This window comes from Mycobacterium sp. NGS69 (assembly GCF_059812165.1).
In genome coordinates this window covers 388,910-446,580 of record NZ_JCALCD010000007.1, presented here as the reverse complement: position 1 = coordinate 446,580, position 57,671 = coordinate 388,910, and the positions used below count along the sequence as shown (strand labels likewise).

Genomic DNA, 57,671 nt, shown 5'->3' with positions numbered 1-57,671 from the left:
ATGGCAAGTGGTGCGGCCGAACGAACGGTATGAGCTGGCAGGACGTCGTGATCGCGGTCAAAGCCCCGAGCAGGAATCGTCTAGCCCAAGGAGTGCATATGACCGACAACGAACGGTCCAAGGGGTCGACCAAGCATCCGCTCATCCCGCTGTCGGACGAGAACTTCGCCAAGAACGTCAATGCCGCCACTACACCCGTGTCAGCAGCATCCGAAAGAATACCGCGCATGAGCCCCGCCGCTGCCGAGGAATATATCGCCAGCCTCTACGCCACCATCCTGAAGCGGGATCCATCACCGGAGGAGTTCGCTCACTGGGTGACCACCGCCGCCGCCTTGCCAACCGAGCAAGTCTATTTTGCCTTCGTCAAATCGAAAGAGTACCAGCTTCGGCAGGAAAAGTCGGTGCCGACCATGTTTTTGCCCGGTGACTGCTATTCACCGATCGTAAATCCATCGACTATCGCCGAATACGTCGAGAAGCAGTACCCGCAGGAACCTGAGGACATCAAAGGTATCCATTTCGATGAAGACGCCATGGTGCGGTTCTGGAAAGAAAACGCAGAATTCATCAAGCACACGCCGTTCAGCGAGCATGACGACGGCAAGAACCGCTACTACTACAATGACATGTATCCGTACGGCGACGCTATTATGCTGCGCGCGATGATTGCCCATTTTAAGCCGAAGAACGTAATCGAGGTCGGATCAGGATTCTCCTCGGCCTGCATGCTCGACACCGTTGACCATGTCGGTCTCAGCGACTTCACGATGACATGCATCGATCCCGACGCCGATCGCCTTCGCAGCAGGCTTCGCGAGGAAGACCGTTCCCGGGTCGATATCATCGAGGGGCTGGTTCAGGATGTGCCGGTTTCAACGTTCTCCAAACTCAATGCGAATGACATCCTGTTCATCGACTCCACCCATGTCCTCAAGACCGCCAGCGATGTGCACTACGAGCTGTTTTCCATCCTACCCAGCCTCAAGAAGGGCGTGCTGGTACATTTTCACGACATTCAATACCCGTTCGAGTATCCACGGCAATGGCTGTTCGAGGACAATAGATCATGGAACGAAATCTACGCTCTGCGCGCATTCCTAATGTATAACTCGGCGTTCGAGGTGGTGTTCTGGAACGGCTTGTTCGCGCACCGACAGCGTGAGTTGGTTCATCAGACCAGCCCGCTGTTCCTCAACAACCCCGGCGGCGCGATCTGGCTGCGAGCCCGTCCCGTTGACGCCACGGGGTGCACGGCGGGGTCGGCGGCGGTAGTGTCCACGCAATGAGCATCGACAGAGATAAAGTCGACATCGTAGATCAGGCCTTCTCATCTTTTGGCGCCCAGTCGTTCGCGGATCTTGGCGCCGTTTCGCCAGCGGAAGGCGCGTATACGTTCTATGCGCTGGACAAGTATCCGGTGGAGCACGCCGTATTGGTCGATACGGACATAAGCCCGACTGTTATCGACCGCGCAAAGACGTATCCCCAACTTCGCGTGATCAATGGAGATTACGGAAGCCAGGCCGTTGTAGACCAAGTCGGTGGAGCCGATGTAATCTTTCTATTTGATGTGTTGCTGCACCAAGTGGCGCCCGATTGGGATGATCTCCTCGAGATGTACGCAAAGAATGTGCGCCTCTTCGCGATCTACAATAGGCAATGGACAGGTTCAGACACCACAGTCAGGCTGCTGGATCTAGGCGAAAAGGAATATTTCCGCACCGTCCCAGCAGACCCGAAGGAAGAGCCATACAAAAATCTCTTTAAAAAGCTCGATCAGAAGCATCCATATGCCGACAGGCCGTGGCGCGATGTGCATTCCATTTGGCAGTGGGGCATCACCGACGATGATCTGGAGTCAACCGCCGCTCGGCTCGGGTTTAAGCTGCTGTACAAGAAGTGGTGCGGCAAGCTGGGTGAGCATTTCGAGAATCAGGCGTTTATTTTTTCCCGTTTGTAACGGCTCCTCTGACACTTCCGTGGGTGGGTCGTTGGTCTCCCTCGACGCCACAGCGCCACCACAAATACTTGGCTGCGGTGGTTGACCACGATTTCGGGGGCTCGACACTCCCGGCCCCGCCCGAATGGACGGACCTCTAACAACGCCGCAAGCTTCGCGGAATGGCTACGGACCGTCTTTACCAGGCCAAGCCACAATCTGCTACCGGGCCTCCTGGCAGCTACCTGGACCGAACTCACGCCGGCCAGCGACGACACGCTTAAGGCCATTAGGTCATGTACACTAGGTCAGCTCCGACGGCTGGTCGCGCGAAAGCGCGAGGCTAATGCGAAATGGCAGATACGGTGCCCGTGGAAACCGAAGATGAGGCAGCCGGCGGTTTGCAAAATATCGGACAAACTGCACGTCTCATCGGGGAAATGATCTCGCGGAAATGAATATACTTTATTTGATTTTGTACTCTATACACCCGGAATATAAATAACGCTTTCAGGCCTATGTATCAGCAAAAAAGGAAACAGCACATCCCAGGGTTGACTTCTGGGTCTTGACGTGGACTGGGTAAAGACGAGCCACAGACACAATCCGGCTATTTGGTTTCATTCATCGCCTCCTCGCATTCGCGCTCGGCAAGTTGGCGTGCCAATTGCGCCAACGCCCGGCTGCGGTCCCGATCGCGGTCGCCGCCGGACGCGGCAGGTTCGCTATGGTTCAGAATTGCATCCACTACCTTCTTGACAGCGTCAACCGTCACCGTACGGCGGTCATCGGCGAAATGGGTTTCGCTCCCGGGGCCTGTGACGATTTCATAGGCGGGGAAATAAAGGACATCCGGCCGTGCGACGACCGCCTCACCGGCTGCGGCACGCAATACGGACTTGCTGTACACCGTCGCGGTGTAGACGTGCTCGGCGGTGGCGGTCGCCACCAGCGGCACTGGCGAGACCGTCAGCACGATCTTCAAGCCCGGCTGGATGGCCCGCATCCGGTCGATGAAGCCCAAGATGTCGGCGACGACCTCGCCGACGGTGAAGTTGGCGAACTGGTGTCTCTGGGAATCGAAGGCGCCGGCGATGGTTCCGGGGCAGGAGGGAAAGACCGCGCCGTCGAGGGTCGAGACCCAGCTTTCCGTCAGCCCCAGGGTGAAGATGAAAAGGTTGCATTCAAGGATCGCGGCCAGCACCCGATCCAGGTGGGAGCGAGTCAGGAGATCGAATTCCTCCTGTGATTCGGCCGGATAGGGCAACCCTGGTCGGAACGGATCGATGACGGCGCCCGGCGCCGCCCAGCGATCCTCGCGCGGTTGGAACCGCCCCTCGGCCCTGTCGATGAGCTGAAGCCATTGCCTTGCCGTATAGATGTTTCCGTAGGCTGCCGAATAAAGTTCGTAGCCGAATCGGTCGTTCGCCTGCGCCGCCTCAGTCCGGACGTAGCGATAGCCGGCGGCTTCCAAATGCGGCACGATGTTAGCGGCAAAGCAACTTCCCGCTGACATAACCCGGCTGTCGGACCTCAGGATCGGTTCATCGGCTGTTATCAGATCCATCGGCGACCAGTTGCGCGCGACAGAGCGCGACCAAAAGGCCCGTTCTGGTTGATCGTTGTAGGGGTGCTGCGCCATGTGTTCGTCCTATTCGAAGGCCTGTAATACGGTCTCGTAAATCACGTTGCCATAGGCTTCGTTTGCATGGCTCACATCCGATGCCCAAAACTCACGTTTCAGGAAGCCGTCGGGGTCCTGAACTTCCTTGGGAACAGGAATGAACATCACCCCCCGAATGCGGGCTTCTTCGGCCAGCATGTCCTGCAGCAGATACCAAAGCTTAAGTCGCACATAGGGATCTGTGATGGGAATCGTCTCCACGGAGTGCCCAAGGAGCGCCGCCCTACTGACGAAGAAATCTTCCGTCTTCAACAAGGCGCGTAGCGCCTCATTGTCGCCCTTTGGTGGCGGCGTGCCGATGAGAGCAATACGGTTGAACCTGCCGGTCGTCAGCCGCTTCAACGTTGAGTCGAGATCATTGAAACTGATCTGCTGGAAGCGGTGCCGGATGGCGGCCCTCGGCATGATCTGCGCCGATGGGTTAATTATGCGCACATGCGCCGAAAGGAAGTCGAACGGCGTTTCCGCCTCGAAGAAATAGCAAACATTATGCTCGTTACCGCCCCAAATGATGCCAACATCCGCGCCCATGCCAGAATCAGCGAGGGCGTCCCAGTAGGCCATGTCCCGCGGCCACTGGCCACCCGCCAAAAAAAGCGTGCCGTCCCCGCGCGGGCCGGTAATGAGCTCCAACGGCCCGGAAAATATTTTTCCCCCCACGATGGCAGCGAGATGGGAATCCCCTGCGAGAATGAGGCGGGATGGCGAGGACTCGAGGGCAGGGATGGAACGGTCATCATTCATGACTCGATGCAGGCTCCCGATGTCTAGAAGGGCAAGGCCAGCATACGTGAACCGCTCCGGGATCTCCGGTAACTCCATTTGTTCGAAAGGATGGAGTCTCGGAGTGGCAGTGATCGATAGGTGGCCAGCCCGCGGTTGCAGCATGGGGTAGGGGTCTGGAACTTCTTTGTCTGCCAACGCGGTTGGCGGTTCGCCTCGACGCCGTTGATGGCGCCCATGACAGAACTATGTGGCCGAGGTCGATCATTACGTCGATGCTCACCAACTGGCACGGGAACCGGTCGACACCGGGCAACCCAAGGACGAGGTGACCCAGAAGTGTCTGGCCGGCCATGATGGCAGCGGAGAGCGTCTTGTATGTGGGCATCGCGCAGGCGCGGGTCACGGTGTTGGATCTCGGTCCGGCGGCGCAACCCGCTTACCGGCGCCACCTCTGGTTGAAGAAGACCCGCAATCACATCTCCTGGCAGTGATTCGATGACGACTTCGGCCGGTTCCTGCTGCGGGTGTGTACCTATTTCCCGTTCCACGCCAAGCTGATCGTCAACGGGAACCATAGGGCACAGCGGCAGGGGAGCAAGGCGGGGAGCGGGTTCACCCGCTAGACAACGACTTCCTCAACTGCCACGACGTCGCTGGGTTGCAGGCGATCTGCGAGAGCTTCGGCGGCGCAGGCATCGAGGCGGTGCTGATAGACCTCGGGGACGTGCGCAGCCACCTCGCCGGTCGTCAATCCCTCGGCGAAGTTGATGCCCAACGTTGGCTGGTCACGGTCTTCGACGTCGAACCATAACGAGAATGTCCGTTCCCGCGGCCGGCCGGATCTCCGACTCACAGCCCAGGTGATGGGTCATCGCGGTCTGCAACGAACGCTCCAACACCGCCTTGATCAACGAATCCAGCGCCGCAGCCGAAAACGTCTCCGCCACTTTGCGAGTCGCCGGCTTTCCCCTACCTGACGACGCTACGGCCGCGGTCCACGACCCACTCTATCCTGTCCGCCCAACGGCTGGTCCGATGATGGACCACCCCGAACTTGCCCAGATGGAATCACGCCGTTCGCTTGCGGGTAGAACCGGCGGTAACCGATAATCGCCACGATGGGGGCCCGCCCCGTGATACAGCTCCCAGCTGACCACGGATCCGGGATCCTCGATCAAGAGTCGACCGGAAGGGCCTACCTCCGCAATGAACGAGTATCCGAACACAGGCGTCGTCTCGCGCCGTTTCGAGGCGTACCCGGAACCCATACAAGACCTTGAGGCATGGACGGACAGCAATTGGGAGTGGTTCGACCCTGCCCACGCTCACTCGATTTTATGGCCCGACCGCGACTATAAGCCCGACCTCGATATTTTGATCGCTGGCTGCGGTACCAATCAGGCCGCGGTTTTCGCATACAACAACCGTTCCGCGAAGGTGGTGGCGGTCGATATCAGTGAACCGTCGCTGGACCATGCGCGATATCTGAAAGACAAGTACGAGCTGCGGAACTTGGAGTTGCATAGGCTTCCGATAGAAGAGTTGCCAACGCTCAAGCGCAACTTCGACCTCATCGTGTCAACCGGCGTCTTGCATCTCTTGCCAGACCCAGCAGCGGGCATGAAGGCACTGAGGGCTTGTCTGCGGCGAGATGGCGCTCTGGGCGTGATGCTTTACGCGAAGTCCGGTCGAATGGGCGTCGAAATGCTGCAATCGGCCTTCCGTGACTTGGGCATGGGTCCTGACGACGCGTCGGTCCAAATGGTCAAAGAAGTGATCTCGGCGCTCCCGCTAGAACACCCCGTCCACAATTACTTCAAGATGGCGCCGGTTTCCGCCCAGTCCGATGCCGCCCTGGCAGATACCTTCCTGCATGGCCCCGAGCGCAGTTACAGCGTCGATGACTGCATCGACCTCGTGACGTCAGCTGGGTTGGCATTCCAGGGATGGTTCATCAAGGCGCCCTACTACCCGCACGATTGGTTTAGACCCGGGACTTCACTCGATCAGGCGGTGAGCGCATTGCCCGAGGCCAAGCTCTGGTCCGTAGTAGAGCGTCTTCACGTGATGAACGGCGCCCATTTCTTCATGGCATGCCGTTCCGACCGGCCGAAGAAGAGCTACGAAATCAGTTTCTCCACCCCTGCGTGCCTCGGATACGTTCCGCGGATGCGCATGCGCTGCGGTATCGAGGGGGACGAGATTTTCCGGCCGAATTGGCGGACGAAGGTCACGCCGGCTCATATGCGTTTCCTACAGCACGTCAATGGCCGGCTCACGATTCGTCAGATCGCTGATCGGGTCGCCAAGGGCGGGGAGTCGCTTGGTGCCAGCAAGCGTGACCTGGAGGAGTTCGGTCGCAGGCTGTTCGAATCGCTGTGGCGTCTCGACTTTGTGGCGGTGACGCTGAAGGAAGATCCGGCGGATTAGGCAGGGCGGCGGCGTGGTGTGAACACTCGGGCGCCGAAGCCGCCGCCACCGAATCGCGCTGCCACCCCAATGTAATTCACTCAAATTCCGCATGACCGCCGGTCATCGCGTGCGGTCACACGGCGAATTTCCGATCGCAGATCAACGGTGCACACCCTACGGTGTGGCCTCTGAACTCGCGCCTGGAAAATACCCCACGGGGTATGGTATATCTGGTTGGGGAGCGTCCCACCGGGGTGTTCGAGTCAGATGACCCCCGGTCCGGGGTCGAAGGGCCCTACCGGGCGTCGCCGTGTGGTGGTGACACTGCGTTCGAAGGACCGGGCCACGAGCGAAAGGAAGCGGCGGTGTTGGCCTTTCTCAAGAAGGCATGGGTGCCCCTCGTCGTCGTGGTGGCGGTTGCCCTCGGCGGTATCGCCGTCGACCGGCTTCGCGGCGTTTTCGGTTCCGACGCCATCTTTACCGCAACCGGCAGCAGCGCCGAACCACTTGAGCCGTCGCACCTCAAGCGGGTGACCTACGAGGTTTACGGGCCGAGCGACACCGCGGGAAGCGTCAGCTACCTCGACACCAAGGCCCAGCCCGAACAGGCCGACTTCGGCAGCCTGCCGTGGACCATCACCATCACCACGACGGTGCCGGCCGTGATCGCCAGCGTGGTGGCACAGGGCAACAGCGACAACATCGGGTGCCGCATCACCGTCAACGGTGAGATCAAGGACCAAAGTTCCGCCGCCGGCCATCACGCACAAACGTCTTGTTTGGTGAAGGCCGCATGAACACCGACAACGACGGCCGTCCGAGGTTCATGCGGTTCGTCCGCACGTTCGCGTGGCCCATCATCATCGGCTGGCTCCTGCTGACCGTCGCCCTGAATGTGCTTGTGCCGCCGATCGAGTCGGTCGCCCGCAAGCACGCGGTCACCATGTCGCCCCAAGACGCGCCCGCGATGATCGCGGCCAAGCGCATCGGCGCGACCTTCCATGAGTCGGACTCCGACAGCATCGCGATGATCGTCCTCGAGGGCGATCAGCAACTCGGCGACGCCGCGCACCGCTACTACGACGGCTTGGTCCAGAAACTGCAGGCCGACCCGAAGCACGTGCAGCACGTGCAGAACGTGTGGGGAGACCCGCTGACCGCCGCCGGTGTCCAAAGCCGCGACGGTAAAGCCGCTTACGTCCAGCTCAATCTGGCCGGCAACCAGGGCAGCACGCTGGGCAACCAGTCCGTCGACGCGGTGCGCAAGATCGTCGACCAGTCGACGCCGCCCAAGGGCCTCAATGTCTACGTCACCGGCCCGGCACCGCTGACGACGGACATGAACGAAGGCGCCGACAAGAGCATGTTCAAGATGATGGGCGTCACGGGCGTGGTCATCATGATCATGCTCTTCATCGCCTATCGCTCCATCAGCACGGTGCTTCTCGTTCTCGTCATGGTCGGTTTCGAGATGGGCTCGGCCAGAGGGCTTGTCGCGCTTCTCGGGGACAAAGGCCTCTTGGGGTTTTCGACGTTCGTCGTGGCGATGCTCTCATCTTTGGCCATCGCGGCGGGAACCGATTACGCGATCTTCCTCGTCGGCCGCTACCAGGAGGCGCGTCAGGCCGGCCAGGATCGAGAAACCGCCTGGTACACGATGTTCCGTGGGACCTCGCACATCATCATGGGCTCGGGGTTGACCATCGCCGGAGCCACCTTCTGCCTGCACCTGGCGCGTCTGTCGTATTTCAAGGCGTTGGGCATCCCGTCCGCTGTGGGATTGCTCGTCGTCGTCGCGGGAGCGATGACCGCGGCGCCGGCCGTCGTCGCCGTGGCCACCCGGTTCGGTTTGCTCGACCCGAGGAAGATGATCAAGACGCGTGGGTGGCGGCGCATCGGTACCGCCACCGTGCGCTGGCCCGGCGCGGTGATGGCGGCCTCAATGGCCATCGCGATCGTCGGTATCCTCATCGTGCCGAGCATGAAGATCAGCTACAACGACCGCTATTACATACCCGGCAGCATGCCATCTAACGTCGGATATGCCGCCGCGGAGCGCCATTTCAGCGCCGCGACAATGAATCCCGACATTCTCATGATCGAGAGCGATCACGACATGCGCAACAGCGGTGACATGATCATTCTCGACCGCCTCGCAAAGGACATCTTTCGATCGCCGGGAATCGCGATGGTGCAGAGCATCACACGGCCGCTGGGCGGTCCGATCGAGCACACCTCGATACCGTTCCAGATCAGTGCCCAAGCGATTCCCATCCAGCAGAACCTCCAGTTCATGAAGGATCGCACCGCGGACATGCTCAAGATGAGTGACGATCTGGGTGCCATGATCGGCTCGATGGAGCGGATGCAGGGCTTGCTCGGGCAGATGAGCAGCGCGACCCATCGCATGGTGGGCGACATGGGCGACATGCAAACCACGCTGGACGAGATGCGAGACCACCTGGCGGACTTCGACGATTTCGCAAGGCCGTTCCGCAGCTATTTGTATTGGGAACCACACTGTTTCGACATCCCGGTCTGCTGGGCGTCGAGGTCGGTGTTCGAGGCGATCGACGGCGTGGACAAGTTCAGCGCGAACATGAGCACGCTGATCAAGGACATGAACAAGGTCGACGCGATCATGCCCCAGATGATGGCCCAATTCCCGCCGATGATCGCCGTCGCGAAGTCCATGCAGGGCACCCTGCTCACGATGCACAGCAGCTTCTCGGGTCTGGTGACGCAGATGGCCCAGATGACCGATACGGCGAGCGCGATGGGTCAGGCCTTCGACGCCTCCAGGAGTGGTGACTACTTCTACCTGCCGCCGGAAGCGTTCCAGAATCCCGACTTTCAGCGCGGCCTGAAACTCTTCCTCTCACCGGACGGCAAGGCCGCGCGCTTCATCGTCACCCACGACGCGGACCCGGCGACCCCGGCGGGCATTGCCGCGGTCAAGCCCGCGCTGAATGCCGCGCATGACGCGGTGAAGGGAACGACCCTCACCGGCGCCAAGTTCTACCTCGCCGGGACGGCGGCGATCTACCGCGACATCCAGGCCGGCTCGCAATACGACCTGCTGATCGTCGGACTCGCCGCCCTGACACTGATTTTCGCGGTCATGGTGATCATCACACGGGCGCTGGTCGCGTCCCTGGTGATCGTCGGCACGGTGCTGCTGTCGCTGGGCGCCGCGTTCGGACTGTCGGTGCTGGTGTGGCAGCACCTGTTGGGTCTGGAATTGAACTGGATCGCGCCGGTGTTCGGATTGATCATCCTGCTGGCCGTGGGATCCGACTACAACCTGCTGCTGGTGTCACGGTTCCAGGAGGAGATCGGTGCGGGGCTGAAGACCGGAATCATTCGCTCGATGGGGGAGACCGGCGGTGTCGTCACGGCGGCGGGGTTGGTGTTCGCGTTCACCATGATGTCGATGGCGGCCAGCGATCTCCGTTCAATCGGGCAGGCGGGCACCACGATTGGCCTCGGCCTGCTGTTCGACACCCTGGTCGTGCGCTCCTTGATGACGCCGTCGATCGCCGCGCTGCTCGGACGCTGGTTCTGGTGGCCAATGCGGGTGCGGCCGCGCCCGGCCAGCTCCATGCTTCGGCCGTTCGGACCGCGTCGCCTAGTTCGCTCCCTCCTGCTGGGTGAGGAAGCGGACACCGCCCGGCTCAACACGGCGTCCGGTGACGGACAGACGGGTGCGCGGCCACACGACGGAAATGCTCCGGCGTATTCGGGGGCCGCGGGCCCGGCGTAAACAGCCCGAAGCCGTTTGCCGACGCGGAAGTGGTCGCGACCACCACCGAATCCGCGGCCCGCAACGCCGTGCACCTCGCGGGCGTGCTGCGGCAGACGCCCTATCCGCCGTACAACTAAGACGTCAGGCGGGATACCGCCGAGGGGTGAACACGCGGTCACCGAAATCGTCTGAGTGCCACTGGGTTTGCGAGGAGCCTACGATCAGCAGGCAGCGCATGTCGACGTCTGCGGGGTCGAGATCGGCCAGTCGCACCACGCGTACGTCTTCGTCGGGGCCGGACACGTTGCGGCCGATCACCACCGGCGTGCCAGGTTCGCGGTGGGCCATCAGCACGTCGCGCATCGCGCCGACCTGCCAGGTCCGCGCCTTGGACGCCGGGTTGTAGATGGCCAGCACCAGGTCGGCGGCCGCGGCGGCGGCCAAGCGCTCGGAAATCACGTCCCAGGGTTTGAGCCGGTCGGACAAGGAGATCACCGCGTAGTCATGGCCCAGCGGAGCGCCGACCCGGCTGGCGACGGCCTGGGCCGCCGTCATCCCCGGAACGACCCGGATCCGCACTCCCGGCCACTGTTTGGCTTCTTCCAGGACCGCGGTCGCCATCGCGAACACGCCGGGATCGCCCGACGACACCACGGCGACGGCATGCCCCTGCTCGGCCAGCGCGCAGGCCAGCCTCGCCCGCGCCGGTTCGTCGGTGTTGTCGCTGGGGTGGCGCCGCTGGCCGTCGCGGACCGGGACGCGGTCCAAATAGCCGGCATAGCCGATCAGATCGGTCGCGGCGGCCAGCTCCCGTCGGCTCTGCGGCGTCATCCAGTCGACGTCGCCGGGCCCCAGGCCGACTACCGCGACCGTGCCCGAAAGCGTTTCGCGACGGCGGCCGCCGGGCAGCATGGCCAGTGAAAAGTAGGGCACGCCGGCCTCGTCGACGTCCGCGGCGGGCAGGATCCGCTGCCCCGACGTGCTGGCCCGCTCGACGTAGAACGCGTCGTCGAGCTGCCCGGACGCCGAAAGCGCCTCCCGCACAGCGTGATACGAACGGCCAAGCTTGAGCACCACCGCGGCGTCGGCGTCGACGAGGCGGCGCGTCAGCTCGGCCACCGGCAGGGTGCCGGGCAGCACCGACAGCACCTCGTCGCCGGCCACCAGCGGGGTCGCGATGGCCGCCGAGGCGGCGCTCACCGACGTCACGCCCGGCACGATGACGGCGTCGAACCGCTGCGTCAGCCGGGTGTGCAAATGCATGTACGAGCTGTAGAACAGCGGGTCGCCCTCGGCGAGCAGCGCCACGTCGCGACCGGCATCCAGGTGCGCGGCGATGCGCCGCGTCGAGTCCGCATAGAAGTCTTCGATCGCACCGGCGTAGCCGCCGGGATGATCGGTCACCTCGGTGGTCACCGGATAGATCAGGTGCTCCTCGATCTGGCCGGGCCGCAGATACGGTTCGGCGATCCCGCGGGCGATGCTGCGGCCGTGCCGGGCGCTGTGGTAGGCCACCACGTCGGCCTCGCCGATCACCCGGGCGGCCTTCACCGTCACCAACTCCGGATCGCCGGGCCCCAACCCGACCCCCCATAGGGTGCCGCGCGCGCTCATTCCGTGTCGCTCGCGATCGCGTTGACGGCGGCGGCGGCCATCGCGCTGCCGCCGCGACGGCCCCGCACCACCAGGTAGGACATGCCGCGCGGACGCTCGATGAGCTCCTGCTTGGATTGCGCGGACCCGACGAATCCCACCGGGCCGCCGAGCACGGCGGCCGGCGGGGAGGCCCCCTCGTCGATCAGCTCCAGCAGCCGGAATAGAGCGGTGGGGGCGTTGCCGATGGCCAGCACCGCGCCGGCCAGCCGGCCTGCCCACAGCTCCACGCCGGCCGCCGAGCGGGTGGTCTGCCGGCGCGCGGCCAGTTCGGGCGCGCGCGGATCGGCGACCAGCGATACGACCTCGTTGCCCGCGGGGAGCCGCGCGGCGGTGATCCCGGCGGCCACCATCGACGAGTCGCACAGCACCGGTGCGCCGCGGCGCAGCGCGGCGCCCGCTCGCGCGACCACGTCGTCGGTGTAGGCGACGTGCTCGGCGACGTCGACCTGACCGCAGGTGTGGATCAACCGGACCACGACGCGTGCCACGTCGTCGGGAAACCTTGTCAGGTCGGCCTCGGCGCGGATGGCCGCGAACGACTGGCGATAGATCTCGGCCGCGTCGCGGATGTAGTCGAGCACCCGCTCACCTTAGGCGCTGGTCGCGCAGCAGCCGATAACCCTGTCCGCTGGCGAGCAGGACCTGCCCGAAGGGCTGGCTGCCGCACGCACGCTCGCAGCCGACGAAGTGACGGTGCACCCCGGCCTCGGCGTCCCGCGCGTCCAACGACATCGCCGCGTCGGCCCGCACGTCGGCGGCCGAATGCTGGCAGCCCGGGCTCCCGGTGCAGGCGCTGACGCTCAGCCAGGGGGAGTGCTCGTCGAAAACCAGGCCCAACGGCGCCAGCACGCGCAGCGCGACGTCGGCCACCTCTTCATCGAGATCGCACACCAGCACCGATCGCCACGGCGTGACCACCACCGGGGCCTCGATGGCGGCCAGGTATTCCGCGACCCGTGCGGGCAGCACGCCCAGCGGCACCGCGGCGCCCAGCGCCACCCGGCCGTCGTCCTGGCCGACCCAGCCCACCGGTGGCCTGGCCACGGGCGGGAAAGCCGCGCCGAGTTCGGCCCCGGGCCACAGCCCCGCAATGTCGACCAATTCGCTGACGCGCCAAGCCTTCCCGCGTACCTCAAGGAACCGCACCGCGAGCGCGACCAGTGACTGCGCCACGTCGGCGACGGCCAGCCGGACGCCGGTGTCACGCCCCGCCAACACCAGCGCGACGCCGTCGTCCAGGGCGTGCACGCCGACGTCGGCGCCCAACCCGGACACGTCGGCGCGGCCGTCGTCGAGACCGAACCAGAATCGGCCCCCCAGCTCCGCGAGCCTGGGTTCGGCGCAAATCGCCGCGTCCAGCTCGCTCACCCACCCACTGACGTCGGCGAGTCCACCCACGCGGCCCGACAGCGGCGACGCGACGATGTTGCGGACCCGCTCATGGGTCGGCGACGGCAACAGCCCGGCTTGTGTGAGCGCCTCGGCGACCGCGGCCACGTCGGTGATCGCGCGCAGCTGCACGTTGCCCCGGGCGGTCAGCTCGAGGGTTCCCGAGCCGCGCTCACCCGCAACGGCGGCCAGCGTCGCCAGCTGGGCGGCGCTGATCCGGCCGCCGGGCAAGCGCACCCGCACCAGCGCGCCGTCGGCGGCCTGATGCACCTGCAGCGCGCCCGGGCAGGCGTCGGTGTCGCGCGCTCGGACCATGCGCCTACGGTACGACTCCGCGTCACCGTTTCGCGCAGGTTCGGCGCGGGCCTGGTGCGGGCACTCTGTTGCCCGTGAGGACGGTGGAGTACGCGCCGGGACGCCTGGCCGACGTCTTCGGCGATTCGGCGCAACCCGCGGTCCTGCTATGGCACGGCATGCAGACCGACGCCCGCGCTGCCGTGCGGCCGCTGGCCGGCATGCTCGCCGAACGCGGCGCCGCGGTGGTGGCGCCGGATTGGAACTCCCACGGCGACGACGGCGGGCGGGCGGACCTGTTGCGGTCGCTCGAATTCACCCGGGAGCGCGCGCATGGTGCCCTGGTGCTCGTCGGATGGTCCCTGGGAGGATGCGCCGCCGCGGGCGTGACGCTTGGGGGCTTCGACGTTGCCCTCGCGCACACGGTGTGCCTGGCGGGTGCCTTCATGGTCCCGGACCCGATCTCCGGCCGGACGCCGACCGAGATGCTGTCGGCCGACGGCGCCCGGTCGCCGTTCACGCTGCTGCACGGGCTCGCCGACGACGCGGTTCCGGTCTCGGCGAGCAGGGCGTTCGCCGCCGGCCTGCACCGGGCCGGTTGGCCGGTGGAGCTGGCGGAGCTGGCGGCCGATCACGGGTCGATCGCCGGCGCCGACTACGACCCGGTCGCGGATCGCTACGTGCCGGCGACGGGCGGACCGGCGCTCGAGGTGGCCGGCGAGGTCGCCGCGCGCATCGCGGCGACGCTGCGGTACGAATGACGGGTGGCTGAGCCGAGCATCCTGCTGCTGTCGACGTCCGACACGGACCTGATCAGCGCGCGGTCCAGCGGGAAGAACTTTCGGTGGGCCAACCCGTCGCGGCTGTCTGACACAGAGTTGCCGGACCTGCTGAACGACGCCGCGATCGTCGTCGTCCGGATCCTCGGTGGCTATCGCGCCTGGCAGGACGGCATCGACGCGGTGCTCGCCAGCGGCGTCCCGACGGTGCTCGTCAGCGGCGAGCAGGCCGCCGACGCCGAGCTGACCGGCTTGTCCACGCTGGCTGCCGGCATCGCGGTGCAGGCCCACATCTATCTGGCGCACGGCGGCGTGGAGAACCTGCGCCAGCTGCACGCCTTCCTCTCTGACACGGTGCTGATGACCGGCTTCGGGTTCACCCCGCCGGTGGTGACGCCGACCTGGGGCGAGCTGCCGCGGCCGGCCGCCGCCGACAACGACGGCCCCACCATCGCGGTGCTCTACTACCGCGCGCAGCAGCTGGCCGGCAACACCGCTTACATCGAATCGCTGTGCCGGGCCATCGAAGACGCCGGCGGGCGAGCGCTTCCCGTCTACTGCGCCTCGCTGCGCACCGCCGAACCCGAACTGCTGCAACGGCTTGGCGACGCCGACGCCATGGTGGTCACCGTGCTGGCCGCCGGGGGCCTCAAGCCCGCCACGGTGTCCGCGGGCGGTGACGATGACAGCTGGAACGTCGAACACCTGGCCGCACTGGACATCCCGATCCTGCAGGGCTTGTGCCTGACCAGCCCCCGCGACCAGTGGCGCGACAACGATGACGGCCTGAGCCCCCTCGACGTGGCCACCCAGGTCGCGGTGCCCGAGTTCGACGGCCGCATCATCACGGTCCCGTTCTCGTTCAAGGAGATCGACGACGACGGGTTGATCTCCTATGTCGCCGATCCCGAACGCTGCGCGCGCGTCGCGGGCCTGGCGGTCCGGCACGCGCGGCTGCGCTACGTCCCGGTGGCCGATAAGCGGGTGGCGCTGGTGTTTTCGGCCTACCCGACCAAGCACGCCCGCATCGGCAACGCGGTCGGGCTGGACACCCCGGCCAGCGCGGTCGCCCTGCTGCGCGCGATGCGCGAACGCGGGTATCGGGTGGGCGATCTGCCCGGCGTCGAGGCCGACGACGGCGATGCCCTGATCCACGCGCTGATCGAACGCGGGGGGCAAGACCCCGACTGGCTCACCGAAGGGCAGCTGGCCGGCAACCCGATTCGGGTGTCCGCCAAGGACTATCGCGATTGGTTCGCGACCCTGCCCGCCGACCTCGCCGACGCCGTCGTCGAGCACTGGGGCCCGCCGCCCGGCGACCTGTTCGTGGACCGCGCGGCGGATCCCGACGGCGAAATCGTGGTCGCCGCAATGCAAGCGGGCAACCTCGTCCTCATGGTCCAGCCGCCCCGCGGGTTCGGGGAGAACCCGGTCGCCATCTACCACGACCCCGACCTGCCGCCCAGCCACCACTACCTGGCCGCCTACCGCTGGCTGGACACCGGTTTCAAAGCCGACGCGGTGGTGCATCTCGGCAAGCACGGCAACCTGGAATGGCTGCCGGGCAAGACCCTTGGCATGTCGGCGGCCTGCGGATCCGATGCGGCGCTGGGCAACCTGCCGCTGATCTACCCGTTCCTGGTCAACGACCCCGGCGAGGGCACCCAGGCCAAACGGCGGGCGCACGCCGTCCTCGTCGACCACCTCATCCCGCCGATGGCGCGCGCCGAAACCTATGGCGACATCGCGCGTTTGGAGCAGCTGCTCGACGAGCACGCCAACGTCGCGGCGCTGGATCCCGGCAAGCTGCCCGCCATCCGCCAGCAGATCTGGACGCTGATCCGGGCCGCCAAGATGGACCACGACCTGGGGCTGACCGAACGGCCCGCCGAGGACGCGTTCGACGACATGATCCTGCACGTCGACGGGTGGCTCTGCGAGATCAAGGACGTCCAGATCCGCGACGGGCTGCACGTGCTGGGCCAACCGCCCACCGGGGAGGTTGAACTCGACCTGGTGCTGGCCATCCTGCGCGCACGCCAGTTGTTCGGGGGCGAGCACGCCATCCCAGGCCTGCGCCAGGCGCTGGGCCTGGCCGAGGACGGCACCGACGAGCGCGTGACGGTCGACCAAACCGAGGCCGCGGCACGCGGATTGGTCGCGGCGCTGCAGGCCGGAGGCTGGGACCCCGACGCCGCCGAAACGCTGACCGACAACGCCGACGTCGCGGCGGTGCTGCGGTTCGCGGCCACCGAGGTGGTGCCCCGCCTGGCGGGCACGTCATCCGAAATCGACCAGGTGCTCAGGGCATTGGACGGCCGGTTCATTCCCTCCGGCCCGTCCGGATCGCCGCTGCGCGGCCTGGTCAACGTGCTGCCCACCGGGCGCAACTTCTACTCCGTCGACCCGAAAGCGGTGCCGTCCCGGCTGGCGTGGGAAGCCGGTGTGGCGCTCGCGGATTCGCTGCTGGCCCGGTACCGGACCGACCACGGGCAGTGGCCGCAATCGGTCGGGCTGTCGGTGTGGGGCACCTCGGCGATGCGCACCGCCGGCGACGACATCGCCGAAGTCCTCGCGCTGCTGGGCGTTCGACCGGTCTGGGACGACGCGTCGCGCCGCGTCGTCGGCCTGACGCCGATTCCGCTGGCCGAGCTGGGCCGGCCCCGCATCGACGTGACGGTGCGGATCTCCGGGTTCTTCCGGGACGCCTTCCCGCACATCGTGACCATGCTCGACGACGCGGTGCGGTTGGTCGCCGACCTCGACGAGCCGGCCGACGACAACTACGTGCGGGCCCACGCCCGCGCCGACCTGGCCCAGCACGGCGACGAACGCCGTTCCACCACAAGGATTTTCGGATCCAAGCCCGGAACTTACGGCGCCGGGCTGCTGCAGCTGATCGACAGCCGCAACTGGCGCGACGACGCCGACCTCGCGCAGGTGTACACGGCCTGGGGCGGGTTCGCCTACGGGCGTGGTCTGGACGGTCGGCCCGCGACCGACGACATGAACCGCCAGTACCGGCGCATCGCGGTGGCCGCCAAGAACACCGACACCCGCGAGCACGACATCGCCGACTCCGACGACTACTTCCAGTACCACGGCGGCATGGTCGCCACGGTGCGCGCGCTGACCGGGCAGGCGCCCGCCGCCTACATCGGCGACAACACCCGGCCCGACGCGATCCGCACCCGGACCCTCTCGGAGGAGACCACCCGGGTCTTTCGCGCCCGCGTGGTCAACCCACGCTGGATGGCGGCGATGCGCCGGCACGGCTACAAGGGCGCGTTCGAGATGGCGGCGACCGTGGACTACCTGTTCGGCTACGACGCCACCGCGGGCGTGATGGCCGACTGGATGTACGAGCAACTGACCGAGCGCTACGTGCTGGACCCGGAGAACCGCAAATTCATGGCCGAATCCAACCCGTGGGCGCTGCACGGCATGGCCGAACGGCTGCTGGAGGCCGCCGGTCGGGGCATGTGGGCGGAACCGCAGCCGGACACCCTCGACGGGCTGCGTCAGGCGCTGCTCGAAACCGAGGGCGACCTGGAGGGCTGAGTCCGGAGTCGGCGGCGCGTCAGATGAAATCCGACCCGCCGTCCACGTTGACTGTGGCGCCGGTGACGTAACCGTTTCGCCGCGACGCCAGGTAGGCGGTGATGGAGGCGACCTCTTCGGGGAGTCCGGCGCGGCCAAGGTCGCAGGGCTGGTGAAAGTTGTTGTCGATCCACGTCATGACGTCGGTCGGGTTGGTCGCATCGAGGCCGTCGGCGGCGAGGATGTCCTTGAGTACTTCGGTGAAGCTGGCCGTCACGATGGTCCCGGGGCACACGCAGTTGACCAGAATGCCGTCTTTGGCAAGGCTTTTCGACAGGTTCTTGGTGACGCTGGCCAACGCCGCCTTCGATGCCGTGTAGGCCACGATGCGCGGGTTCTGCCGCTGAATCGAATGCGCCGACAGTGTGACGATGCGGGCCCAGTCCGCGGAGCGCAACAACGGCAGTGAGGCGCGGATCGATCGCACCGCCGACATCGTGCCGAGTGTGAACGCCTCATCCCATTGCGTGTCGTCCATCTGCTCGAAATAGCCGTCGCCCGGTCCAATCGTGTGGATGAGGCTGTTGAGGCGCCCCCAGCGCTCCGAGACCGCGGCGAAGCCATCGGCGATGGACTGGGCATCAGCCATATCCACGCTGATGCCCGCGGCATCCGGTGCGCCGGCCTCGCGCACCGATTCGACGGCGGCGTCGAGCGCTCCCCGGCTCCTGGCCATGACCGCCACGCTGGCCCCTTCGGCCGCAAGGGTTTCGGCGATGGCCAGCCCCATACCCTTGCTGCCGCCTGTGACCACCGCCGTCGATCCGGTGAAACCCAGATCCATCGACGTCTCCCTCCGGTTGGTGTGTCGTCGTCGCTTAGGGCGAAACCCGCGTGATCGCCTCCGCCGGCACGCCGAGTCCACCCAGGCAGAAACGGAGCGCGCGTTGACGGACGTCGTCGCGGTCACAGTCGCCGGCCATCCATTGCCGCTCGATGCCCGCCCACACCACGCCGTGAATGGCCTCCGCATCGGTCACCGGATCGATGTGGTGGAACACCCCCTGCTGCAGACCGCGTTGAAGGGCTTCGCTGAGCGGCCTGAGCAATTGCGCGTATGCGGGCATGATCAGGTTGGGGGAGCCGAACATCTGCGACTGAGCCTCGAGCGATAGGCGGCGCAAATCGGATTTGATGTTGGGGTCGAAGGCCAGGTCGAGTCGCCCGTCGATCCACGCGGCGACCGCGTCGATCTCCGTATTGGCAGACGCCATTCGGCGTCGAAGCCGCCGTTCCTCGACACTCGCCGCTTCAAGGAACAGCGCCGCCACCAGTTCGTCCTTGGAGTCGAAATGCCGATAGAAGGCGCGGGTACCCAATGCGGTTCGTTCAAGAACAGCGGCGATACTGAGAGCTTGAATTCCTTGCTCCCGCACGGTTTGTGACGCGGCAACCAGGAGCTTGCGGCGCACCGTTGCGTCAGGCGCCAACTTGTCGCTTCGCGGCGCGCGAGAAGCACTCACGGCGTCAGGCGGTCGCATCGTAGGCGGCGAGGTAGTCCGCGAACCGCTCGCGAACACCTTCGGGTGTCAGGCCGTAGTCGGCCAGGTCGTATTCATGTGTACCGCGCGAACCAGGGCGATGTTCCTGCGCCCATCGCGTGACCGAACGCGAAGTGGCATCGGTGAAGGCCAAATCCAGGGATTCGTAACTGGTTCGCAGGGTGCCTACCGGATCCGTTTGCAAATCGGCGAAGGAAACGTCGGCGAATCGCTCGTCGCCGTGCCGGGCGCGGAAATCCATTGCCCGCCGCACCGCTTCGACCCAGCTGTCGACCTGCTCCGTACCAAGTTCCTTGGCGTCGTGGCGGTCGCTACTCCAGCTGCGCACGTATTGGATCAGGCTGCACACGGAGGCCATCACTTTGGCCGGATCGCGGTGACTCCACAGGAATTTGGCGTTCGGATAGGCCTCCACGAGAGCGTCGAGGGCGAACATGTGCACGGGCGTTTTGAGGTGCCACAACACCGGCGGGCAATGCCATTGCAGAAGCTTGAGCACTCGCCGGTGGAACGTGTACGTCTCGCGCATGTCGCAATCCATCAGCCACGCCAGGTATCCGGGTGCGCGGACGGCGCCGTCGAAGTGGAAGGTGCGAAAACTCATTCCCATCAGGTCCTGGCATTCGGTCGGGGCCGTGGGCTCGGAGTTGTACATCGTTTTCATCAACGGAAACATGTCGTTGAGCATCTTCAGGCCGGCCTCGGCCTGCGCGATCCGCGGATCGGTGTGTTGGGTTGCGGCCTCCGGCGGCGGTGTGGGTGCTTGGGATTCCCACATCCGCAGCGATCGGAACTGGGGATCGGCGGCCACCAGTTGGCTTAGCGCGGTGGTCCCGGTGCGGGGTAGTCCGATGACGAAGACGGGTCCGCCAATTACCTCGTCGTCGATCGAGGGGTGCTGGGCGTAGGCGTCCTCGATCTTGAGGCGTTGGATCAAGGCGTTGCTGATGGTGGCGTGCTGGATGACCCGGCCGATGTCGTTGAGGTCCGCCTCGGTGTTCAGCGCGTCGACGATGCGCTCGAGTCCCTCGCGGTAATAAGGCGAACCGAAATCGTCGAGACCGGTCGCCGCGCGGGCGCCGTCTTCCAACTCGTCGGCGTCGAACGTCATCGTCCAAACCTCTCGCGTACCGCGCGACGACGCGCCGCGAGGATCGATTTCCGCTCATCGGGGGTGACTTGCGCAGTGTCCGAAGGCAACTCGGAGCGGATATCGTCGAACGGCACGATACGCACCGTCGGGGTCGGCGCCGTTTTGGTGCGCACGCAGCGCAGGATGATGGGACCGTTGCTGTAGCCGGCGGTGTCGAGCCAATTCGCGACCCCGGGATCCTCAGCGCACAACACCACACGGACCAGGCCGTCGGAATCCACCGCGGCCTGATGGGCGTTCAGGCTGGATTGGTGGCGCCCGTAATGGATGGTCTCCCACCACGGGTTGCCGATGGAAAAGCTCCAGTAGACGCCTTCCGGCGGTACCACTTCGACGATTAGGGCCTCGCCCGGGCGCAGCTCCCACCGACCGATAACCGGCCTGTTCTCGGCCGCCGCTCCGATATCGGTGCGGTCGATCGGTGGCAGGAACCCGTTTGCCGGGGGCGCCGCACCGAACTGCAGGAAGAACGCCAAGTTGTCCTGAACGAAGTCGCCGAGGGCGACCAGTTGCCTCGTCAGCGCCAGGTGGGTATCGACGGGATGGCTGGGGGTCTCCACCACGTCGCCCAGCCGCTCGATGCGCAGCGACGACGCCACCTCGGTGTCCCAGTCGTAGAAAAAGTGCCGCACCGTCAGCGTGGGATGCTCGCCGTCGATACGCATCCAATTGCCAGTCCGCTCATCGGGTGACAGCACCACCTCGAAGTTGCCGCCGGAGTCCACCTCGAGTTCGTCGACCAGTTCGTTGGCCGTTGACGTGATGCCGTTCATCGTCTGCAGACCGACGTAGCGGGCGGTGCCGCGGTTTCCGAACAGTCGGTAACTATGCCCGCCGCGCAGTACGGCGCGGGTGTATATGCAGTCAGGACACTCCATGCCCCAGGTCAAAATGTCATCGGTACTGGTGCGTTGGACGGACAGGATCGGATCGGGATCGAACCGCAGCACCTCGTCGATGCCGGCGGCAAGGAGCACGAGGAGATGTCGCATGCCCGCCGCAAGGTCGACCCGATTTTGGTTCGCCGGGTCGGACTCGACGACCCGCGCGGCTTCGCCGAGCCGGTCCATAAGGTACGACCAGGCTTGTGCCAGGCCGGCGTCGCCGCGGTCAACCGACAGCGCCGCCTCCGCGATCGAGAATGGCAACCACGAAAGCGGTTTCTTCGGGTCGCTCACGTCACCCCGTTCGGTCGGTGCTCGGCGCTTAAGTGAAAATCTGGTTTTCGGCTAACGTCGATGACTATGGCAGCTGATCGGTGCGAATGTCAACGTTGAGCCCGGTGAGCTGGTTGCGCGGTAAGTTGACAGCCGTGACCCCGACTTTCGCCGACCTCGCCAAGGCGCAATACCTCCTGCTGACCACCTTCACCAAGGACGGCCGGCCCAAGCCGGTGCCGATCTGGGCCGCGGCCGACGGCGACCGGCTGCTGGTCATCACGCAGGAAAAGTCGTGGAAGGTCAAGCGGATCCGCAACACCGCGCGCGTCACGCTGGCCACCTGCACCATGCAGGGCCGGCCGACCAGCGAGGCGGTCGAGGGCACCGCGGCGATCCTCGACAAGTCGCAGACCGCCGCCGTCTACGATGCCATCGGCAGCCGGTACGGCATTGTCGGCAAGGTCTTCAACTTCTTCAGCAAGCTGCGCGGCGGCATGGACAACAACGTCGGCCTCGAGCTGAAAGTGGCTTCAAGCTAAAGCAAATGGGGACCGTCCTCATTCCGATCCCGGACCGCGACTTCGACCCGACCGAGGTCGCCGTCAGCTGGCGGGTCCTGACACACGACGGTCACCGGGTGGTCTTCGCCACCGAAGGCGGCGCACCCGGCGTCGCCGACGACATCATGGTGACCGGCCGTGGGTTGGACATCTGGTCCGCGCTGCCGCTGCTGGGCAGCGTCCCGGTCCTCGGGCTGATGTTGCGGGCCAACAAGGACGGCCGCCAGGCGTATCGGGACATGCTGCGCTCGGCGGAATTTCAGCATCCCGTCAGCTGGTCGCAAGCGAGCCTCGACGGCATCGACGCGCTGCTGCTGCCCGGCGGCCATCGCGCCCGGGGAATGCGCAGTTACGTCGACAGCGACATCCTGCAGCGGCTCGTCGTGGACGCCTTCGGCCGAGGGCTGCTCGTGGGCGCGATTTGTCACGGCGTGCTGCTCGCCGCGCGCAGCGTTGATCCCGCCACCGGTCGCTCGGTGCTCTACGGACGCAAGACCACGGCGTTGACATGGGCGATGGAAGGCCTGGCCTGGCGGCTTACCCGGATGACCCGATTACGGGATCGCGATTACTACCGAACCTATACCGAGCAGCCCGGACAGCCCACCGGCTACATGTCCGTGCAGTCGGAAGTCACTCGCGCCCTTAAGGATCCGACGGATTTCCAAGACGTCGGCAGCGACACGCCGCACCGGTTGCTGAAGTCGTCGGGGATGGTGCGCGACACCTCCACCGATTCGCGGCCCGCGTTCGTGGTCGACGACGGCAGCTACGTGTCGGCGCGCTGGCCCGGCGACACGCACACGTTCGCGACCGTCGTGTCGCGGAAGCTGAAGTGATCCAACGGGTTTCAGCCCGCTTTCAGGTGCTCGCCGAAGAAGGAGAAGACGCGGCTCCACGCGTCGTCGGTGGCGGCCTCGTCGTAGCCGAAACCCGCGATGCGAAGCAGCGGCTGGGCGGGAAGGGCGTTCGCGAAGCTGTGCCCGACGCCGGGGTAGACCTTGGTGTCCGTGGTGATCTGCTTGGCCTCGGTCACGTCCCGGAATTTCTCGGGCGCGCCCCGGCCCAGCGGGTCGCGGCCGCCGAAGCTCGCCACGATCGGGCACGCCCCGTCCAGGGTCTTGTCGAGGTTGCGCGGCAGGGGAGTCCCGTAGAACGGCGCCGATGCCCCAAAACCCTTGGGCGACATGACGAGCGCAAAATGCCCGCCCATGCAGAACCCCGCGATGCCGACCTGCCCGGAACACTCCGGCATGGCCTTGAGGTGATCGCGCGCCGCCAGAATGTCGTCGAGGGCGCGCCCCCGCTGCGCCTGCATCTCGCGCATGACCCGGGTGATGCAGCGGACCCGGCCGCCGCGGGCGTACATGTTCGGCGTGAGCGCCACGTACCCGCCCCGCGCGATCCGCTCGTTGGTCGCCTGCTTGTCCCGTCCGTAGCCGAACGCGTCGTGGATCACCACCACGCCCGGCCACGGGCCCTGTCCCTCGGGAACGTTCAACAGCGCGTCAATCGATCCGTCCGGGGTGTCGATCTGAATCGTTGCCATAGCGTCATCTAACTGCAGCCGTGTCTCGCGACACCAGGGGAACTCCATGCCGGCCCGCGGACGTTGGCCTCACATGATGTCGCGGCTGTTCCTCATCTACGCCGTCGTCGAGCTCGCGGCGGTCATCGCGCTGGTCTCGTCCGTCGGGTGGGGCTGGACGCTGCTGGCGCTGCTGGCCACGTTCGTGATCGGGTGGGTCGTGCTGGCGCCGATGGCCGGTTCGCAGCTCATCCGGCAGATCGGGCAATTGCGCTCCGGGCTGGCCGAGCCGCGCAACGCGGCGGGCGACGGGGCGCTGGTCACCTTGGCCATCGCGCTGGTCCTCGTCCCGGGCCTGGTCACCACGGCTTTGGGGCTGTTGCTGCTGGTCCCCCCGATACGAAGGGTCGCCGGCGCAGGACTGATGCGCGCCTTTCGGCGGCGGGTGCCGCTGATCGCCGAGGCGACGCTTTTCGGGGCCGAAACCGACGGCCGTGACTACATCGACGGCGAGGTCGTGGACGTGCGGGACTTCCGGGCGCCCGCCCTGCCGAGCGAGATGCGGGGCGGATATCCCGGAAACCCCGCCTGGGATTGATCTGAAGGCCGCCACACGTAGTTTTGGCCTGTGACCGACACGCCCACCACGCTGCTGGTCAACGGGCGGGTGCACAGCCCGACCCATCCCGAAGCCACCGCCATGGCGGTCCGCGGCGGCGTCGTCGCCTGGCTGGGTAGCGACGACGTCGGGCGAAGCCAATTCCCCGACGCCCTGGTCGAGGACCTGGACGGCGGCTTCGTGGCGCCGGGGTTCGTGGACAGCCACATCCACCTCACCGCGACCGGCCTGACGCTCAGCGGCCTGAACCTGCAACCCGCCGCATCGCGCGCCGAGTGCCTGCGGATGATCGCCGACCACGCGGCCGCCCACCCGGGCCGGCCGGTGTGGGGGCACGGCTGGGACGAATCGTCGTGGCCCGAGAACGCGCCGCCGAGCACCGCCGACCTGGATGCCGTCGTCGGTGACCGGCCCGCCTACCTGACCCGCGTCGACGTCCACTCCGCGCTGGCCTCCACGGCGCTCCGCCGGCAGGTCGCGGACCTGCCCGCGGCGGCCGGTTTCGACCCGGAGCGGCCGCTGGTCGGCGACGCCCATCACCTGGTGCGCGCCGTCGCCCGCGACCTGCTGACGCCCCAGCAGCTGGCCGAGGCCCGGACGGCCGCGCTGCGGGCCGCCGCCGCGGCCGGCATCGTCGCGGTGCACGAATGCGCGGGTCCCGAGATCGGCGGACTCGACGACTGGCTGCGGCTCCGTGACATCGATCAAGGCGTCGAGATCGTCGGCTACTGGGGCCAGGCCGTCACGACGGCCGCCGAGGCGCGGGCGTTGCGGGACCAGACGGGCGCCCGCGGGCTGGCCGGCGACCTGTTCATCGACGGGGCGCTCGGGTCGCGCACCGCCTGGCTGCACGAGCCGTACGCCGACGCCCCGGACACCGCCGGCACCTGCTACCTGGATCCCGGCGCCATCCAAGCCCACCTGCGGGCGTGCACCGAGGCGGAGGTGACGGCCGGTTTCCACGTCATCGGTGACGCCGCGGTCTCGGCGGCGGTCGCGGCGTTGGAACGGGTCGTCGCGGACCTCGGGGTGGCCGCCGTCGCCCGCTGCGGGCACCGCCTGGAGCACCTGGAGATGGTCACCGCCGACCAGGCCGCCAAACTGGGCGCGTGGGGCGTCATCGCCAGCGTGCAGCCCAATTTCGACGCGCTGTGGGGTGGCGCCGACGGCATGTACGCCCGGCGGCTCGGCGCTGAACGAGGCAGCCGACTGAACCCCCTTGCGCTGTTAGCATCCCAAGGCGTGCCCCTCGCGCTCGGTTCCGACGCCCCCGTCACGGGCATCGACCCGTGGGCGAGCGTGCGCGCGGGGGTCAATCACCGCACCCCGGGCAGCGCGGTGTCGGCGCGGGCCGCGTTCGCGGCCGCCACCCGCGGCGGCTGGCGGGCGGGCGGCGCGCGCGACGGCCAGGCGGGAACGCTGGTGCCCGGCGCGCCCGCTTCCTACGCCGTGTGGGACGCCGGGGCCCTCGACGTCCAGGCGCCGCGCGACGCCGTTCAGCGCTGGTCCACCGATCCCCGCTCCCGGGTGCCCGCGCTGCCGCCCCTGGGCCCCAACGACCCGCTGCCGAGTTGCCGCCGAACCGTGCATCGAGGCGCTGTCATCCATGGCTAGGGAGTGGTTCGGCGGCCTGCAGCCCCCCGACCAGGACCCGATAAGCGAGGAAGCCGAATCGGAGCGGGACGAAGACGCCGCCGAGATCCGCGCCGACGAGCCCCCGACCGCCGACGAGCCCGCACCGGAACCGGAACCCGAACCGGAAGACGCGACGCGCCGCGCACTCGCCGGGCTTGGCGCGGCGGCGGTCGCACGTCTCCCGGGCGTTTGGGCCGCGCTGCTGCCACGGTTGGCGCGACTGGCGCTCGCCATCGCGGGCGGCTTGCTGCTGTTCGCCAGCTTCCCCGCCGTGAACTGGTGGTGGGCCGCCGTCGTCGCCGCCGCGTTGCTGGCCTGGGTGCTGCAGCATCCGGCGACGACACCGGTGGGCGGGTTCGGCTACGGGTTCCTGTTCGGGCTGGCCTTCTACGTGCCGCTGTTGCCGTGGATCAGCTCGCTGGTGGGCGCCGTGCCCTGGCTGGTGCTGGCGGCCACCTGCGCGCTGTTTCCCGGGATATTCGGCCTGTGCGCCGTCATCGTGCGACGGCTGCCGGGCTGGCCGATCTGGTTCGCGCTGCTGTGGGCGGCCCAGGAGTGGCTGAAGTCGATCTTCCCGTTCGGCGGCTTTCCCTGGGGCGCGGTCGCCTTCGGTCAAGCGCAGGGTCCGTTGCTACCGTTGGTCCAGCTCGGCGGGGTCGCGCTGCTGTCCATGGCCGTTGTGCTGGTGGGCTTCAGCGCGACCGCGATCGCGCTGGAGATCGCGAAGTGGTGGAAAACCGGGCACCCGACCGGCGCAGCAGCCACGGAGCCCGCGCCGCCGCCGGCCGTCGTGCTGCCGGGCGTCTGCATCTGCCTGGTGTTGTTCGCCGCCGTCATCATCTGGCCGCAGGTGCGGCACGCCGGCGCGGGAGCGGGCGGCGAACCCTCGGTCACCGTCGCCGTCGTGCAGGGCAACGTGCCGCGGCTGGGTCTGGACTTCAACGCGCAACGGCGGGCGGTGCTGGACAACCACGTCCGCGAGACCCAGCAGCTGGCCGAGGACGTGCGCGCGGGGCTGGCCCCACAACCGCAGTTCGTGATCTGGCCGGAGGACTCCTCGGACATCGACCCGCTGGCCAACCCCGACGCCGCCGAGCAGGTCGCGCGGGCCGTCGCGGCGATCGGCGCGCCGATATTGGTCGGCACGGTGCTCGATGTGCCCGGCCGCGCCCCGGACAACGCGCAGTACACCAACACCGTGATCGTGTGGAATCCGGTCAGCGGGCCGGCCGACCGCCACGACAAGGAAATCGTGCAGCCGTTCGGGGAGTACCTGCCGATGCCGTGGCTGTTCAAGCACCTCTCCGGCTATGCCGATCGGGCCGGGCACATGGTGCCCGGCCGAAGCAGTGGGGTCGTGCACATCGCCGGGGTACCGGTCGGGGTGTCCACGTGCTGGGAAGTCATCTTCGACCGGGCGCCGCGAAAGGCGGTGCTGGGCGGCGCCCAGCTGCTGGCCGTGCCCGCCAACAACGCGACCTTCAACAAGACGATGAGCGAACAACAGCTGGCGTTCGCCAAGGTCCGGGCGGTGGAGCACGACCGCTACGTCGTGGTCGCCGGAACCACCGGGATCAGCTCGGTGATCGCCCCCGACGGCGCCGACCTGGTCCGCACCGATTTCTTCGAGCCCGCCTACCTGGACATGCAGGTGCGTCTCAAGACCAAGCTGACGCCGGCGACCCGGTGGGGCCCGATCCTGCAGTGGGTTTTGGTCGCAGCGGCCGGAGCGGCCATTCTGGTCGGGATACGGCACAATGGATGGTTCGCGCGTCCGATTCGTCGGAGGTCCAGGCCTCTCGATGAATCGGAAGACGCCGGTACGCCCCCGGGCGAACCCCCGCCCGACGAGGGCGACGCGGAGAGAGCGCAACACACTGCGCCGGCCGAGGGCGGCGATGACGACACACCGCCCGAGCAGGGCGGCCCACCTGATTTCGGGCGAGACAGAGGAGCTATATGACCACCGGCAAGTCGGCGCCCCGGGTCCCGGGCGAGCGTCCCAGCGAGCGCGTCCTGGTGATCATCCCGACGTTCAACGAGCGGGAGAACCTGCCGGTGATTCACCGGCGGTTGACGGCCGCGTGTCCCAACGCGCACCTGCTGATCGTCGACGACAACAGCCCAGACGGCACCGGACAGCTCGCCGACGAGCTCGCGGCGGCCGACCCCGACCGCGTCCACGTGATGCACCGCACCGCCAAGGACGGGCTGGGCGCGGCCTACCTGGCCGGTTTCGCCTGGGGTCTGAGCCGGGACTATTCGGTGCTCGTCGAAATGGACGCCGACGGCAGCCACGCGCCCGAACAGCTGCACCTGCTGCTCGACGCGGTCGACGCCGGCGCCGATCTGGCGATCGGTTCGCGCTACGTCGAGGGGGGAGCGGTGCGGAATTGGCCGTGGCGGCGCTGGGCGCTGTCGTGGACGGCCAACACCTACGCGCGGGTCGCCCTCGGTGTCGGCGTGCACGACATCACCGCCGGCTACCGGGCCTACCGCCGCGAAGTGCTCGAGACGATCGGCCTGGACGGCGTGGACTCCAAGGGCTATTGCTTCCAGATCGACTTGACCTGGCGCACCGTCTGCAACGGGTTCACCATCGCCGAGGTGCCGATCACCTTCACGGAGCGCGAACTCGGCGTCTCCAAGATGAGCGGATCCAACATCCGCGAGGCGCTGGTCAAAGTCACCCGGTGGGGCATCGAGGGGCGATCCTCGCGCCCCCGCGCGATCCGGGCCAATAACCGCGGTTAGCCGCGGCGCCGCGACCGGATCAGGTCGAGTCGCTCCTTGAGCAGCTCTTCGAGCTCTTCGACGGAGCGGCGCTCCAGCAACATGTCCCAGTGCGTGCGCGGCGGCTTGACCTTCTTCGGCTCGGGCAGGTCGCCCTCGATGAGGGTGCCCTCCATGCCGTTGCGGCACAGCCAGGTGCCGGGAATGTCGGCGTCGTCGGCGAAGGGGACCTCGAACTCCTCGCCGTTCTCGGTGCGGTACCGCGCGATCTGACGCGGTGCGAGGTCGTGGTTGCGGTCGGTCTCGTAGCTCACGGCTCCAAGGCGACTGCCTCTAAGGACGCGATCGGCCATGGGTGCTACTCCTTATAGATCCTGTGGGCTGTGGTGCAATTTCCGCTTAGCAAACGTAACGACGGCCCGCGTAGTTCCCAGGCCGACACGCGGCATACGCGACGCGACCTTCAATGATACGGGATTGCCGATCACGGCCGACTAAAGTCGGCAGGCGTGACCCGCCGCGCCCGCCCCCACCCGTGCCGGTGGTGCGGTCGGGACGTGACCGACGCCGGGATGGGCCGTCGCCGCCAGTACTGCCGGCAGTCCTGCCGGCAACGCGCCTACGAGCAACGCGCGTCTTTGAACCGGGGTGAAGCGGGGGCCGTGCCGCCCGACGCGGTGGTGCTGTCGGCCGAGGACGCCGCCGACCTCTCGGATCGCGTTTACCAGGTGCGATGCGCGGCGGAGGACGTTGCCACGGCGCTCGACGAGGGGGCCGCCACGGCCGAGCTGCGGGAGCTGTGCGACGTGCTGATCCGGGCCGCCCGCGCCGCCGACGGTTGGCGCCGGGCGGGCGTCTAACCCGGCTTTGACCACCACCGATGCGTTGCCGAGTACAGTCACGCCATGGGCGGCGGGCCAAGCGTACTCGGGTGGACAGGTCGACGCTCGTCCGCTTTTTGCAGCCGGGAGTATCGGACGTTTTGAAATCCTGCCGGAGTTGGCCATACTCACGAGCGACATTCTTGGGTCGGAGAGCAGCACGACGCTGGTCGAAAAATCCACGAGACCGATTCGTGCAGCAACTTCTGTGACTCGGCAACGGCGCTCGGCAAATGCCGCATCCGGCGGCCATCAGACGGCCCACATGCCAGGTCGGGGTTAGGCGAGGTTAGTAATGGATCAACTCCAGCATGCGACCGAAGCGCTGCGCAAAGCGCTGGTCCAGGTGGAACGCCTGAAGCGCACCAACCGTGCGTTGCTGGAGCGCTCGAGCGAACCGATCGCCATCGTCGGCATGTCGTGCCGATTCCCGGGCGGGGTCGAGACCCCGGAAGACCTGTGGCGGATGGTGGCCGACGGTCGCGACGTGATCACGGACTTTCCCGCCGATCGTGGCTGGGACGTGGCGGGGCTGTTCGACCCCGATCCCGACGCGCGGCACAAGACCTACGCCCGCACCGGCGGCTTCGTGGAGGGCGTCGCGGACTTCGACGCCGCGTTCTTCGGCATCGCGCCGAGCGAGGCGCTGGCGATGGACCCCCAGCACCGGATGCTGCTGGAGCTGTCCTGGGAGGCGCTGGAGCGGGCCGGGATCGATCCCGGCGGTCTTCGCGGCAGCGCCACCGGCGTTTTCGCCGGGCTCATCGTTCAGGGCTACGGCATGTTGGCCGAGGAGATCGAGGGCTACCGGCTCACCGGCATGACCTCCAGCGTCGCGTCCGGCCGGGTGTCGTACGTGCTCGGGCTGGAGGGCCCGGCGGTATCGGTGGACACGGCGTGCTCGTCGTCGTTGGTGGCCCTGCACATGGCGGTGCAGTCGCTGCGCTCGGGCGAGTGCGACCTGGCCCTGGCCGGCGGCGCGACCGTCAACGCCACGCCCACGGTCTTCGTCGAGTTCAGCCGGCACCGCGGGCTGGCGCCGGACGGCCGTTGCAAGGCCTACGCGGGCGCCGCCGACGGCGTCGGCTGGTCCGAGGGCGGGGCCATGCTGGTCGTCGAGCGGTTGTCGGATGCGCGACGGCTGGGGCATCCGGTGCTGGCGGTGGTGCGCGGTTCGGCCGTCAATCAGGACGGTGCGTCGAACGGGCTGACCGCGCCCAACGGCCCGTCGCAGCAGCGGGTGGTGCGCGCGGCGCTGGCCAATGCCGGGCTCGCGGCCGCCGACGTGGACGTCGTCGAGGGCCACGGCACCGGGACCACGCTTGGCGATCCCATTGAGGCGCAGGCGTTGTTGGCCACCTACGGCCAAGACCGCGACGAGCCGCTGTGGCTGGGCTCGATCAAGTCGAACATGGGCCACACACAGGCCGGCGCCGGTGTCGCCGGGGTGATCAAGATGGTGCAGGCGATGCGCCACGAGACGCTGCCCGCGACGCTGCATGTCGATGTGCCCAGCCCACACGTGGATTGGTCGGCGGGCTCGGTGTCACTGCTCGCCGAGGCCAAGCCCTGGCCGGCGAGTCGCGCGCGCCGCGCGGGCGTGTCGTCGTTCGGGATCAGCGGCACCAACGCGCACGTGATTGTGGAGGCGGTGCCCGTCGCCGAGCCCTCGGAGGCCAGCCCGACACCGGCCGTGGTGCCGTGGGTGATCTCGGCGAAGTCCGCAAAAGCATTGCAGCTACAGGCCGCCCGGTTGGCCGAGCATCTCGGCGCGCACCCGGAGCTCGACGTCGCCGACGTGGGGTGGTCGCTGGCCGGCCGCTCGACGTTCGAGCATCGCGCGGTCATCGTGGGCGGCGATCGGGACCGGTTGCTGGCCGGGCTGGACGAGCTGGCCGGCTCTGACGTCGAGGCGCCCATGTCGGTGGTCCGGGGCACCGCGTCCGCCGCGGGCAAGACCGTCTTCGTCTTCCCCGGCCAGGGCTCCCAATGGCGGGGCATGGGCGTCGAATTACTGGACACCGCACCGGTATTCGCGCAACACATCCGGGCGTGCGAGGAGGCTTTCGCCGAGTTCGTCGACTGGTCGCTGACCGACGTCCTGCGCGGTGCGCCCGACGCCCCGGGCATGGACCGCGTGGACGTGGTGCAGCCGGTGCTGTTTGCGGTGATGGTGTCGCTGGCCGAACTGTGGAAGTCGGTCGGGGTCAGCCCCGACGCGGTGATCGGGCACTCGCAGGGCGAGATCGCGGCCGCCTACGTCGCCGGTGCGCTGCCGTTGGCCGACGCCGCGCGGGTGGTCACGTTGCGCAGCAAGCTGCTGCGTTCACTGGCCGGCCCCGGCGGCATGCTGTCCATCGCGTGCAGCACGGAACGGGCCCGGGAACTGTTGGCGCCCTACGGGAATCGCGTCAGCATCGCCGCCGTCAACGGCCGCTCCGCCGTCGTGGTATCCGGCGACGGGGCCGCGCTGGACGAGCTCGTCGGATTCTGCGCCGACCTGGAGCTGCGCACCCGGCGGATCGACGTCGACTACGCCTCACATTCGGTTGAGGTCGAGGCGATCCGGGGGGAGCTCGCCGAGGTCTTGACCGGGCTCGAGCCGCGGTCTTCTCGCACCGCCTTCTTCTCGACGGTGACCGGAAACCGGTTGGACACGGCGGGATTGGACGCCGACTACTGGTACCGCAACATCCGGCAGACCGTTCAGTTCGACCAGGCGGTGCGCAGCGCGTGCGAGCACGGGTTCCGAACGTTCATCGAATCCAGCCCGCACCCCGCGTTGATCGCCGGGATCGAAGACACCGCCAACAGCTGCGGCGGCGACGGCGAGGCGATCGTCGTTCCCACGCTGGGCCGCGACGACGGCGGGCTCGCGAGGTTCCTGACGTCGGCCGCCACCGCGTTCGTCGCGGGAGTGGCTGTGGACTGGCGCGGCGCGCTGGACGGGGCGGGCTTCGTGGAGCTGCCGACCTACGCCTTTGACCGGCGCCGGTTTTGGCTGTCCGGGGAAGGCGTCGCGGCCGACGCCACCGGCCTGGGCCTGGGCACCAGCGAGCACCCGCTGCTGAGCGCGGTCGTGGAGCTGCCGTCCGCCGGCGGGGTGCTGCTGACGGGCCGGTTGTCCGCCAGCGTGCAGGGGTGGCTGGCCGATCACGCGGTCTCCGGTGTGGCGGTGTTCCCCGGCTCGGGGTTCGTCGAGCTGGCGATCCGTGCCGGTGACGAGGTCGGCTGCTCGACGGTCGACGAACTGACGCTGCAGGCCCCACTGATGTTGCCCGCCAAGGATTCCGGCTCGGGCTCGGTCGCCGTGCAGGTGGTGGTGGGGGCCGAGGACGAGAGCGGCCGGCGCGGGGTGTCGATCTTCTCGCGGCACGACGCCGGCTCCGGCTGGGTGTGCCACGCCGACGGCATCCTCGGCAAGGGGTCGGTCGAGCCGGCCGCGGACCTTTCGGCGTGGCCGCCGGCGGGGGCGGTCGCGGCCGACCCGGCCGACGGCTACGAACGGTTGGCGGCGCGTGGCTACGGCTACGGCCCGGCGTTCCGGGGCCTGACCGCGGCGTGGGTCCGCGGCGACGAGGTGTTCGCCGAGGTGCGGCTGCCCGACGCCGCCGGGGGCGTCAACGGGTTCGGTGTGCACCCCGCGTTACTCGATGCGGCGATGCACGCGCTGGTGATGGCCCACCAAATCGCCGGCCGCACAGACGAAGTCGTGCTGCCATTCTCCTGGGAGGGCGTGTCGCTGCACGCCGCGGGCGCGTCGGCGGTGCGCGCGCGCATCGCGCCGGCGGGCGCTTCAGCGGTGTCCATCGAACTGGCCGACGGCCTGGGGTTGCCGGTGCTGTCGGTGCGCGCGATGGCGGCCCGTCCGGTCAGCGAGCAGCAGCTGCGCGCGGCGGTGTCCGGCGCGGGCCCGGACCGGCTTTTCGAGGTGAACTGGTCGCCGGTGACGGCAACCGCGGCGGCCAATGCCGAGCAACCGGCGTATCAGCTGTTCGAATCACTTGCCGCCGAGCACAACCCGGTGGCCCAAACCTATGAGCGCACGCACCAGGCGCTGGCCGCGGTGCAGTCGTGGCTGGCCGACCATGACTCCGGCGTGCTGGTGGTGGCCACCCGCGGCGCGGTGGCATTGCCGGGGGAGGACGTCACCGATCTGGCCGGCGCGGCGGTGTGGGGGCTGGCACGGTCGGCGCAGACCGAGCACCCCGGCCGGATCGTGCTCGTGGATTCCGATGCGCCCCTCGATGACGGCGCGATGGCCACCGCTCTCGCGGCCGGCGAACCGCAACTGTTGGTGCGCGGCGGCAAATTTTACCACCCGCGGGTGCAGGGCAGCCGCGCGGTCGACGGCCTCCTGGTGCCCCCGGCCGACGGGCCGTGGCGGCTGGGCATCAGCAGCGCGGGCACGTTCGAGAACCTTTGCCTGGAGCCGGTGCCCAACGCCGACGCGCCGCTGGAGCCGGGCCAGGTGCGGGTGGCCCTGCGCGCGATCGCCGCGAACTTCCGCGACGTCATGATCACCCTGGGCATGTTCACCCACGACGCGCTGCTCGGCGGCGAGGGCGCCGGCGTGGTAGTCGAAATCGGTCCGGGGGTAACCGAATTCGCGGTCGGCGATTCGGTGTACGGGTTCTTCCCCGACGGCAGCGGCACGCTGGTCGCCGGCGACGTCCGGCTGCTGGTGCACAAGCCCGAAGACTGGTCCTACGCCGAGGCCGCCGCCATCTCCGCCGTCTTCACCACCGCGTACATGGCGTTCATCCACCTGGCCGATGTCAAACCGGGACAGCGGGTTTTGGTGCACGCCGCCGCCGGCGGCGTCGGGATGGCCGCGGTTCAGCTGGCCCGGCATCTGGGCCTGGAGGTGTTCGGCACCGCCAGCCGCGGCAAGTGGGACACCCTGCGGGCCATGGGCTTTGACGACGACCACATCGCGGACTCGCGCAGCCTGGACTTCGAGGAGAAGTTCTGGGCGGTCACCGGCGGGGCCGGCATGGACATCGTCTTGGATTCGCTGGCCGGCGAATTCGTCGATGCCTCGCTACGCCTGGTCGCCCCCGGCGGCGTGTTCCTGGAGATGGGCAAGACCGACATCCGCGACCCCGGCGCGGTCGCCCAGGCATATCCGGGTGTGCGCTACCGCGCCTTCGACCTGTTCGAGCCGGGCCGCCCCCGGATGCATGAGTGGATGCTGGAGCTGGCCGGGCTGTTCGAGGCCGGGGTGCTGAAGCCGTTGCCGGTGACGACGTTTGACGTGCGCCGCGCGCGCACCGCGTTGCGGTATTTGAGCCAGGCCCGCCACGTCGGCAAGGTCGTCATGAGACTGCCGGCCGGGCTGGCGTCCGGCACCGTCCTGATCACCGGCGGCACCGGCATGGCGGGCGCGACGCTGGCCCGTCACCTGGTGGCGCAGCAGGGCGTCCGGGACCTGGCGCTGCTGAGCCGGCGCGGCCCCGGCGCGCCGGGTTCGGCCGAATTGGTCGCCGAGTTGGAGGCGGCGGGGGCCCGGGTGCGGGTGGTCGCGTGCGATGCGGCCGACCGTGCGGCCCTGGCGGCAGTGCTCGCCGATCTGCCGGCGCTGTCGGGTGTCGTTCACGCCGCGGGCGTGCTGGACGACGCGATGATCACCTCGCTGACGCCGGAGCGCGTCGATGCGGTGTTGCGGGCCAAGGTCGATGCGGCGTGGAACCTGCACGAATTGACCCGCGACCGGGATCTGTCGGCGTTCGTGATGTTCTCCTCGATGGCCGGGCTGGTGGGCTCGTCGGGCCAGGGCAACTACGCGGCGGCCAACTCGTTCCTGGACGGCCTGGCCGCGCATCGGCGGGCGCACGGGCTGCCGGCGACCTCGCTGGCGTGGGGGCTGTGGGATCAGGCCAGCGCCATGACCGGTGGGCTGGACGCCGCCGACCTCGCCCGGCTGGGCCGCGACGGCATCCTGGCGTTGTCCTCGGCCGAGGCGATGGAGCTGTTCGACGCCGCGCTGATCGTCGACGAACCTTTCCTGGCGCCCGCCCGCATCGATCTCGGCGCGCTGCGCGCCCACGCCCTCGCGGTACCGCCGATGTTCAGCGACCTGGTCAACACGCCGGCCCGCCGCCGCGTCGACGACTCGCTGACCGCCGCGAAGTCGAAATCGGCTCTGGCGCATCGCCTGCACGGGCTGCCCGAAGCCGAGCAGCACGCCGTGCTGCTGGAGCTGGTGCGCTCGCACATCGCCACTGTGCTGGGCAACACCACCGCCGAGGCGATCGACCCGGACAAGGCGTTCCAGGAGCTGGGCTTCGACTCGCTGACCGCGGTCGAAATGCGCAACCGCCTCAAAACCGCTACCGGACTGGCGCTTTCGCCCACGCTGATCTTCGACTACCCGACACCCAACGGCCTTGCGAGCTACATGCGCACCGAACTCGCCGGAGTGCCGCAAGAGATCACGCATGCCCCCGTCATCCGCGCCACCGACGACGATCCGATCGTGATCGTCGGCATGTCGTGCCGCTATCCCGGCGGGGTGAATTCCCCCGAGGACCTCTGGGAGATGCTGACCGCCGGCCGCGACGTGCTCTCCGAATTCCCGAGCGATCGCGGCTGGAACCTGGCCGCGCTGTATCACCCCGATCCCGACGTTCCGGGCACCTGCTACACCCGCACCGGCGGCTTCGTCGACGGCGTCGCAGACTTCGACCCCGCCTTTTTCGGCATCACGCCGAGCGAGGCGCTGGCCATGGACCCGCAGCAGCGCCTGTTCCTGGAGCTGTCCTGGGAAGCGTTGGAGCGCGCCGGAATTGAACCCGGCGGGCTGCGGGGCAGCGCGACCGGCGTGTTCGCCGGGGTGTACACGCAGGGCTACGGCATCGGGGCCCCGCCGGCCGCCGAGGGCTTCCGGCTGACCGGGCAGTCGTCGAGCGTGGCGTCGGGCCGGATCTCGTATGCGCTGGGGCTGGAGGGCCCGGCGGTGTCGGTGGACACGGCCTGCTCGTCGTCGTTGGTGGCCCTGCACATGGCGGTGCAGTCGCTGCGCTCGGGTGAATCCGATCTGGCCCTGGCCGGCGGCGTCACGGTCAACGCCACACCGGACATCTTCGTCGAATTCAGCCGCATGCGCGGGTTGTCCGCGGACGGCCGGTGCAAGGCCTACGCCGGCGCCGCCGACGGCACCGGATTCTCCGAAGGCGGCGGCATGCTCGTGGTGGAGCGTCTGTCGGACGCCCAGCGGCTCGGGCACCAGGTGCTGGCGGTGGTGCGGGGTTCGGCGATCAATCAGGACGGCGCCTCGAACGGCCTGACCGCGCCCAACGGCCCGTCACAGCAGCGGGTGGTGCGGGCGGCGCTGGCCAACGCCGGGCTGTCCGCGGCCGAGGTCGACGCGGTCGAGGGCCACGGCACCGGAACGATGTTGGGCGATCCGATTGAGGCCCAAGCGTTGTTGGCGACCTACGGGCAAGGCCGCGCCGAGCCGCTATGGCTGGGGTCGATCAAGTCCAACATGGGTCACACGCAGGCCGCGGCCGGCGTCGCCGGTGTGATCAAGATGGTCTTGGCGATGCGCCACGAGACGTTGCCGGCCACGTTGCACGTCGACGAGCCCAGCCCGCATGTGGATTGGTCGCTGGGATCAGTGTCGTTGCTGACCGAAGCCCGGCCCTGGCCGGCGACCCGAGCGCGCCGCGCCGGGGTCTCCTCGTTCGGCATCAGCGGCACCAACGCGCACCTGATCATCGAGGCCGCGCCCACCGGGTCGGAGCGCGTGGCGGAGCGCTCGACGGCGCCGGTGCTGCCGTGGGTGGTGTCCTCGAAATCGGCGGCGGCCCTGGCGGCGCAGGCTTCCCGGCTCGCGACCCACGTCCGCGCCCACGACGAACTCGACGTCACCGATGTGGGGTGGACGCTGGCGGGCCGCTCGAACTTCGAGCACCGAGCCGTCGTCGTCGGTGCCGACCGCGAACAACTGTTGGCCGGCCTCGACGAGTTGGCCGCCGGTGAGGTTGCCTCGGTCGTGCGGGGTACGGCGACCCCGGGCAAGACTGTCTTCGTCTTCCCCGGCCAGGGCTCCCAAATGCTCGGCATGGGAAGGGGTTTGCACGCGGCATACCCGGTGTTCGCCGAGGCGTTCGACGCGGTGCTGGGCGAATTGGACCAGCACCTGCTGCGACCCCTGCGCGACGTCATGTGGGGCCAGGACGAAACCCTGCTGAACACCACCGAATTCGCGCAGCCGACCCTGTTCGCGGTGGAAGTCGCCCTGTTCCGGCTGCTCGAGTCCTGGGGGGTGCGGCCCGATTTCGTGATGGGTCACTCGGTCGGCGAGATTTCCGCCGCGCACGTCGCCGGTGTGCTGTCGCTACAGAACGCGTCGGTGCTGGTGGCCGCCCGGGGCCGGTTCATGCAGGCGCTGCCCGCGGGCGGGGCGATGATCGCCGTGCAGGCCACCGAGGACGAGGTGCGACCGCTGCTGACGCCCGAGGTCGGCATCGCGGCGATCAACGGGCCCGCCTCCGTGGTGATTTCCGGCCCACAAGAGGCGGTCGCCGCCGTGGCCGACCGGTTGCGCGCCGACGGCCGCCGCGTCCACCGACTCGTCGTGTCCCACGCGTTCCACTCCCCGTTGATGGATCCGATGATCGACGAATTCGCGACCGTCGCAGGAGGTCTCGTCGTCTCCAAGCCCACGATCCCGATCGTGTCGAACCTGACCGGGCAACCGGCGAGCGACGACTTCGGAACGGTGGCGTATTGGAAGCGGCACGTCCGCGAAGCCGTGCGATTCGCCGACAGCGTGCGCTTCGCGCATTCGGCCGGCGGAACCCGCTTCCTCGAAGTCGGGCCGAGCGGCGGGCTGACGGCGTCCATCGAGGAGTCGCTACCCGATGCCGCGGTGACCACGGTGCCGGCGCTGCGCAAGGACCGCCCGGAGCCGGTGACGCTGCTCAACGCCGTCGCGCAGGGGTTCGTCACCGGAATGGACGTGGACTGGCGCGGCGCGCTCGGGACCGCCGACTTCGTCGAGCTGCCCACGTATGCCTTTGAACGCCGGCGCTTTTGGCTCTCCGGCGACGGCAGCCCGGCGGATGCGGCCGGGCTGGGGCTGGCCGCCGGCGAACACGCCCTGCTGGGCGCGGTGGTGGACCTGCCGGCCTCCGGCGGCGTCGTGCTGACCGGCAGGCTGTCGCCGAGTGCGCAGGGCTGGCTGGCCGACCACGCCGTGGGCGGGGTCGTGCTGTTCCCCGGTGCGGGATTTGTCGAGTTGGCGATCCGGGCCGGCGATCAGGTGGGCTGCGGCATCGTCGACGAGCTGAATCTGGCGGCGCCCCTGGTGTTGCCGGCCGGCGGGTCGGTCGCGGTTCAGGTCGTGGTTGGGGGCGCCGACGATTCGGGCGCGCGCACGGTGTCGGTGTTCTCCCGCGCCGAGGCGGGATCCGGCTGGTCGTTGCACGCCGAGGGCGTGCTGCGCGCCGGGTCCGTGCAACCGGGCGGGGACCTGTCGGCGTGGCCGCCGGTGGGTGCGGTTCCGGTGGATATCGGCGACGGGTACGAGCGGCTGGCCGAGCGTGGCTACGGGTATGGGCCCGCGTTCCGCGGCCTGACGTCGATGTGGCGCCGCGGTGACGAAGTGTTCGCCGAAGTCGCGCTGCCCGAGGGCGCCGGAGTGTCGGCGGCCGGGTTCGGTGTCCACCCCGCGATTCTCGACGCGGCGCTGCACGCGGTGATCCTGGCATCGGACGGCGGTGAGCTCGCCGAAGGTTCGATGCTGGTGCCCTTCTCGTGGCAGCGGGTGTCCCTGCACGCCGCGGGCGCGGCGGCGGTACGCGCGCGGATCGTGCCGGTGGGCGAATCGGCCGTATCGATCGAATTGGCCGACGGCCTGGGGCTGCCGGTGCTCTCGGTGGCCTCGATGGTGGCCAGGCCGGTGACCGACCGGCAGCTGCTGGCGGCGGTGTCGAGTTCCGGACCCGACCGGCTCTTCGAGGTGGTCTGGTCCGCTCAGCCGCTGGCCGCGGTGCAGCCGGTGTCGGTGTCCACTTGGGGTGCAACGGATTCCGAGGCCGCGGCGGTGCTGTTCGAATCGGCGCCGGTGGACGGGGACGTCGTCACGGAGGTACACGCGGCCACCCGCGCGGTGCTGCCGGTGCTGCAGTCGTGGTTGGCCCGCGAGAGGGCGGGAACGCTGGTGGTGTCCACCCGGGGCGCCATGGCGTTGCCGGGGGAGGACGTCACCGATCTGGCGGGCGCGGCGGTGTGGGGCCTGGTGCGCTCGGCCCAGACCGAGCATCCCGGCCGAATCGTGCTCGTGGACACGGACGCGCCGCTGGACGACGACGCGATAGCAGCGGTCTTGGCGCCGGCCGAGCCGCAGGTGTTGCTGCGCGATGGGACCGTCTACACCGCGCGGGTGCACGGCAGCCGCGCCGTCGGCGGCCTTTTGGTGCCACCCGACGACGGTCCGTGGCGGCTGGGCATGAGCAGCTACGGCACGATCGAGAACCTGCGCCTGGAGCGGATCCCCGACGCCGACGCGCCGCTGGGCCCCGGTCAGGTGCGGGTCGCCGTGTCGGCCCTCGCCGCCAACTTCCGCGACGTGATGATCGCGCTGGGCCTCTACCCCGACCCGGACGCCGTAATGGGCATCGAGGCCTCCGGTGTCGTGGTCGAGATTGCTTCGGACGTCGGCCGTTTCGCCGTCGGCGATCGCGTCATGGGCCTGTTCCCGGACGGCTCCGGGACGATCGCCACCACCGACCGGCGGCTGCTGGCCAGGGTGCCGGCCGGCTGGTCACACACCGCGGCCGCGACGACGTCGGTGGTGTTCGCCACGGCGCGCTACGCGCTGGTCGACCTCGCGGGCGCCCGGCCCGGTCAGCGGGTGCTCGTGCACGCCGCCGCCGGCGGGGTGGGCATGGCCGCAGTGCAGCTGGCCCGCCACCTCGGCCTGGAAGTGTTCGCGACGGCCAGCCGTGGCAAGTGGGACACGCTGCGGGCGATGGGCTTTGACGAAGACCACATCGGCGACTCGCGCAGCCTGGATTTCGAGGAGAAGTTCCGGACGGTCACGTCCGGCCGAGGCGTGGATATCGTGCTCGACTCGCTGTCCGGCGATTTCGTCGACGCCTCCCTGCGGCTGGTCGCCCCCGGCGGCATATTCCTGGAGATGGGCAAGACCGACGTCCGTGACCCCGAGGTCGTCGCCCGCGACCACCCCGGCGTGCGCTACCGCGCCTTCGACCTCTTCGAGGCCGGACCCGAGCGCATCGCGCAACTGCTCGACGAGTTGGCCGCCCTGTTCGGCGACGACGTGCTACAACCGTTGCCGGCCACCCGGTTTGACGTGCGGCGCGCCCCGGCCGCGTTGCGCTACCTGAGCCAGGCCCGCCACGTCGGCAAGGTCGTGATGACCATGCCCGACGCCTGGATGACGGGCACGGTGTTGATCACCGGCGCGACCGGCATGGCCGGTTCGGCGTTGGCGCGCCACGTCGTGACCCGGCACGGCGCGCGGCACCTGGTGCTGATGAGCCGGCGCGGCCTGGACGCGCCGGGCGCGGCCGAGTTGGTGACCGAGCTGTCCGCGGCCGGCGCCCAGGTGCAGGTGGTCGCCTGCGACGCGGCGGACCGCGAGGCCGTCGCCAAGGTGCTCGCCGAAATCCCGGTGCAGCGACCGCTGTCCGGCGTCATCCACGCGGCCGGCGTACTCGACGACGCGGTGATCTCGTCGCTGACGCCCGAACGCATCGACGCCGTGTTGCGCGCCAAGGTCGACGCGGCGTGGAACCTGCACGAGCTCACCCGAGAGCTCGACGTGGCCGCGTTTGTGATGTTCTCGTCGATGGCCGGGCTGGCCGGAGCGTCGGGCCAGGCCAACTACGCGGCGGCCAACTCGTTCCTGGACGGGTTGGCCGTGCACCGGCGCAACCTCGGGCTGCCGGCGATATCGCTGGCATGGGGCCTGTGGGATCAGGCCAGCGCCATGACCGGCGCGCTGGGCGCCGCCGACCGCGCCCGGTTCGGCCGGGACGGAATCGTCGCGATGTCCTCCGACGAGGCGCTGGACCTGATGGACACCGCCCTGATCGTCGATGAGCCGTTCATGCTGCCGGCCCACATCGACCTCGCCGCGCTGCGCGTCAAATTCGACAACGGCACGCTGCCCCCTATGTTCATCGATTTGATCAACGCGCCGAGCCGGCGTCAGGTCGACGACTCGCTGGCCGCGGCAAAATCGAAATCGGCCCTGCTGCAACGCCTGGAGGGACTGCCCGAGGACGAACAGCAGGCGGTGGTGCTGGACCTGGTGCGCTCCAACATCGCCACGGTGCTGGGCAACTCCAGCCCCGAGTCCATCGATCCGGATCGGGCGTTCCAAGAGTTGGGCTTCGACTCGCTGACCGCCGTGGAGATGCGTAACCGGCTCAAATCCGCCACCGGGCTGGCCCTTTCGCCGACCCTGATCTTCGACTACCCGAACTCCGCGGCGCTGGCCGGCTACATCTACCGCGAGCTCGTCGGCACCTCGGATCAAAGCGCCCCGGCCGCCGCGCCCGGCGAGGCCGAGATCCAGCGGGTCGTCGCGTCCATCCCGGTCAAGCGCCTGCGCCAGGCGGGAGTGCTGGAATTGCTGCTCGCGTTGGCCAACGAAGCCGACAGCGGCGGCCAGGCGGCTCCCGCGGCGACGACCGAAAAGGACATCGCCGACATGGACCTCGACGCGCTGGTCAACGCGGCATTGCGGGACGATGACGACGACGAGTAGCCCGCGCCGGCGACGATGCAGAGCGCAGCGATGCGGAGAAGCGGCGCCATGAGCGGGGCGGGGCAGTGAGAATCGCGATCACGGGGGCCAGCGGCGTGCTCGGCCGCGGCCTCGCCGCCCGGTTGCTCGGCCAGGGCCACGAGGTTGCCGGTATCGCGCGACACCGACCCGAAAGCTGGCCGACCGCAGCCGAATTCGTCGCGGCGGACATCCGGGATGCGGGAGCGGTGAGCCGTGCCCTCGCCGGCGCCGACGTCGTCGCGCACTGCGCATGGACACGCGGCAGCGAGCAGGTCAACGTCGGGGGAACGCTCAACGTCCTCGAGGCGATGGCCGAAACAGGTACCCGGCGCATCGTTTTCCCGTCGTCGGCACAGGTCTACGGCGGGGGAGAAGCCCCGAAAACCGAGCACGACGCGAGAACTCCGGTCAGCGCCGACGGCCGGCACCAGGCCCGCGTCGAGCAGATGCTTGAGGATTCAGGCCTGGAATGGGTCGCCATCCGCTCCGCGCTGATTCTCGGCCGCGGTGTCGACAACTGGGTGCGCCGGCTGTTGGCAGCACCGGCGTTTCCCGGACGGGCGGCCGATCGTCGCCTGCAGGTGGTCCACCTCGACGACGCGCTCCGGCTGTTCGACCGGGCGATCGTGGACACCGAAATCGGTAGCGGCCCCGTTAATCTCGCCGCCCCGGGCGAGCTGACCTTGCGGCGCGTGGCCGCCGCGCTGGGACGCCCGATCGTGCCGTTGGGCATACGACCGGCCGAACTGCGGGTGGTGCAGGACGCCCCGTTCATGGATACCGCGCGGTTGCGCGACCAATGGGAATTCCGGCCGGCATGGAACTCCGGCGAATGTGTCGAGGATTTCGCCGTCGCGGTACGCGGCCGGGTCACGGTGGGCAAGCGGGTGTTATCGCTGCCCTGGCGGATGACCAGCATTCCAGACCTGCCCGCCGTCGACGCGCCCAGCGAGGACGGCGTGAAACCCGATTGGGCCGGCCCGGCGGGGGATAACGGTGAGTTCGACACCCCGATCGACCCGCGCTTTCCCACTTTTCTGGCCACCAACTTGTCGGAGGCACTGCCCGGGCCCTTCTCTCCGGCGTCGGCCTCGGTCACGGTGCGCGGGCTGCGCGCCGGCGGCGTGGCGATCGCCGAGCGGCTGCGGCCCGGGGGCATCATCCAGCGCGAAATCGCGATGCGCACGGTCGCGGTGTTCGCCAACCGGCTCTACGGCGCCATCACCTCGGCGCATTTCATGGCCGAAACGGTGCCCTTCGCCAAGCCCGCGACGATCGTCAGCAACAGTGGGTTCTTCGGCCCCAGCATGGCGTCGCTGCCGATCTTCGGTGCGGAGCGTCCACGCTCCGAAACCGGCCGTCTCCGAAGGCAACTGCGGACCGTTCGCAACATCGGGGTGTTCGGCGTCAACCTGCTCGGCCTGTCCGCCGGGTCGGCCGCCGACACCGACGAGTTCGTTGCCGATGTCGATCGCCTGGAACGCCTGGCCGACGGCGACATCGCCCGGCTCGACGATCGCCGGCTGCTGAGCCTGATCGCGCTGGCGCGCGACGATGTGGTGCACGGCTGGGTGCTGGCCTCGGCGTCGTTCATGCTGTGCGCCGCGTTCAACGTGTTGTTGCGCGGTTTGTGCGGGCGAGACACCACCGCGCCTGCGGGTCCGGAATTGGTCAGTGCGCGATCGGTCGAGGCGATGCAACGGTTGGTGCTCGCCGCACAGCGCGACCCCAAAGTGGCGGCGCTGCTGGCCGAGCCGGGGGAGCGGCTGGGCAAGCTGGCCGTCGAGGCGCCGGAGTTTCACGCCGCGGTGCTGGCCGAGCTGGCGCTGATTGGGCATCGCGGCCCGGCTGAGCTCGAGATGCTGTCGACCAGCTACGCCGACGATCCCGAGTTGCTCGTCCGCATGGTGGCCAGGGCGATGAGCGCGGCTCCCACACCGCAGCCAGCGCCCGCCCGGATTCCGCTGCGGGCCAAGTCGATCGCGCGTCTGGCGGGACACCAACTTCGCGATCGCGAAGTCCGTCGCGACAAAGTGGTGCGGGCCAACTGGGTGCTGCGCAACCTGATGCGCGAGTACGGGCGCCGGTTGGTCGCCACCGGAATTCTGCAGACCGCCGACGATGTGTTCTATCTGCTGGTCGACGAACTTGACGCGCTGCCGCCGGATGTCGGGGACCTGGTGGCGCGGCGTCGAGCCGAACGACGCAGGCTGGCCGCCGTCGTTCCGCCGACGGTGTTCAGCGGCAGCTGGCAGCCAACCACGGCGGCGCCGGAGACGCTGGCCGGCGGGGACACCCTGCGCGGCGTCGGGGTCTGCGGGGGGCGGGTCCGTGGGCGGGTGCGGATCGTGCGGCCCGAGACGATCGACGACCTGCAGCCCGGCGAGATCCTCGTCGCCGAGGTCACCGACGTCGGCTACACCGCCGCCTTCTGCTACGCCGCGGCCGTGGTGACCGAACTCGGTGGTCCCATGTCACACGCCGCCGTGGTGGCGCGCGAGTTCGGGTTCCCTTGTGTGGTGGACGTTCAGGGAGCCACCAAATCGTTGCCGGCGGGCGCCCTCATCGAGGTCGACGGCAGCACGGGGGAAATCCGCGTGCTGGACGCGCGCCCCGAAGAGGCCTAGTCGCCTTCCCGACCCTCCAGGGTTGACAAAGGTTCTGAACACGGCACGATCAGTCATCACCCCTCGTCGGAAGGATCGGACTAATCGTGCGCAGAGTGATTCAATTCTCGACCGGCAACGTGGGCCGGCATTCGTTGAAAGCGATCGTCGGCCGACCGGATCTGGAACTCGTCGGCGTGCACGCCGCCGGCGCAGAGAAGATCGGCCGGGATGCTGCGGAGCTTTGCGGATCGCACGAACCGACCGGCGTCATCGCGACCGACGACATCGACGCCCTCGTCGCCCTCGGCGCCGACTGCGTGGTGTACACGGCGCAAGGAGAGACCCGGCCCATGCAGGCCATCGAACAGATGGCCAAGTTTCTCGCCGCGGGCATCAACGTCGTCGGCACCTCGATGGTCTGGCTCGTCGCACCCCACCACGCCGACGACTGGTTGCGGGTGCCGCTGGAGCGCGCCTGTGCGGCCGGCAATTCCTCGCTCTACGTCAACGGCATCGACCCGGGCTTCTCCGGCGATACATTGGTCCATTCCGCGGTCAGCCTCACCACCCGCGCCTCATCGATCACCGTGCAGGAGATTTTCGACTACGGAAACTACGACGACGCCGAGTTCACTGGGGCTGCAATGGGTTTCGGAACAACCGCGGACGACGAGCCGGCGATGATGTTCCTGCCCGGGGTGATCGTGTCGATGTGGGGCGGTCAGGTACGGAGCCTTGCGGACAACCTCGACATCAAACTCGACGACGTTCGGCAGCGCTTCGAACCCTGGTACACGCCGGAGCGCATCGACTGCACGATGATGACGGTGGAACCGGGTCAGATGGCCGCGGTTCGCTTTGCCACCGAGGGCGTTCTCGACGGCAAACCGGTGATCACCCTCGAGCACGTGACCAGGCTTACCCCCGCCGCGGCGCCCGATTGGGAGTTCCCGCCCGAGGGACATACCGGCGTGCACCGCGTCGTCGTGGAAGGCGAACCGCGGGTGGAGATCAACACCCACGTGTCCCACCCGCTTTTCGACTCCACCGATGCCGGCTGCATCTCGACGGCGGCTCGGGCCGTCAACGCGATCGATTGGGTGTGCCGCGCGCCTCAGGGACTCGTCGCCGTGGAAGACATCCCGCTGCCCGCGACGATGCGCGGCGTGATGTGGAACGACCCCGGGCCGACCGGCAGCTGATCCGCTTAGATGCGCCAGCTACCGGGCTCCGAGATGCGCAGGGCGGCCCCGGCAGGTAGGGGCTTTGGCTCGGTGGTAGATATCGCGCCGAGGATCAGGGCCACGTAGCGGCGCCAGCCGTCGCTGTCCGGGTCCATCGTCGGCAGCACCGCATAGAGCATCGCGATCAGGCGCGGAAGGTCCTCGGCAACCAGATCGGCGCGAACCAGCCCGGCCCGCTGACCGCGGCGAGCGAGCTCGTAGAGCGCTTGGTTCAGCGAGTCCGAAATGTCGGGGGTGAGCGACCCGGCCCGGTGCGCGGCGGTCAGCAGGTGGCGTTCGCGGGCGCCGAGTCCGATTGCCGCTTCGATCAATTGGGTCAGGCCCTGCAGCGGGTCTTCCGCGCGCCGAGCGTCCTCGATCGCCGGCGTGAGGTCCTCCGCGACGCATTGATCCAGGGCCGCTTGCAGCAGGTCGGCCTTAGCCGGGAACCTGCGGTAGAGCGTTCGTTCGCCGACCCCAGCGCGACGGGCGACGGCTTCCATGGGCGCGTCGGGCCCCAGTTCGCCGTAGACGGCCCGCGCGGCGCGCAGGATGCGCCCAACGTTGCGGGCGGCGTCCGCCCGCAACGGCCGGTCCTCGACCGCGGTCATCTGCACAGCCTAACTGACGGTTGACTGCCAACTACCTGGGTTCTACGCTCCATATAACTGGCAGATAACTGACACTTAGGGCGGAACCGCTGATATGTCAATGATTTCCGAGACGGACCTTCCCGTCATCCCGGCCCGGCGTGCTGCCCATTGCCCACTCGCGCCGCCACCCGAGTTCACCGAGTGGCGCAACGAGCCGGGGCTGCGTCGGGCGATCTACCACGGCCAGCCGGCCTGGGTGGTCAGCCGCTACCGCGACATCAGGGCCGCGTTGCTCGATCCGCGCCTGTCCGCGGACACGATTCCGGCGGCGATGAAGCCGGCGAGCCCGGACAACACCGTCCCGGTGATGTTCGCGCGGGTCGACGACCCGGAGCATCATCGGTTGCGGCGCATGCTGACCGGTGATTTCACCTTTCGGCGCTGCGAGAGGATGCGACCGCAGATTCAGGAACTGGTTGACCAACACCTCGACGAGATGATCGGCAAGGGCCAGCCCGCCGACCTGGTGCGTGACTTCGGCCTGCCGGTGCCCTCACTGGTGATAGCGCTGCTGCTGGGTGTGCCATCCGAGGACCTGGGGTTTTTTCAGCACCATTCCACGCTTGGGCTGGAGTGGACGACGACCGACGAGCAGCGGGCGGAATCCTTCGGGGCGATGTACGCCTACATCCAGGAACTAGTGGATCGCAGGGCGGACGATCCCAGCGATGACCTCATCGGCCGCCTGGTTACCAACTACGTCGCGACCGGCCAACTGACCCGCGAGACCGCGGCGATGACCGGTGCGGTCATGATGCTGGCCGGCCACGAAACCAGCGCCAACATGATTTCGCTGGGAACGGTTGCGCTGCTTGAGCATCCCGACGTCTTCGAGCGGCTCGGTGAGACCGACGATCGTGCCGTTGTCGCGAACATCGTCGAAGAGCTCATGCGCTATCTCAGCATCGTGCACAGCCAGGTGGACAGGGTGGCGACCGAAGACATGACCCTCGGCGGTCAGTCGATCCGCGCCGGAGACATGGTCTTGATGAACCTGCCCGCGGGAAATTGGGATAGCGATTTCGTCGGGAACCCCGAGACATTCGACGCCGATCGGAATACCCGCGGACACATCGGATTTGGCTACGGCGCGCATCAATGCATCGGGCAAAACCTTGCCCGCGTCGAAATGCAGGTCGCGTTCGCCACGCTGGCGCAGCGCCTACCCGGGCTGAAGTTGGCGGTACCCCCGAATGAGCTGAAGTTCAAGGAGGCCGACATCTACGGGATGAAAGAACTTCCGGTCAGTTGGTGACCAACGAGCTGCGGTTCGACGAGCAGGTCGCCGTGATCACGGGCGCCGGCGGCGGCCTGGGCAGGCAGTACGCGCTGCTGCTCGCATCCCGCGGCACGCGCGTCGTCGTCAATGACATCGGGGGGTCGGTAACCGGGGATGGCGCCGACGGCAACGCGGCACACGCCGTCGTCGACGAGATCCGCCGGCGGGGTGGCGAGGCCGTCGCCGATTCCCACAGCGTGACGACTCCCGAAGGCGGAGAGGCGATTATCGACAGCGCCTTGCGCGCGTGGGGGCGGGTGGACATCGTGATCAACAACGCCGGGATCGTCGGCGACGCGCCGTTCGCCGAGATGACCGCCGACCGGCTCGAACCGCTCATCGACGTGCACCTGAACGGCGCGTTCCACGTGACGCGACCCGCGTGGGCAGTCATGCGCGAACGGCGCTACGGCCGGATCCTGAACACCTGCTCGGCGGCCGGAATCCTTGGCGCCGAACGCATGAGCAACTACGGCGCGGCGAAGACCGGCCTGATCGGATTCACCCGAGTGCTGGCCGCCGAAGGGGCGGCCTACGACATCAAGGTCAACGCCATCGCACCGATCGCCTACACCCGGATGCTGGCGCGCGAAGTCGAGCACGCGACCGGACAGCAGGACGACCAGGCGGCACAGGCGGTGTTGGATGACCTTGTGGGCCAATACCTTCAGAAGCTCGACCCGGCCCTGGTGGCTCCGGTGGCGGCATTCCTGGCGCACCGCGAGTGCCCGGTTTCCGGCGAGATCTACACGGTCGGCGGCGGGCACGTCGCCCGCTTCTTCATCGGCAGGACAAAGGGTTTCCACCGGCCCGCACTGTCCGCCGAGGACGTGCGCGATCACCTCGACGAGATTCGGGACGAGGCGGGCTATACCGTTCCGGGCGGGCCGGCCGACGAGATGACGGAGTTGTTCGCGACCATCGCGGGCCGGCCGGGCTGACGCTCGGCGCTACCTGCGGACCAGGCGCCCTGCCGCCGAGCGTGCAATGCACGACGTTTCCTCGGCGTGTCGCGTCGCGAAATGCACACTCGCGCTGAGGTCAGCGGGCATAAAGCCGTCACCGGGACTTGAAGGTGGCGCGCCAGATCAGGAAACCGATGCCCACGGCGGCGCCCAGCACTACCGCGGCCAACACGGTCTGGAACGCATCGATCGCGATCCAGCTGGGCTCATAGGAGCCGGTGGCGCCCACGCATTCGAAGCTCACGCTGGTCCCCGACTGCCCGGGTTTGTAGCTGTAGCCGGTGGTGTCGTACGCCAGCTGGGATCCGCGGTCGCAGACGAAGGGGCTCGTCCACAGCGCGCTCGACGGCATCAGTGCGGTCAGGGAGGCGGCGGCGCCGACGCAGAGGCCGAGGGTCCCGAGGATCGCGCCGATGCGGTCGGGCCACCCGCGCAGGCCCAACGGCCGCCGGCGGCCCTGCGCCGCTTGGCGCCTCGAGCCGACCTGTTGCGAAAACCCGGGCGGCGGTCCAATGAAGGCCGGCGCGCTGTATTCCGGTGCGGTGCCCTGCCCGGAATAGACCACCGAGTGCCCGACCTTGAACGTCGCCTTGCCGTGTTTGAAGATGTTGTCGATCTGTTCCTGCGACAGGCCGGCCTGGGCCGCGGCTTGCATGAATGCCGCGCGATGCTGAGCCATCTCGGGCCCGGAAGGCCCGCCGGGGCCCGCCGGCCCACCGGAGCGCAAACCCTCCCACAACGACTCCGCGTACTGGCGGGCGCGGTCGTCGGCACCCTGGCCCGCACCCGCCTGCACGGTGAAGAACGACGGCGACGGCCCCTCGACGCGGTTCGGCTCAGCGGCCGCCTTGGCCTCGGCCAGTTGACGTTCCAGCTCAGCGATGCGGGTTTGCTCCGCGAGCTGACGCTCCAGGTCAGCGATGCGCTGTTCGGGATCGTCGGAGTCCATCGGCAAATGGTCCCACGCCAAAACGGCGGGTGCAGCAAATTTTGGACGCCATTCAGCAGCCGAACGCGGCGCCGACCCCGTCCGGCGGTGGCACCGACTTCAGGCAACCGAACGGCTGGATGCCGGCGGCGGCGAACCGCACCGCCGACTGATGGGCGTAGTTCACGCAGAGCAGGCCCGAATCGTCGGCGCGGCAGCGGTAGTCGCCGAATGACAACGAATCCCCGTTCGCCAGTTCGGGCCCGTTGCCGTTGAGGAACGGACCCGGATCCGCGCGCGCCGACCCGACCTGGAGGGTCGTTCCGTCGAAGTCCACCCAGCCGCCCTTCCAATCGCCGTAGGCCGTGTCCGGGCGGGGCGGGGGATTGGTCAGGACGACCAGACACGCCAGTGCGGCGCCGGTGTGCTTGGAATCGGTCATGCACGACACTTTGCCCGCCTGGACGGTCAGGGCGACGTCGTTGCCGAGCGGCGTGGTGGCGCCTTCGCGGACCGCGCTGTGGTAGCGGCCGGGATCGGCGGGGTGAGCTGCCTCGATCCAGGCGATGACGTCGGAGATCGCGGCTCCGGGCCCGGGGGCTCCGGACGGTCCCGGGGGTTTGCTGCCGGACGGTCCGGCCGACGTGGTCCCCGAAGCCCCTGTCGTCGGCGCCGTGGTGGTCTGCGGCTGCCCCGAGTTGCCGCCGAGATGCGAGCATCCGGCGACCAGCAATGGCACGGCGACCAGCGCGGCGATCCGCATCCCGCCAGGCTATCCGCCACGCCCAGCGATTCGCTCGCTACCCGCGCACTACCCCCGGAGTGTCGGCTACCGTCACTGGTATGCATGAGCGCACCGTTCGCGCCCGCACCACCGCCGGCATCGTCGAAGGGTTCACCCGCGACGGCGTAAACCGGTGGCGGTCCATCCCTTACGCCCGCCCGCCGGTGGGCGGACTGCGATTCCGGGCGCCGCAGCCGCCGCCGCCGTGGTCGGGCGTGCGGCACTGCCACGGCTTCGGCAACTGCGCGCCGCAGCAGCGCCGCTACACCATGCTCGGCGTCGGCCGCTATCAGCCGATGAGCGAGGACTGCCTCACCCTCAACGTCGTCACGCCCGAGGTCGCGGCGGACGAGCCGCTGCCGGTGATGGTGTTCATCCACGGCGGCGGCTACATCATGGGCAGCTCGGCCACACCGCTGTACGACGGCGCCGCGCTGGCGCGCCGCGGTTGCGTGTACGTGTCGGTCAACTATCGCCTGGGCGCGCTGGGGTGCCTCGACCTGTCGTCGCTGTCGACGCGCGACACGAAAATCGACAGCAACCTGTACCTGCGCGACCTGGTGATGGCGCTGCAGTGGGTCCAGGACAACATCGCCGAATTCGGCGGCGACCCCGGCAATGTCACAATCTTCGGCGAGAGCGCGGGCGCCTGCATCACCTCCACGTTGCTGGCCGTGCCCGCCGCCGAAGGCCTTTTTGCGCAGGCGATCTCGGAAAGCCCGGCGTCAGGGTTGGTGCGGTCGCGGGAGATCGCCGTCGAGTTCGCGAAGCGCTTCGCCGGACTGCTCGGAGTCCGCCCGCAAGACGGGACGCACGCGTTGCTGCGGGCGTCGGCGGCGCAACTGGTGGAAACCCAGCACCGGCTGATCGACCAGGGCATGGAGAACCGACTGGGCGCCTTCCCGATCGGTCCCGTCGTCGGCGACGACGTCCTGCCCGTCGACCCCGTCGAGGCGATGCGGTCCGGCCGGGCGCACAAGGTGCCGCTCATCGTGGGCACCAACGCCGAGGAGGGGCGCCTGTTCACCCGCTTCCTCAAGATGTTGCCGACGAACGAATCGATGATCGAAGAGCTGCTCGCCGACACGGAACCGGCTGCCCGCGAGCGCATCACCGCCGCCTACCCCGACTACCCGGCGCCGTCGGCGTGCATTCAGCTCGGCGGCGACTTCGCGTTCAGCTCGGCGGCCTGGCAGATCGCCGAGGCCCACGGCAACCACGCGCCCACCTACCTCTACCGCTACGACTACGCCCCGCGGACGCTGCGCTGGTCGGGCCTGGGCGCCACGCACGCCACCGAGCTGCTGGCCGTGTTCGACGTCTATCGCACCCGGTTCGGTGCCCTGCTGACCGCCGCCGCCGACCGGCGCGCGGCGCTGCGGGTCAGCAACCACGTGCAGCGGCGGTGGCGTTCCTTCAGTCGCACGGGGTCGCCGGGCGACGACTGGCCCGTCTACACCCGCGCCGACCGCGCCGTGATGGTGTTCGACCGCAAGAGCCGGATCGAGTTCGATCCGCATCCGCACCGCCGGATCGCCTGGGACGGCTTCTCACTTGCGCAGTGACCTGGCACGCTAGACCCTCATGCACGCCGACACCGAGCAAGTCATCGACCGACCCGATAACCTCACCGCCTCCTGGCTGGCCGCCGCGATCGGCTCCGGACCCATTGCCGACTTCGCCGTGGAGCGCATCGGCACCGGACAGATGAGCGAGTGCTACCGCGTCCGGCTCACCTATGTCGATTCGGAAGCCGGGGGGCCGGAGTCGGTGGTGCTCAAGGTCGCGGCCTCCGATCCGGTGAGCCGGCAGACGGGCTCGGCCCTGGGCCTCTACGAGCGCGAAGTCCGCTTCTACGGCGACATCGCGCCGCGCCTGGGCGGCCCGATCGCGCCGTGCTACCACGCGGCCGTCGACACCGCCACGGGCGTGTTCGATCTGCTGCTCGGCGACGCCGGGCCAGCCGTCGTGGGCGACGAAATCGCCGGTGCCACACCGGAACAGGCCCGCATCGGCGTCGTCGAATTGGGGCGGCTGCACGGCCCGCTGCTGGGGGACCCGTCGCTGGCCGACGCGCCGTGGCTCAACCGCGAAACGCCGCTCAACCAGGCGATGATCGCGTCGCTGTACGCCGGCTTCGTCGACCGGTATGGCGACCAGATCGCGCCCGAGCACCGCGTCGTGTGCGAGCGCCTGGTCGCCGCGTTCGACGGTTACATCGCGGCCGAGTCGGAGCCGGGCCGGATCCGCGGGCTGGTGCACGGCGACTACCGGCTGGACAACATGCTGTTCGGCACCGAAGGGGCCGACCGCGCGCTGACCGTGGTCGATTGGCAGACGGTTTCCTGGGGTCCGGCGTTCACGGACCTGGCGTACTTCCTCGGCTGCGCGCTGCGCGGGCAGGACCGGCGGGACCATTACGACGAATTCCTGCGCGCCTACCACGACGCGCTGGGCCCGGAGGCCCCGGTCAGCCTGGCCGAGGTCGGCGAAGGTGTCCGGCGCCAAAGCTTTTTCGGCGTGATGATGGCGATCATCTCCTCGATGCTGGTGGAGCGCACCGACCGCGGCGACCGGATGTTCATGACGATGCTGCAACGCAACTGCGAACACGTGCTCGACACCGACGCGCTGGCCACGCTGCCCGCCGCGACAAAGCCGGAGCCGCTGCGGCCGTCGGACGACGACGAACTCGCCCACGTTCCGACGGATGAGCCGTTGTGGAGCGAGAGCTGGTACGCCGACTTCGCCGATCCGGCACAGGGATTGGGCGGCTGGTTTCGCCTCGGCCTGATCGCCAACCAGCAGCACGCTCTGGTGCACGTTCTGCTGTGCGGCCCCGACATGGCGACCGTCGCCGTCGACGCCGAGATCCCGCTGCCGGCGGACCCGTGGCTGTTGCGCACCGACGCCTTCGAGCTGGGCCACGCCGCCGGCGCCCCGCTGCAGGCCTATCGGGTCGACGTGCGCGCGCAGGCCCGCGCCTACCCCGACCCGTCGGCCTTGTTGCGTGGCGAGCCGGGCGCTCCCGTCGAGATGGCGATGAACTTGGTGTGGGCCACCGACGGCGCCCCGTACAAGTACCGGGTGACGACGCGCTACGAAATCCCTTGCACCGTCTCCGGAACCGTCACGATCGGCGACACCACCTACCGTGTCGATTCGGTTCCCGGGCAGCGCGACCACTCGTGGGGGGTGCGCGACTGGTGGAGCATGGACTGGATCTGGAGCGCGCTGCACCTCGACGACGGCACCCACCTGCACGGCGTGAACATCCGCATCCCGGGCGCGCCGACCTTCAGCATCGGCTACGTTCAGGACGCCGCTGGCGGTGTCACCGAACTGGACACCGTCGCGTCGCGGGAATCGTTCGGCGACAACGGGTTACCGCTGAAGGCGACCGTGGACCTCAACCCCGGTGACATCACCGCGGACATCGCGGTGCGCGGCCACGCCCCGGTCCGCATGGTCGCCAAGGACGGGCGCGTGAGCCAATTCCCGCGCGCGTGGGTCAGCGTCAAAACCGCGGACGGCCGCAGCGGTGTCGGTTGGGTGGAATGGAACCGCAACCTCGCCGAATAGCGGCCGGGCCACCCGTCGTGGTGATGGGCGTCTCGGGATCGGGCAAGTCGACGGTGGGCATGGCGCTGGCGCGACGGTTGGCGGTGCCGTTCGTGGACGCCGACACCCTGCACCCGCCGGCGAACATCGCCAAGATGACCGCCGGCGAACCGCTCGACGACGACGATCGCCACCCCTGGCTCGACCGGGTCGGCGAGTGGTTGGCCAGCCACCGCGACGGGGCCGTGGCGAGTTGTTCGGCGCTCAAACGCAGATATCGCGATCAGTTGCGCGCCCACTGCCCCGAGGTCGAGTTCCTGCATCTGGCCGGTTCACCGGAACTGATCGGCGGCCGGCTGGCCGGGCGGTCGGGCCATTTCATGCCGGCCGCGTTGCTGCGATCCCAGTTCGACGCGTTGGAGCCCCTCGGGGCCGACGAGGCGGGCGTGACCGTGGACGCCGGCCAACGAGTCGACGCGATCGTCGACGCCTTCGTGGCCGGTGGCTGACCCGTGTACGCGGTCGCGGTCGGGCTCGTCGTGGCGCTGCACTTCGCCTTCATCGGCTACGTCGTCATCGGCGGTTTCCTAGCCCTGCGCTGGCGGCGCACCATCTGGCTGCACGTGCCGGCGGTGATCTGGGGCGCGGCCATCGCCACGAAACGGACGGACTGCCCGTTGACGTGGGTGGAACGCTGGGCCCGCCACCTGGCCGGCATGCCGCCGCTGCCGCCCGACGGATTCATCGCCCACTACGTCACCGGCACGCTCTATCCCGCCGGCTGGCTGACGGGTGTGCAGCTCACCGCGTTCGCGCTGGTCGTGCTGTCGTGGGCGCTCTACGTTCGCCGCCGGGCCGCGGCGCGCCGCGACGTGTAGCATTATGCTACAGTCTGTAACGGAGTGCTGCAGGAGCGGAGGAAGGTCATGGCAGAGGCCCTCGATCGCGTCACGCGCGTTGCCGCCGATCTGATGGACAGCGCGGCGTCCGAGGGCGCCCGCCAGAGCCGGTCGGCCAAGCAGCAACTCGACCACTGGGCGCGGGTCGGGCGCGCGGTATCCAGCCAGCACACCAGCTCGCGGCGGCGGGTGGAAGCGGCGTTGGCTGGCCACCTGGCGACCGGCGAACTCACCGTTGAGGAGGGCGTCGTGTTCAACGCCGAGATCTCGGCCGCCATCGAGGAAAGCCTGGCGCGCACCAACTACGGGGCGGCGCTGGCCGGCCAGGGGATCACCACGGTGGCCCTCAACGACGCCGGCGACATCGTCGAGCACCGACCCGACGGCACCGAGGTGGTGCTTTCGGGCAAGCGCTGACCGCGCGGGACGATGAATCGACTGGACCTGGTCGTCGGGCCGAACGGCGCCGGCAAGTCGACGTTTATCGCGTTCACCCTCTCGCCGCTGTTGCCCAGAAGCTTCGTCGTCAACGCCGACGAGATCGCTCGGCAGCGCTGGCCCGAGGACCCGGCGTCGCACGCGTATGCGGCCGCGGAAATCGCCGCCGACACGCGCGCCAAGTTGATCGAGCTGGGCCGGTCTTTCATTGCGGAGACGGTCTTTTCGCATCCCTCGAAGCTGGACCTGATCCGCCGCGCGCGCTGCGAGGGCTTCACCGTCGTCCTGCACGCGCTGCTTGTCCCGGAAGACCTTGCCGTCGAGCGGGTTAGGCACCGTGTGCTGGCCGGCGGCCACCACGTGCCCGAGGACAAAATCCGTCAGCGGCACCGCCGCTTGGGTGCGCTCGCCGCAGACGCCGTCGCCCTATCCGACATCGCGACCGTCTACGACAACAGTCGCCTCCGCGGGCCGCGCATCGTTGCCCAACTGAGCGGCGGTGAGCTGGTCGGATCGCCCGTCTGGCCGGAATGGGCGCCAGAGGAACTGCCGGCGCGCTGGCCGAGCTGAACGCGATTACCAGGGGCGCCGGCGCCGACGGGTTGGAACGCCGTCGCCCACCCGGTCGCGGGCGGTGTCGGCCAGTTCGCTGCCCCGCGCGGCCGCCGTGTTGGCCAACTCGATGCCGCGCAGGCGCGCGATCTCGGCGAGCTCCACGCCGCGGTCTCGCGCCGTGTCGGCGAGTTCCTCGCCGCGTTTGCGCGCCTTCTTGGCCAGTGGGGCGCCCTTTTCCGCGGCGGTGCTGGCGAGTTCGCGGCCGCGTTCGAGGGCGGCCTCGGCGTAGGGGGCGCCCCTTTCGGCGGCGGTGCTGGCGAGTTCGCGGCCGCGTTCGAGGGCGGCCTCGGCGTAGGGGGCGCCCCTTTCGGCGGCGGTGCTGGCCAGTTCCCGCCCGCGTTCGGCGCCGACCTGCAGGCCGTGCACGATCTTCTCCCCGAGCTCGGTCAGTTCGCCGTCGTCAGATCCGGGCAGCGCCGACGACACCCGCTCGGAGAGCCGTTCCGCGGCCCGGCGTCCCCGCCAGCCCAACGACGGCTTGCCGGCCGTGTCGGCGGACGCGATCATCAGTCCGCCCACCAGGCTGAGGTCGGTCAGAAAGTCCTTGCGCTTCTGGGCTTTCAGCTGCGGGTCGCTCTCGCTCCAGAACATGTGCGCGCCGAGGTTGGCCGGTAGCACCGTGAAGGCGAGCGCCGCCGAGGCGACGCGCGGCGCCTTGCCGATGGCGAGCAGCAAGCCGCCGCCGATCTGGACGGCCGCATTGATCTGAGCGAACGTCTGGGGGTCGCTGGGAATGCTGCTCCCCACCGGATCCGGCAGGGCGCGAAGACCGTCGACCGCCGGCGCCGCGGCTTCGGCCGCCGGCTTGGGATTGAGCAGCGAGTCGATTCCCTGTCCGATGAACACCGCCGACAGCAGGGGCCTCGCGATTCTGCGGATCAACATGGCAGCTGGGTTACCCGGCCGCCCGGCACGCAAACCGCCGGGGCCATCGCCCCTGCTCGCCGCGC

At 68.5% G+C, this 57,671-nt stretch carries 40 protein-coding genes and 2 pseudogenes (1 of these 42 cut by a window edge); 25 read left to right on the top strand and 17 right to left on the bottom strand.

Annotated elements, in window-relative coordinates:
- Positions 1-1,289, top strand: the 3' portion of a protein-coding gene (locus AC5Y2S_RS22635; RefSeq protein ID WP_499958500.1) for a methyltransferase domain-containing protein. 724 nt of this gene lie to the left of the window's left edge; 1,289 of the gene's 2,013 nt are visible here — the last part of the coding sequence; its start codon lies off the left edge, out of view; its stop codon occupies positions 1,287-1,289.
- Entirely contained in the window at positions 1,286-1,963 is a 678-nt protein-coding gene (locus tag AC5Y2S_RS22630) for a class I SAM-dependent methyltransferase (RefSeq protein ID WP_499958499.1), read from the top strand. Before AC5Y2S_RS22635 ends, AC5Y2S_RS22630 begins: the two co-directional genes overlap by 4 nt.
- 589 nt (positions 1,964-2,552) lie before the next feature.
- Here AC5Y2S_RS22630 and AC5Y2S_RS22625 read toward each other — a convergent pair.
- Both AC5Y2S_RS22625 and AC5Y2S_RS22620 read right to left on the bottom strand, forming a co-directional pair.
- Complete coding sequence (locus AC5Y2S_RS22625; RefSeq protein ID WP_499958498.1) at positions 2,553-3,584, bottom strand: GSCFA domain-containing protein; 1,032 nt, start codon at positions 3,582-3,584, stop codon at positions 2,553-2,555.
- Between the two features lie 9 nt (positions 3,585-3,593).
- Positions 3,594-4,370, bottom strand: coding sequence for a hypothetical protein (locus AC5Y2S_RS22620; protein ID WP_499958497.1), 777 nt, complete (start codon positions 4,368-4,370; stop codon positions 3,594-3,596).
- Between the two features lie 332 nt (positions 4,371-4,702).
- Between AC5Y2S_RS22620 and AC5Y2S_RS22615 the strand changes: the two genes are divergently transcribed.
- Positions 4,703-4,843, top strand: a complete 141-nt coding sequence (locus tag AC5Y2S_RS22615; RefSeq protein WP_499958496.1) for a hypothetical protein — start codon at positions 4,703-4,705, stop codon at positions 4,841-4,843.
- A gap of 128 nt (positions 4,844-4,971) precedes the next feature.
- Here the strand turns inward: AC5Y2S_RS22615 and AC5Y2S_RS22610 are convergent, their stop codons facing one another.
- Both AC5Y2S_RS22610 and AC5Y2S_RS22605 read right to left on the bottom strand, forming a co-directional pair.
- Positions 4,972-5,127: a hypothetical protein gene (locus tag AC5Y2S_RS22610; RefSeq protein ID WP_499958538.1), complete on the bottom strand. Its 156-nt coding sequence runs from the start codon at positions 5,125-5,127 to the stop codon at positions 4,972-4,974.
- A gap of 5 nt (positions 5,128-5,132) precedes the next feature.
- Positions 5,133-5,299, bottom strand: a pseudogene (locus AC5Y2S_RS22605) (IS256 family transposase); the annotation flags it as partial.
- A 259-nt stretch (positions 5,300-5,558) separates the two neighbouring features.
- Between AC5Y2S_RS22605 and AC5Y2S_RS22600 the strand changes: the two are divergent.
- From AC5Y2S_RS22600 to AC5Y2S_RS22590, 3 genes are all read left to right on the top strand, one after another.
- Positions 5,559-6,782, top strand: coding sequence for a class I SAM-dependent methyltransferase (locus AC5Y2S_RS22600; protein ID WP_499958495.1), 1,224 nt, complete (start codon positions 5,559-5,561; stop codon positions 6,780-6,782).
- A gap of 347 nt (positions 6,783-7,129) precedes the next feature.
- Positions 7,130-7,561, top strand: coding sequence for an MmpS family transport accessory protein (locus AC5Y2S_RS22595; RefSeq protein ID WP_499958493.1), 432 nt, complete (start codon positions 7,130-7,132; stop codon positions 7,559-7,561).
- Entirely contained in the window at positions 7,558-10,527 is a 2,970-nt protein-coding gene (locus AC5Y2S_RS22590; protein WP_499958492.1) for an MMPL/RND family transporter, read from the top strand. The genes AC5Y2S_RS22595 and AC5Y2S_RS22590 overlap by 4 nt, the downstream gene beginning before the upstream one ends.
- Before the next feature lie 123 nt (positions 10,528-10,650).
- Here AC5Y2S_RS22590 and AC5Y2S_RS22585 read toward each other — a convergent pair whose 3' ends face one another.
- From AC5Y2S_RS22585 to cobG, 3 genes are read right to left on the bottom strand one after another with little or no spacing between them, the layout of a single operon-like run.
- A complete protein-coding gene (locus AC5Y2S_RS22585; RefSeq protein ID WP_499958490.1) occupies positions 10,651-12,123 on the bottom strand; it encodes a precorrin-2 C(20)-methyltransferase in 1,473 nt (490 codons plus the stop codon).
- The gene (locus AC5Y2S_RS22580) at positions 12,120-12,746 is read right to left on the bottom strand and encodes a precorrin-8X methylmutase (RefSeq protein WP_499958489.1); all 627 of its coding nucleotides are present in this window, start codon (positions 12,744-12,746) and stop codon (positions 12,120-12,122) included. Before AC5Y2S_RS22580 ends, AC5Y2S_RS22585 begins: the two co-directional genes overlap by 4 nt.
- 4 nt (positions 12,747-12,750) lie before the next feature.
- Positions 12,751-13,869 (bottom strand): precorrin-3B synthase, encoded by a 1,119-nt coding sequence (gene cobG / locus AC5Y2S_RS22575; protein ID WP_499958488.1) that lies wholly within the window; start codon positions 13,867-13,869, stop codon positions 12,751-12,753.
- A 74-nt stretch (positions 13,870-13,943) separates the two neighbouring features.
- Between cobG and AC5Y2S_RS22570 the strand changes: the two genes are divergently transcribed.
- Positions 13,944-14,609: an alpha/beta hydrolase family protein gene (locus AC5Y2S_RS22570; RefSeq protein WP_499958487.1), complete on the top strand. Its 666-nt coding sequence runs from the start codon at positions 13,944-13,946 to the stop codon at positions 14,607-14,609.
- 3 nt (positions 14,610-14,612) lie between these two features.
- Entirely contained in the window at positions 14,613-18,188 is a 3,576-nt protein-coding gene (cobN, locus tag AC5Y2S_RS22565) for a cobaltochelatase subunit CobN (RefSeq protein WP_499958485.1), read from the top strand.
- 19 nt (positions 18,189-18,207) lie between these two features.
- Here the strand turns inward: cobN and AC5Y2S_RS22560 are convergent, their stop codons facing one another.
- The 4 genes from AC5Y2S_RS22560 to AC5Y2S_RS22545 are packed head-to-tail and all read right to left on the bottom strand — an operon-like array spanning position 18,208 to position 22,060.
- Positions 18,208-19,011, bottom strand: coding sequence for an SDR family NAD(P)-dependent oxidoreductase (locus tag AC5Y2S_RS22560; protein ID WP_499958484.1), 804 nt, complete (start codon positions 19,009-19,011; stop codon positions 18,208-18,210).
- A gap of 34 nt (positions 19,012-19,045) precedes the next feature.
- Positions 19,046-19,708, bottom strand: coding sequence for a TetR/AcrR family transcriptional regulator (locus AC5Y2S_RS22555; RefSeq protein ID WP_499958483.1), 663 nt, complete (start codon positions 19,706-19,708; stop codon positions 19,046-19,048).
- Positions 19,695-20,840, bottom strand: coding sequence for a sulfotransferase family protein (locus AC5Y2S_RS22550; RefSeq protein ID WP_499958481.1), 1,146 nt, complete (start codon positions 20,838-20,840; stop codon positions 19,695-19,697). Before AC5Y2S_RS22550 ends, AC5Y2S_RS22555 begins: the two co-directional genes overlap by 14 nt.
- Positions 20,837-22,060, bottom strand: coding sequence for a DUF1214 domain-containing protein (locus AC5Y2S_RS22545; protein ID WP_499958480.1), 1,224 nt, complete (start codon positions 22,058-22,060; stop codon positions 20,837-20,839). Before AC5Y2S_RS22545 ends, AC5Y2S_RS22550 begins: the two co-directional genes overlap by 4 nt.
- A gap of 134 nt (positions 22,061-22,194) precedes the next feature.
- Here AC5Y2S_RS22545 and AC5Y2S_RS22540 point away from each other — a divergent pair, with 134 nt between their 5' ends.
- Both AC5Y2S_RS22540 and AC5Y2S_RS22535 read left to right on the top strand, forming a co-directional pair.
- On the top strand, positions 22,195-22,581 hold the full coding sequence (locus AC5Y2S_RS22540; RefSeq protein WP_499958479.1) for a PPOX class F420-dependent oxidoreductase: 387 nt from the start codon (positions 22,195-22,197) through the stop codon (positions 22,579-22,581).
- Positions 22,582-22,586: 5 nt separating this feature from the next.
- The gene (locus tag AC5Y2S_RS22535; protein WP_499958478.1) at positions 22,587-23,441 is read left to right on the top strand and encodes a type 1 glutamine amidotransferase domain-containing protein; all 855 of its coding nucleotides are present in this window, start codon (positions 22,587-22,589) and stop codon (positions 23,439-23,441) included.
- Positions 23,442-23,452: 11 nt separating this feature from the next.
- Here AC5Y2S_RS22535 and AC5Y2S_RS22530 read toward each other — a convergent pair whose 3' ends face one another.
- Positions 23,453-24,151, bottom strand: a complete 699-nt coding sequence (locus tag AC5Y2S_RS22530; RefSeq protein WP_499958476.1) for a dienelactone hydrolase family protein — start codon at positions 24,149-24,151, stop codon at positions 23,453-23,455.
- A 73-nt stretch (positions 24,152-24,224) separates the two neighbouring features.
- On the opposite strand from AC5Y2S_RS22530, the gene AC5Y2S_RS22525 reads away from it, so the two are divergent.
- From AC5Y2S_RS22525 to lnt, 3 genes and pseudogenes are all read left to right on the top strand, one after another.
- Positions 24,225-24,728, top strand: coding sequence for an FxsA family protein (locus AC5Y2S_RS22525; RefSeq protein ID WP_499906324.1), 504 nt, complete (start codon positions 24,225-24,227; stop codon positions 24,726-24,728).
- A gap of 102 nt (positions 24,729-24,830) precedes the next feature.
- Positions 24,831-26,363, top strand: a complete 1,533-nt coding sequence (locus AC5Y2S_RS22520) for an amidohydrolase (RefSeq protein ID WP_499958535.1) — start codon at positions 24,831-24,833, stop codon at positions 26,361-26,363.
- Positions 26,356-29,138: pseudogene (lnt, locus tag AC5Y2S_RS22515) on the top strand (apolipoprotein N-acyltransferase). Before AC5Y2S_RS22520 ends, lnt begins: the two are co-directional and overlap by 8 nt.
- Here lnt and rbpA read toward each other — a convergent pair.
- On the bottom strand, positions 29,135-29,470 hold the full coding sequence (gene rbpA / locus AC5Y2S_RS22510) for an RNA polymerase-binding protein RbpA (RefSeq protein ID WP_066913172.1): 336 nt from the start codon (positions 29,468-29,470) through the stop codon (positions 29,135-29,137). The pseudogene lnt and the gene rbpA sit on opposite strands and share 4 nt — an antisense overlap.
- Before the next feature lie 156 nt (positions 29,471-29,626).
- Between rbpA and AC5Y2S_RS22505 the strand changes: the two genes are divergently transcribed.
- The 4 genes from AC5Y2S_RS22505 to AC5Y2S_RS22490 all read left to right on the top strand — a co-directional run bounded on the left by AC5Y2S_RS22505 (position 29,627) and on the right by AC5Y2S_RS22490 (position 46,578).
- Positions 29,627-29,977 carry a hypothetical protein gene (locus AC5Y2S_RS22505; RefSeq protein ID WP_499958474.1) on the top strand — a complete coding sequence of 117 codons (351 nt, stop codon included), beginning with the start codon at positions 29,627-29,629 and terminating at the stop codon, positions 29,975-29,977.
- A 316-nt stretch (positions 29,978-30,293) separates the two neighbouring features.
- Positions 30,294-42,746, top strand: coding sequence for a type I polyketide synthase (locus AC5Y2S_RS22500; RefSeq protein WP_499958472.1), 12,453 nt, complete (start codon positions 30,294-30,296; stop codon positions 42,744-42,746).
- A gap of 65 nt (positions 42,747-42,811) precedes the next feature.
- Positions 42,812-45,394: a sugar epimerase family protein gene (locus AC5Y2S_RS22495; protein WP_499958470.1), complete on the top strand. Its 2,583-nt coding sequence runs from the start codon at positions 42,812-42,814 to the stop codon at positions 45,392-45,394.
- Between the two features lie 86 nt (positions 45,395-45,480).
- On the top strand, positions 45,481-46,578 hold the full coding sequence (locus tag AC5Y2S_RS22490) for an NAD(P)H-dependent amine dehydrogenase family protein (protein WP_499958468.1): 1,098 nt from the start codon (positions 45,481-45,483) through the stop codon (positions 46,576-46,578).
- A 5-nt stretch (positions 46,579-46,583) separates the two neighbouring features.
- Here AC5Y2S_RS22490 and AC5Y2S_RS22485 read toward each other — a convergent pair whose 3' ends face one another.
- Positions 46,584-47,210, bottom strand: coding sequence for a TetR/AcrR family transcriptional regulator (locus AC5Y2S_RS22485; protein ID WP_499958467.1), 627 nt, complete (start codon positions 47,208-47,210; stop codon positions 46,584-46,586).
- Between the two features lie 94 nt (positions 47,211-47,304).
- Between AC5Y2S_RS22485 and AC5Y2S_RS22480 the strand changes: the two genes are divergently transcribed.
- Positions 47,305-48,507 (top strand): cytochrome P450, encoded by a 1,203-nt coding sequence (locus AC5Y2S_RS22480; RefSeq protein WP_499958466.1) that lies wholly within the window; start codon positions 47,305-47,307, stop codon positions 48,505-48,507.
- Positions 48,504-49,472 carry an SDR family NAD(P)-dependent oxidoreductase gene (locus tag AC5Y2S_RS22475; RefSeq protein WP_499958465.1) on the top strand — a complete coding sequence of 323 codons (969 nt, stop codon included), beginning with the start codon at positions 48,504-48,506 and terminating at the stop codon, positions 49,470-49,472. Before AC5Y2S_RS22480 ends, AC5Y2S_RS22475 begins: the two co-directional genes overlap by 4 nt.
- A gap of 118 nt (positions 49,473-49,590) precedes the next feature.
- Here AC5Y2S_RS22475 and AC5Y2S_RS22470 read toward each other — a convergent pair whose 3' ends face one another.
- Complete coding sequence (locus AC5Y2S_RS22470; protein WP_499958464.1) at positions 49,591-50,445, bottom strand: hypothetical protein; 855 nt, start codon at positions 50,443-50,445, stop codon at positions 49,591-49,593.
- Positions 50,446-50,497: 52 nt separating this feature from the next.
- Entirely contained in the window at positions 50,498-51,187 is a 690-nt protein-coding gene (locus tag AC5Y2S_RS22465) for a hypothetical protein (RefSeq protein WP_499958463.1), read from the bottom strand.
- A gap of 80 nt (positions 51,188-51,267) precedes the next feature.
- Here AC5Y2S_RS22465 and AC5Y2S_RS22460 point away from each other — a divergent pair, with 80 nt between their 5' ends.
- Genes AC5Y2S_RS22460 through AC5Y2S_RS22435 form a run of 6 tightly spaced genes read left to right on the top strand, consistent with a single transcriptional unit; the run spans position 51,268 to position 56,676 of the window.
- Positions 51,268-52,773, top strand: coding sequence for a carboxylesterase/lipase family protein (locus AC5Y2S_RS22460; RefSeq protein ID WP_499958462.1), 1,506 nt, complete (start codon positions 51,268-51,270; stop codon positions 52,771-52,773).
- 19 nt (positions 52,774-52,792) lie between these two features.
- Positions 52,793-54,790, top strand: coding sequence for a DUF7064 domain-containing protein (locus AC5Y2S_RS22455; protein WP_499958459.1), 1,998 nt, complete (start codon positions 52,793-52,795; stop codon positions 54,788-54,790).
- Positions 54,766-55,278, top strand: coding sequence for a gluconokinase (locus AC5Y2S_RS22450; RefSeq protein WP_499958454.1), 513 nt, complete (start codon positions 54,766-54,768; stop codon positions 55,276-55,278). The genes AC5Y2S_RS22455 and AC5Y2S_RS22450 overlap by 25 nt, the downstream gene beginning before the upstream one ends.
- A gap of 3 nt (positions 55,279-55,281) precedes the next feature.
- On the top strand, positions 55,282-55,647 hold the full coding sequence (locus AC5Y2S_RS22445) for a DUF2784 domain-containing protein (protein WP_499958451.1): 366 nt from the start codon (positions 55,282-55,284) through the stop codon (positions 55,645-55,647).
- A gap of 48 nt (positions 55,648-55,695) precedes the next feature.
- Entirely contained in the window at positions 55,696-56,085 is a 390-nt protein-coding gene (locus tag AC5Y2S_RS22440) for a TA system antitoxin ParD family protein (protein ID WP_499958449.1), read from the top strand.
- A 12-nt stretch (positions 56,086-56,097) separates the two neighbouring features.
- A complete protein-coding gene (locus tag AC5Y2S_RS22435) occupies positions 56,098-56,676 on the top strand; it encodes an ATPase (protein ID WP_499958447.1) in 579 nt (192 codons plus the stop codon).
- A gap of 6 nt (positions 56,677-56,682) precedes the next feature.
- Here AC5Y2S_RS22435 and AC5Y2S_RS22430 read toward each other — a convergent pair whose 3' ends face one another.
- A complete protein-coding gene (locus tag AC5Y2S_RS22430) occupies positions 56,683-57,606 on the bottom strand; it encodes a DoxX family protein (protein WP_499958446.1) in 924 nt (307 codons plus the stop codon).
- Between the last annotated feature and the right edge of the window lie 65 nt (positions 57,607-57,671).

Coding starts and splice junctions, on each gene's coding strand:
- AC5Y2S_RS22630 (WP_499958499.1), top strand. CDS start 1,286: ATGAGCATCGACAGAGATAAAGTCGACATCGTAGATCAGGCCTTCTCA.
- AC5Y2S_RS22625 (WP_499958498.1), bottom strand. CDS start 3,584: ATGGCGCAGCACCCCTACAACGATCAACCAGAACGGGCCTTTTGGTCG.
- AC5Y2S_RS22620 (WP_499958497.1), bottom strand. CDS start 4,370: ATGAATGATGACCGTTCCATCCCTGCCCTCGAGTCCTCGCCATCCCGC.
- AC5Y2S_RS22615 (WP_499958496.1), top strand. CDS start 4,703: ATGATGGCAGCGGAGAGCGTCTTGTATGTGGGCATCGCGCAGGCGCGG.
- AC5Y2S_RS22600 (WP_499958495.1), top strand. CDS start 5,559: ATGAACGAGTATCCGAACACAGGCGTCGTCTCGCGCCGTTTCGAGGCG.
- AC5Y2S_RS22590 (WP_499958492.1), top strand. CDS start 7,558: ATGAACACCGACAACGACGGCCGTCCGAGGTTCATGCGGTTCGTCCGC.
- AC5Y2S_RS22585 (WP_499958490.1), bottom strand. CDS start 12,123: ATGAGCGCGCGCGGCACCCTATGGGGGGTCGGGTTGGGGCCCGGCGAT.
- cobG (WP_499958488.1), bottom strand. CDS start 13,869: ATGGTCCGAGCGCGCGACACCGACGCCTGCCCGGGCGCGCTGCAGGTG.
- AC5Y2S_RS22560 (WP_499958484.1), bottom strand. CDS start 19,011: ATGGATCTGGGTTTCACCGGATCGACGGCGGTGGTCACAGGCGGCAGC.
- AC5Y2S_RS22555 (WP_499958483.1), bottom strand. CDS start 19,708: ATGCGACCGCCTGACGCCGTGAGTGCTTCTCGCGCGCCGCGAAGCGAC.
- AC5Y2S_RS22550 (WP_499958481.1), bottom strand. CDS start 20,840: ATGACGTTCGACGCCGACGAGTTGGAAGACGGCGCCCGCGCGGCGACC.
- AC5Y2S_RS22535 (WP_499958478.1), top strand. CDS start 22,587: ATGGGGACCGTCCTCATTCCGATCCCGGACCGCGACTTCGACCCGACC.
- AC5Y2S_RS22530 (WP_499958476.1), bottom strand. CDS start 24,151: ATGGCAACGATTCAGATCGACACCCCGGACGGATCGATTGACGCGCTG.
- AC5Y2S_RS22525 (WP_499906324.1), top strand. CDS start 24,225: ATGATGTCGCGGCTGTTCCTCATCTACGCCGTCGTCGAGCTCGCGGCG.
- AC5Y2S_RS22520 (WP_499958535.1), top strand. CDS start 24,831: ATGGCGGTCCGCGGCGGCGTCGTCGCCTGGCTGGGTAGCGACGACGTC.
- rbpA (WP_066913172.1), bottom strand. CDS start 29,470: ATGGCCGATCGCGTCCTTAGAGGCAGTCGCCTTGGAGCCGTGAGCTAC.
- AC5Y2S_RS22500 (WP_499958472.1), top strand. CDS start 30,294: ATGGATCAACTCCAGCATGCGACCGAAGCGCTGCGCAAAGCGCTGGTC.
- AC5Y2S_RS22485 (WP_499958467.1), bottom strand. CDS start 47,210: ATGACCGCGGTCGAGGACCGGCCGTTGCGGGCGGACGCCGCCCGCAAC.
- AC5Y2S_RS22480 (WP_499958466.1), top strand. CDS start 47,305: ATGTCAATGATTTCCGAGACGGACCTTCCCGTCATCCCGGCCCGGCGT.
- AC5Y2S_RS22470 (WP_499958464.1), bottom strand. CDS start 50,445: ATGGACTCCGACGATCCCGAACAGCGCATCGCTGACCTGGAGCGTCAG.
- AC5Y2S_RS22465 (WP_499958463.1), bottom strand. CDS start 51,187: ATGCGGATCGCCGCGCTGGTCGCCGTGCCATTGCTGGTCGCCGGATGC.
- AC5Y2S_RS22460 (WP_499958462.1), top strand. CDS start 51,268: ATGCATGAGCGCACCGTTCGCGCCCGCACCACCGCCGGCATCGTCGAA.
- AC5Y2S_RS22455 (WP_499958459.1), top strand. CDS start 52,793: ATGCACGCCGACACCGAGCAAGTCATCGACCGACCCGATAACCTCACC.
- AC5Y2S_RS22450 (WP_499958454.1), top strand. CDS start 54,766: ATGGAACCGCAACCTCGCCGAATAGCGGCCGGGCCACCCGTCGTGGTG.
- AC5Y2S_RS22440 (WP_499958449.1), top strand. CDS start 55,696: ATGGCAGAGGCCCTCGATCGCGTCACGCGCGTTGCCGCCGATCTGATG.
- AC5Y2S_RS22435 (WP_499958447.1), top strand. CDS start 56,098: ATGAATCGACTGGACCTGGTCGTCGGGCCGAACGGCGCCGGCAAGTCG.
- AC5Y2S_RS22430 (WP_499958446.1), bottom strand. CDS start 57,606: ATGTTGATCCGCAGAATCGCGAGGCCCCTGCTGTCGGCGGTGTTCATC.